This is a genomic window from Alphaproteobacteria bacterium, assembly GCA_035625915.1.
Taxonomy (GTDB): domain Bacteria; phylum Pseudomonadota; class Alphaproteobacteria; order JACZXZ01; family JACZXZ01; genus DATDHA01.
Map to the genome: position 1 here is coordinate 1 of DASPOR010000052.1, position 40,954 is coordinate 40,954.

Sequence of the window (40,954 nt, forward strand, 5' to 3'; positions counted from 1 at the left end):
CAAAGATGAGAACAGTCTTTTCCGCCGTCATTCCCTTTGCGGCGGCACAATTTGTCGCAGTCGCCGTGGCCACGGTTCTCTTCGCTCTCGTAGCATGGACAGCTGGCGCACGCGCCGATGAAGCGAGCGAGCCCCTCGCACGACAAGATTATGCCGCCGCCGCCGAAGCCCTACGATCCCAGGCGGCGAGAGGCGATGCGGCAGCACAGCTCAGTCTCGGCCTTCTCTATCTGAACGGCCAGGGCGTCGCGCAGGATTTTGGCGAAGCAAAAAAGTGGTTCGGGAAGTCGGCCGATCAAGGCAACGATCAGGCTGAGACGAACCTCGCGGCACTTTATGTCCAAGGCCGCGGCGTCAAGCAGGACTATACCGAGGCGCGGAAGTGGCTGAGCAAGGCGGTCGTGAAAGACAATCTGGCCGCCTCGCGCATGTTGGGCCAGCTTGTCATGAAAGGCCTAGGCGGCAAGCAGGATACCGCCGAAGCGATCCGAATTTTCCAATCGGCGGTCGACAAAGGTGATGCCGAGTCGGCGCGCATTCTCGCACTCTTTTACATCGAGGGCGTTAGTGTCGCCAAAGACTACGTCGAAGGTGCAAAATGGCTCGCCAAGGCCGCCTCGATGGGCGATCTCGCAGCCGCGGATCAACTCGGCGCGTTTTTCCACAATGGCATTGGCGTGAACAAAAGCGATCTCGCCGCGATTCGTCTCTGGTCGCAGGCAGCCGATAAAGGCGATGTGTCGGCCCAATACGATCTCGCCGTACTCTTCGACCAAGGTTACGCGGTCCGCGACGATGAACCCGGTGGCGAGGAGATTTTCGCGAAGCTCCGGCAGCAGAAAGACAAAACGCTCGACCCGGACAAGGACGGCAGAGTTCCCCATGCCATCGTCATTCATAATTTGCCCGAATCGCTCAAGCTTTATCAGAAAGCGGCCGACGGAGGATCGAAGCTGGCGCTGCTCAACCTCGCCGAAATGTATCGCGACGGTCGCGGTGCCAAGCAAGATTACCCCCGTGCGATGAGCCTCTTCAATCAGGCGGCAACATCGACGGAAAATCCACGGCCCGGCGACCTTGCGGTCGCGGGCGGGGAATTCGGCGTGGGCAATCTCTTCGAGAATGGCCTTGGTGTTCCAAAGGATCTCGCGGCTGCCACGAGCTGGTACTGCAAGGCGGCGGCTCTCGGGCTGCCCGCCGCGAAGCAGGCTTTGGGCGGAATGTTGGCGAATGGCGCCAACATCTCATGCCAAGTCGCCGCTAAATAGTGCGGCATCGGCCGACCGGAAAGGTACGCGTACAAGGATAGATGTTCGCCATGAATCGAATCGCCATTATCCTTGGTTCGCTCGTCGTCGTCGCCTTCGTTGCGGTCGCCATCGTGTGGGTCTTCCTCCCCGACGATGCCCAGGACGCCGTCAAACGCGGCGACTATGCCGCTGCGGTGCCGCTCCTACTCGAGGACGCGAAGCGCGGCGACACCACGGCGCAATATACGCTGGGGGTCCTCTATCTGAATGGTGAGGGCGTTCGACAAGACTATGCCGAAGCCGCGAGGCTGCTTGGCATGGCAGCGCAGCACGGTGACGTGAAGGCGGCGAGTCTCCTCGGCGCTCTTCGCGCCAGGGGCCTCGGCGTCACGCAAGACTACGCCGAAGCAATCAAGTGGCTGCACGTCGCCGCTGACAGGGGCGAGCCCAATGCGAAACGTAACCTCGCGATCCTCAATGCGGAGGGCTTCGGTGCGGCGCAAGACAAGGCCGATGGCGTCGCCGCCCTACTGAGCTTGGCCGAAGGCGGGGACGTCCAGGCGCAATCCACCGTCGGCCAGTTTTACTTCAAGGGCCTGGGCGTGAGGCAAGACAATAGCGAAGCTTTGAAGTGGTTGGCAAAGGCGGCGGATCATGGCGACGCAGCGGCGCAATACCAACTTGGAACGATTTACCTCAAGGGGGTCGCTGCCGCACAAGATTTCACTTTGGCGACGAGATGGCTTCGCGACGCTGCCGAGCAAGGTGACGACGATGCAGCACTTGAACTCGCTCGGCTGCACGCCAGCGGCAAGGCCTCGCCCAGCGATGATGGCGAAGCAGCGAAATGGCTGCGCAAAGCGGCCGATCGTGGCGACGACATCGCAGAGACGAAGCTCGGCGATTTCTATTATGCAGGCCGCGGCGTACCGAAGAGCGATCAAGACGCCCTCATCTGGTTCAAGATGGCGGCCGAAAAAGGCAATGGGCACGCTCAATATAGCCTCGCCGTCTTAAACGACCAAGGTTACATCGTGCGCGACGATAGGCCGGAAGGTGCTGCTTACTTGCGCCAAGTGCGCGAAGCGAACGTCGTGAACTTGTCCCCCGCCTCGAGAGGCGGTGCCGATGCGCATGCATTCATGGTCACGAATGCGACAGAAGCGCTCAAATGGTACCGCAGGGCTGCCGATCAAGGGGACGCCGCGGCCATGATCGCACTCGGCGACATGTATCGTGACGGGCGGGGCAGCAAACCGGACAATGTGGAGGCGATGCGGCTCTACGAGCTTGCCGTAGCAGAACCGCCTTCCACGAGTGCTTCGAACTCCACCGTAGCGCTCGCTGAATTCAGCATTGGGAGCATGTACCAGAGGGGCTTGGGCGTGCCCAAGGACGAGAGGCAGGCAGGCCTCTGGTACTGCCGATCGGCGAAGAGCACGGCGAAATTCGAAGGGTCCGTCCACAAGCCTAGCGGCGGTGTTGAGAGTGCTGCGCTCGTTAAGCTCGCCGCGACAATCCCCAAGGTCGACGATCCAATCTGTGGCCGCACCCAGAAGTAGCTGTCAAGCGCTGGGCGTTCACATGAAGATCCGTCAGAATACGACGCGATGAGACTGAATCGCGTTGATGCTGTCTCTCCCATCGCCGCGGAGAGCCGGACGGGTGCTATCCGTTTTACGCCTCGGGACGATCGAAGATGGTCTAAACGCTGACCGCTTCGCTCTCGGTGCGGCCCATCACCTCTTTGACCTTGCCTGCAAGCTGCTGCAGGCTGAACGGCTTTGGCAGAAAGTGGATATCCGCACTCGCGTCGAGGTGCTTTCTGAAGCCGTCCTCAGCGTAGCCGCTTATGCAGATAATCTTGATGCTCGGCCGCTCCTTGCGCACGATCTTGATGAGGGACGGCCCATCCATGCGCGGCATGACGATGTCGGTGATAAGGAGATCGATTGGACCGGACGCCTTCTTGAGAACGTCGAGTGCCGATTCGCCCGAGGATGCTTCGAGCACCTTGTAGCCTTTGTTGCGCAGCGCCCTTGCGCTGAAAAGGCGCACGGCGTCCTCATCCTCGACGAGGAGTACCGTGCCGACACCGGTCAGATCACGCGGCTCCCGCGCATCCGCCTTCACACTGATGCCCGCCGTCTCACCCTCACTCATGTGGCGCGGCAGATAGATTTTGAACGCTGCACCCGCACCTGGCTCGCTATCGACGAAAACGAATCCGCCGGTCTGTTTTACGATGCCATAGACGGTTGAAAGGCCGAGTCCCGTACCCTGCCCGACTTCCTTGGTCGAAAAGAACGGCTCGAAGATGCGGCCTATGATCTCCTTGGCGATTCCATGGCCCGTGTCGATCACTTCGACCAGTACGTAATCGCCCGCTGGCATCAGCTCGTGCCCCTCGCGCACGGCATCTTCCCGACTGATGTTCGACGTGCGGATGGTGAGCTGGCCGCCCGTGACCATCGCGTCGCGCGCATTGACCGCGAGATTGATAATCACTTGCTCGAGCTGTCCCTGATCGACTCGCACGAGGCCGAGATCACGGCCATGAACCATCTTGAGCGTGATATTCTCGCCGATGAGCCGTTGAAGGAGATGGCTGAGCTCCGCGAGCACATCCGTGATGTTGATGACCTTGGGCTGAAGCGTCTGCTGGCGCGAGAAGGCCAGAAGCTGTCGGACGAGATTGGCCGCACGGTTGGCATTCTGTTTGATCTGCATGATGTCGGCGAAGGACTGATCGCCAGGCCGGAAGCGTAACAGGAGCAGGTCGCAGAATCCGATCATGGCGGTGAGCAAGTTGTTAAAGTCGTGCGCGATACCGCCTGCAAGCTGGCCGACCGCCTGCATCTTCTGGGATTGCGCGAACTGCACCTCAAGGCGCTTTTGTTCCGTCGTATCGAGGGTGTGGACGATCAGGCCCGCGGGGCGGCCTTGAGCCTGCTCGAAGCGGTTGACGAAAAGCGACGTGACGGCTTCGCGCGTTTTTCCCTCTAGGCGCACCTCGAAGGGCGAGGGAACTGCCTTGCCCGCGAGTGCGGCATCGAGCCGTGTTTTTGCATCGCGGCGACCGACCGCCGTTACAAGATCGAGAAGTGGGGTATTACGCAACTGTTCGAAGCCTGCGCCGACCATCGTGGCGAATGTACGATTGCATTCGACAATGCGGGCGCCATCGTCGAGCAATACGATGCCTACGGGTGCATCCTCGAAGAAACGCTGAAAGCGTTGCTCTGACAGCTTGAGGGCTGCCTGCCATTCGCGCTCCGGGGTGAGGTCGCGCACCACCGTGCGGGTTCGAAGCTCGTTAGCGTCGTCCCCCTCGACGATCGATTGGCTGACGAATGCCTGAAAGACGCGGCCCTGAAGGCCGCGGAATGTGACTTCGCCTCGCTGCTCGCGGCCGCCGCGACCTATAGGATCGTAAGCAGCGGCACCCGACGGCCACTCGCCCGCGACGAAGTCCTTGAGCTGGCGAGCCCCACCCATCAGCTCGTCGACCGTGGTGCCTAGCCATTCCGCCATCGTGTGATTTACGAAGACGAAACGCCCATCGGCGTCGGCGGAGTAGAATCCAACCGGTGCGTTCTCAAGGAAATCGAAGATGCGCTGCTGTTCCTCGCGGATGATCTGCTCCATCTCTCGCCGCGAGGTGATGTCTTCGATCCCGAGGAGGCAGCGCTCGGACGAGCCTTCGACGGGAAGCAACGAGAGGAGAAGGCATTCCCGCCGACCCGCGGCCGTCGGGAAAACGAGTTCCAACTGGCCGGGAATGCCGGTCGCAATCTGGCTTCTAAAATGCGCCAGCTGCTGAGCGCCCTGCTCAACCTCGCCAAGGCGGGCCTCGAGCATGGCGAAAGGACGCTCGCAGCCGTCGCCGAGCAAAGTGCGAAATGCGTTATTCGCGTAAATTGCGCGACCGTCGGCGTCGATCAGGGCATAGGGTTTGCGCAGGGCTTCAATGGCGCCGTGAAAGGTCGCAACCTCGCGGCCGCGCCGATGACTGAGTAAGAGTGCGATAGCCAGGGCAGCCGCGAGTGCGGAAGCCGAAATCGCCATAAGGCCAATCCCGGAGCCCCACCCCATTTGCGGTCCCGACCCGTCCTGGGCTAAAGCCGATCCGGTCAGGATCCCCGCCGCGAGTAGGCCCGCCCCCAGCTGGCACGTCACCCGGCGCAACATCGTCCTCCACAAGTCCATCGACAGTTTAGCCTGGAAGGCGTGCTATTTAATCAAATTTATGGTTAACAAAACCGCGCTCTGCGCACCTTGCCTTAACCCGTACCTTGCTTATAAACCCGTGCGATGCGTCGAGCACCCTCGAGGTTCAGGACCGCGGCACCGGTCGACGAAGCTTCATGACGTACGCGATGACCTGGGCTACCGCCCGATAGTGCTCAGGTGGGATTTCCGCATCGAGCTCGACACCTGAGTAGAGCGCTTGCGCAAGAGGGCGGTTTTCCACGAGCGGCACCTTGTGTTCGTTCGCGACTTCCTTGATCTTGAGGGCCAAGCTGTCGACGCCTTTTGCGACGAGGCGCGGAGCCGACATCTTTGCGCGCTCGTATTTGAGAGCGACGGCATAGTGCGTCGGATTCGTAACCACCACATCCGCCGTCGGTACCGCGGCGATCATGCGCCGGCGCGCACGCTCCATGCGGATTTGTCGTATGCGCGCCCGGATCATCGGGTCGCCTTCGGACTGTTTATGCTCGTCCTTAATTTCCTGCCTTGACATCCGCAGTCGCCTGCGCAGTTCGAAGCGCTGATAGAGTACGTCGAGCCCGGCGACCACCGTCATGACGGCAAGCGTGCCGATGATGACGCGAAGTGCCAACGAGCGCAGGATATCGAGATCGATCCGGACATCGCCTTCGATCAGCAAATCGAGCCGCGCCAATTCGGGCCTGAGCAAAATTGTGAGCACGACGCCGACGATTGCGATCTTAGCGAGGCCTTTGCCGAACTCGCTGATTGCGCGGAGCGAGAAAAGCCGCCTAGCACCCGCGAACGCCGATATGCGCGAAAGATCCGGCACGATCGCGTGGATCGAAAAGACAATACCTGTCTGTACGAGATTCCCGAGGAGTGCCGCACCGACAAGGAGGAGTATCGGCGCGATGAGCGCGCCACCCACGTCGCGCAAGGTTGCCTCAAGAAGTAGATCGAGCCCTACCGGGTCGACCGGCAGGCTCTCGGGCCTTTCGATGAATTTGATGAGCGTGCGACCGATGTCGTTCATCATCGCGGGTGCGAAGGTCAGGATGACCACGGTCATCGCCAGAACGCCGAGCCAGTGATTGAGCTCCCGCGATACCGCCACTTGTCCGCGCTCATGCGCGTCCTGGAGCCTTTTTTGAGTCGGCTCCTCGGTTTTTTGCGATTGCTCGGTATCGTCGGCCATCGTCTAGCTAGCACCCGTGAAATTCGTGAGCACATTGGCGAAGCGGTCGAGAAAGAACGCCAAGCCGGCTCCCACCGTCAGAAGCAGCACGAGTAGGCCCAGCACGATCTGGAGCGGCTGGACCACGAAGAAGATCTGGACTTGCGGCATGAGCCGCGCCAAGAGCCCGACGCCGAGATAGAAGACGAGGCCAAGCACGAGGATGGGTGCAGCGAATTGCACGGCGATCAGAAAACTCTCCGAAACCACCCGGGCGATTGCGTCGGCCATGTCGCCGATCATGGGAAGCTGTCCCGATGGAAAGACCGCGTAGCTATCGACTACGGCGCGCAGTGCTACATGATGAAGGTCGGAGACGAAGACCGCGACAACGCCCATGGTCGTGAGAAAGGCGCCGACGAGGGCACCTTGTTGCGCGGCGGCCGCGTCGAATACAAGCGCGTTGGCCAAGCTTGACTGATACGCGACTATCGATCCCGCGGTGTTCAGCGCCATGAAGGCGATGCTTGCGAGCGAGCCAATGAAGAGGCCGACCACGATCTCCCCACCCAATATGGCGAAGAGCCGAACGACGGTGGAGGGAAGTTCGGGCAGATGCGGCTGAACGACCGGCGTCACGGCGAACGCCAGTGTAAGGGCGAACAAGAGCCGGATGCGCGTCGAGACATAACTTTCACCGAAACCCGGAAGCAGCATGACAGCACTTCCGACGCGCGCGAAGACGAGAAAGAACGCGAAGAGATTCGAGGGCAGAATATCCGCGAGCATTTTGCTCGCCCTTACCCGATCGTGCCGATGCGGCTGACCAGGCGTTCGGTAAAGTTAGTCAACGTCGTCAGCATGAATGGCAAGAAGAGCAAAAGCGAAACGAATATCGTGACGAGCTTCGGCACAAACGCGAGAGTCTGCTCCTGGATTTGAGTGAGCGCCTGGACGAGGGAAATGACGACGCCGACCAAAAGGCCGAGCAGCAAAATGGGCGCGCTGATCTCCAGCACGACAATGATCGTCTCACGTGCGATATCGAGGACCTCGGGCGTATCCATGGAGAGCGTTGCGACTAGATCGACATTTTTAGGATGTCTTGGTAGGCGGAGATCACTTTGTCGCGCACGGCGACCACGGTCTGGAGCGCCATATCGGCGTTCGTCACGGCGGCTACGACTTGATTTAAGTCGGCCTTGCCGGTGACGGCGTCGAGTGAAAGTTTTTCCCCGCTTTGGAGCGCTTCCTTGGTCGAGCCCAGCGCATCGCTGACGAGCTGCGAAAAACCGGCGCCGTTTTGCTCCGTGCGCGGCTCGAGCCCGGGCCCCTTTCCTTGGGCGGCGGCATTTGCGTAGGCCGCGGCGGCACTGGCTATTGAAATCATGTTTCTGCCTCCAGATCGAGGATCACGCAACCACGCTTCAGTTCTTCAGTAGATCGATCGTTCGCTGCAGCATCGAACGCGACGATTGGAGAACATTGAGGTTGGCTTCGTAGCTTCGCTCGGCTTGTTGCATATCGACCATCTCAACAAGCGAGTTCACATTTGGCACCAGTACGTATCCGTTGCTGTCGGCTGCTGGATGATGGGGGTCATAGCGCTTTTCGAATGGAGTAGGGTCGGTACCGATATTGGATACGCGCACGGTCTCGATGCCGAGCGAGCGGTTGAGCTGTTCACCGAAGCTTACGGTTTTGCGCTGGTAAGGTGCCCCACCCGGCACGGTCGAAAGCGAGTCCGCGTTTGCGATGTTCTCGGAAATGATGCGGATGCGGACACCCTGCGCCTGCATGCCGGCAGCCGAGACCTGTAGCGCCTTGGTGAGATCCATGCGCTATCTCCCTCAACTGCCGCCGCGATCGAGGGCCGTTTTCAGCAGGCCGATCTGCTTGTGATAAAGGTTGAGCACGGTCTGGTGGTCGAAGCTCGTTTCCGAAATCTTGAGAAGTTGTTCCTCGAGGTTGACACCGTTGCCATTGACGGTCTCTTCACCATCGGCATTTTTTGTCTCAAGCGGATAGGCGGCGCTGGTGGTCGAGGCCGGTAACATGTGGTGCGGGTCCGTTACCTCCGGTTGAAGTTTCTGGAACGCCGCCTCAGCCAAGCTGCCAAAGCTCTGCGGCTTCAGGTCCTTTGGCTTGAAGCCGGGCGTGTCGACATTCGCCACATTGTCGGAGAGCACGTCCTGCCGTGCTGCGAGAAATCCGAGCCGTTCACCGATCGCTTTGAAGAGTGGAATATTGCTGAAGTCCATCGCCAATCCGCGATTGTCGCATGGCTAGATACCGGCGCTTGCCGTGCACTATGCCCGCCTAGCGTAAAGGAATCGTAAAGGGATGGCAGGCGGGTGCTAGAGGGTGCCACAGCCGTTCCGGGCATGCGCGGATTCGCCCGGCATCGCCCAAATCGGCCATGCGTCATCGAATGATAATGAATAGAATAAGTTAATATATTCAATGCCTTAAATTGGCCTGCTATCATATCCTCGAAAACATGGTTAAGCTCTTGCTAAACCGCCATAAGGGCGAGGCTCCGTCACTCCGGATGGGGGCGGCATCCGGTCGCGGGCACAGGCCAGGTAGGAAGATGCTGTACCTCACGCGCAAAATCGGCGAGTCCATCGTCATAAATGACAATATCGAGCTTACCGTCGTCGAGGTTCGCGGCAAGGCGGTGAAGCTCGGATTCACGTTCCCGCCGACCGTATCGGTTCTAAGGCGCGAAATTCACGATCGAATCCAAGAAGAGAATCGCGCCGCCGCAGGCGCGAGCGCCGAACTCGCCCACGCCCTTGAGGGAAATGGCATGGAGGAGAAGCCGGACTGAGGCGATATCCGCGCGTCGCCGTGCGGATTTCACCGACATTGCCCGATTGCATGCGATTCAGGCGCACACGATCGAATCGTTTTTGCGAAGCGCTGCTGCTTCTTTGACGATTCTCTCTCAAATTCCACCTGTTTCTCAATCGCAAAACAGGTCAGATGGCCGTCCCGAGCAGAAGCACTGCGAGGGCGACTACCAACAGGATGCCCATCAACGGCGCGATGAACCTCACATACTGGCCGAAGCCCACCTTTGCCAAAGCGAGGCCCGCGATCAGAATCGCATTGGTGGGCAGGGTGAGCCTGAACCAGCCAGCGGCTGCGGACCAAGTCGTGATCACCAACGCCCGGTCGACTCCAGCGAAGTCGCCAAGTGGCGTCAAGACCGGCATCGTGAGAGCAGTGCCCGCTGCCCCGCCGCCGACAAGGAATGAAAGGGGCAGGCTACCCAGAAATGTCAGCATGACAAACGCGACGCTCGATGCGCCCGTCATCAGCCCCTCCATCGCATGCAGCACAGTGTCAATCGTCTTGGTATTCGTCATGACCACCGCAACGCTGCGCGCGAGCGCGACAAGAAATGCCGGCCCGGCGAAGTCCATCACACCTTTGATAAAGGCATTGGCGGTCGCCTCCTCGCCCAGACGTCCAACGATCCCCACCACGATTGCCATTCCGAAGAACAGCGCGGATAGCTCTGGGAGCCACCACCCGAGTTCCCACCAGAGCGGAGAGTTGATTGTCTTGTCCGTGTAGGGATCAACCGGCGCATTGCTAAAGATCGCGCCCCAGGGAACAATGGCGAAGGTGAGCAGCCCGAAGGTGAAGAGCACGAGGCCGATGATGATCGCGTGCGTGGCGTTCAGCGGTTCCGGCGCGCACGCGTCGGCTCGAGCAAGCGCTGCTTCTTCCGCGCTGATCCCGCAAAGGGATTTCGTCGGGTCGGCCTTGACCTGTCTCGCGTACCAAAGCGTATAGGCGACCGTCGCGATCATCGTCAGGGTGAACAACAGCAAACGCAGCCCCATGCCGTCGACGATGGTGACGCCGGCCTTTGAGGAGCCGATGCCCACCAGAAATGGATTGATCGTCGATCCGAGCGTGCCGACGAACGGAGCGACTGTGACGACCGCAACCGTGACCATTCGGTCATAACCCAGCACAATCATCGATGGGACCATAATGGCGTAGAGACCAAGGGTCTCTTGGCTCCAACCCTTGATCGAGCCCAGTATTCCGAACAGGACGATCAGAACCGCGATCAGCAACGGCCCGCGCTCCCGAAACCGATAAGACAGATGGTGGATGCCGCGGTCGAGCGCCCCGGTCGCAAACACCACGGTCATGAATCCGCCGATCGCGAGAATGAACAGGAAGACCTCGATGGAGCCAAACATCGTCCCCTCATTGAAGGGACCGACTTGCCCAGTCTCAGGGTTCTTCATTCCGTACATGCCGTTCACAGGTGCCAGGAGCAAATCCGCAAGCCGGCCTTCAAAATTAAGCGGGGGGTCGACATAGTTGAAGGAGCCGGCGATCGGGCTGCCACTGGCGTCGAGCGTGTATTGGCCAGACGGGATGAAGAAAGCCGCAACCCATACGAGGATCAAAATAAAAGTCAGAATGGTGACCGGGGCCGGAAACCCCCGTCTTCGCTTCTCGGCCGGCGCCTGCTTGGGAGCGTCGCCTTGGCTGCCGTCAATTTGATCGGATGCCGGTTGAACTGTTTTGGTCAACGCCAGTTCCCTCCTGCATCGGCGGCGCGAGCTACTCACACGTCTTGCGTCTGAACCGGGGTTTGGCGCGGGCGTAAATTCGACATCAGCGGTCTGGTTCCAATAACCAAGCCGATCGCAGACATCGGGGAACACCGCTCACTTTCGGCCATGACCACAACCTGTTGACAGCTAATACCCGACTGACACAATAGACGCGATTGCATGAAACGAATTGTAAGGCTACGAAACGCCCAATTGGCCGAAATTGGCGCAAGTTCTGGAGTCTTGCAATCGCGTAAAACGCCTTGCGACGTCACGCAACAAAGGCCGCACTTAAACCTTCGTTAAGCATAATGCAGCACGATGCGCCGGTCCGGGCCCGTAGCTCGGCCTTGCGAATGAGCTGCCGTGGCAAAATTCACAGACATTGGCGACAATAAACCCGTCAAAACGCCGCTCGCAGTGGCCGTGCGCCGCGATCCCGATTGCCCCAGTCGCACACGCGTGATCGCGCAGGCGAGTGGTCCCCTCGCGGAGGAGCTGTGTGCCCTCGCCGCACGACATAAGATCGCGCTGCATCAGGATGCGGACCTTGCCGCCCTTCTCACGGCTGTCGAAATCGATCATGACATCCCGGTCGCAGCCTTTGGGGTCGTCGCCGGTATTCTGACCGAGCTTTTCCGCGCCAACCAAGCATTCAGCGTGAAGGTGCCGTGAGTAGGACCGAAGAATTACGACTTCAGTTCGATGGCGTTGCAGCGACGGTCGACACCGCCCGACGCGTGCTGGCCGATGGCCGAGCAGTCGACTTGACGGGCCTCGAAGAGCGTGTTGCAGCCCTTTGCACCGCAATCGGCGCTCAGCCCGAACCGGCCGCAATAGGTTATCGGCCAAGGCTTATTGCACTCCTCGACGACGTGGACCGGCTGCGCAGCGACCTCGAGGCCCAACGTGCGCTCCTCGTGCGCGAACTCGGTACGCTTGCCGCTCGCCGCCAAGCCATCGGCGCCTATGCGAAGAAAAATCTCGGCAAGTGAACGCGCAATGGTCGGCCAAATCTTAATCTGCCCCTTCACAGCTTGAAACGGTTATCGGCTTGGACACATATTTCCGCTTCGTTGCAGCCCTCGTCTTCGTGATCGCGCTGATCGCGCTATTGGGATGGCTTGCGCGTCGTTACGGGATCGCGGCACTTGCGATGCCGAAGGGGGCCAGACGCAAACGGCTCAGCCTGATTGACGTGATGCCGCTCGATAGCAAGCGTCGCCTCGTCCTCGTTGCGCGCGACGGTGTTGAGCATCTCATCCTCCTTGGAAGCCATGGTGACATCGCAATCGAGTCGGGCATCGCAGCGGAACAAGGCAGCTTCGCCGCGACGTTGGACGCCGGCGACGGCAAGCGATCTGGGGACGCGTCGTGAGGCGCTTTGGTACTTTCCTATCTCGAGCGCTTCTGCCAATCGGCCTGATCTTGTTGGTCTGCTCGGGGGCGGCGATCGAGCATGCTCAGGCGCAGTCCCTCAATCTCGATCTAGGCGGGACTGGCGGCACAAACACCGGGCGCATCGTTCAACTCATCGCCCTTCTCACGCTCCTCAGCATCGCACCTTCGATTCTCGTGATGGTAACGTCATTTACGCGAATCGTGGTCGTGCTATCCTTCCTCAGGACGGCGCTCGGCCTTCAGCAAACGCCGCCGAATTCGGTGCTTATCAGCCTCGCGCTTTTCCTCACCGCCTTTGTCATGATGCCGACCGTACAGAAATCGTATGACGACGGCATTCGCCCCCTCGTCGAGCAGAAAATCGACGAGGAAGAGGCTATGAAGCGCGCGACTGCGCCAGTCCATCTCTTTATGATGCAGCACGTTCGTGAGAAGGACTTGTCGCTCTTTCTCGACATATCCAAGAACGGACCCGTGGCAGAGCCCGATCAAACACCGCTCCGGGCACTTCTTCCCGCATTTATGATCAGCGAACTCCGGCGCGCATTCGAGATCGGCTTTCTGCTCTTCGTGCCATTCATCGTGATCGACCTCGTGGTTGCGTCCGTGCTCATGTCGATGGGCATGATGATGTTGCCGCCCGTTTTGATCTCCCTTCCCTTCAAGCTGATCTTTTTCGTTCTGGTCGACGGTTGGTACCTCGTGGCGGGCTCGCTCGTCCAAAGCTTCGGCGGCGGGTGAGCGTTTCTGCAGAAATGCTGTAGCCCTATCAAGATCCACGCAATCAAAACGCGCTGCTTACGCCTTTTGCCGGCGAATGCACCGGGCGACCGAGCGACTTAGGTGCAAAGCCAGACGAACGCGTGCGCATCCGGCAACGGAAGAATTCCGGGCAGGCATCCCACGATTTTAGCTGTTGACGCGATCCCTTGCGGCCGCGGCACGCGGCGACCTCCCCAACTCAACTTGTACTTTGCGCGGGAATCGTGGATTCCAGTTTGGCGCGGGAGAGGAATTCCTTGCGGTAGCCGTCCATGAAAGACTTGAAGAGATCGACTTGTCCGACTGTCGTCGCAAGTTTGCGGAACCCGTCGCCGGATTTTCCGGTATCGCTCGTCACAACGAGAAAGGCATTGCGTGCCGGTCCGTCGGGAAAGGCAGGCTCGAAGCGCGCGCGAAGCACCTCGACTGCATCGCCGTTACCCAGCAGAGTGAGCGCTATTACCCAATGCAGTGCGATATCGCTTTGCTCGACATCGAGCTTCACGTTCTCACGCGGCCATCCTGTGGCTAAGCGCTCATAGACAAGCGTTGCGTCGAGCCATTGTTGGCTCCTCCAGTAAAGCTCGGCGCGAATCCTGTCCGCTCCCACGCTCGCGTCACCCGCGAGCCGCTCGAGGGCGTCCTGGGATTTGCCTTCAGCGATGAGCGCCTCAACCTCGACGCGGCGACGTTCGCCGACAAGTGGCTCGGCGATGTCGTCGACGGAACTCTCCTTGAGAGCCGCGATTGCTTGCGCGGGTTTGGCATCGAGCAGATAAACTTTTGCGAGGCGTGTGCCCGCATCCGCCTTGCGTTGGCCGTCGAGCCGCGTCTTGACTAGGTTCTCAAGCGTTTCCTCGGCATTGATCAGAAGATCGGCTGCGACCAGCCGATCAGCGAGATGAAATGCGACTGTATCGCCATCCGGACCGGTCGGGCTCAATTCCTTGAATTCGTTGTAGACGGCAATCGCCAGGAGTGGTGAAAGTTTCTCTGCCTCTCCCTTCACATAGAGATCCGAGAAAATCTGCGCCATCGATTGGGCGAGCTCCTTGCCGCCAGGCTGATCCGGGAAATAGGTCAGCGAGCGACGGAACGAGATCAGGCTTTCGCGATAGTTGCCGTCCGCGCGATAGAGCTCGGCGAGGTCGTTCAGCAGTTCGAACTCGAAGCTGTCGCCACGCCATTTATAACGTAGCTTGTCGAGCTGATCGATCGCCTCGGCCCGGCTGAGTTTTCCCGTTGACTCAAGCAATTCAACGCGGGCAAGCGTCGCACGTGCGCTGTCGAATGGGGATGCACCTTTCTCCGCCTCCTCAAAATCCGAAACCGCTTCGGCGGTCCGGTGAGCGAGTAAACGCTCTCGGCCGCGTAGATACGCAACTCGGCCGCGCTCTGCGTCCGTTAGATCGGATTTGGCATAGCCATCGAGGAGGGTACTCGCCCGCACATCGTCGCCGCGCGCGATCAGAGTTTCGGCGGCAAGCAATCCAAGATGAACTTGCAACGCATGGGGATAACGCGCGATGAGGGCGCCACCCAGGAAGAATTGTTGCTCCGCCAAGCCGTAGTCGCGCATGGACGCGGCAACGGCGGCGCGCCAGAGGGCCGCCTCCGGTACGGTCGCGAGGCTCGGATCGTCAAGCACGTGCTTGGCACTTTTGAAATCTCGAACGAGCGCAAGAAGAGCGCCTCGCATGACTTTTACGTCAACCGCATCGGCGAGATCCGGTTGCTCCTTAGCGATCCTTTCGACCAAGATCAAGGCTTCCGGGGCCAAACCCTCGGCGAAATAGAATCGCGCCAAATCGAGACGGATCATATTGCGCGCCAACGGCACGGCTTCGGAGAGCTTGGTCTGAAGCTCTTGCTTGCGCCCGATTGGCGACTCGATTCCCACTTCGCACCAGGCGGGGAAGTCGAAGAGGGAGGGCGCGTTTTCACCGTTTCCGAATACGAGGCCCGAGGACGGCAGTTCGGTAATCGCCGACAGGTTCAGCCCCGGCTCGCCGAGGACGTCGACGCCGTCCTTGCGGGCGGTGACGACGATGCCGTCGGCTTTCGGCTCGACCACAATGCCTTGCGCGCTGTCAAGCAGGCGGAAGTCGACGTAGCTGCGGTTCTGGAAAATACCAAGGCCCGGCGCCGAAACCGGGACGACGACCAGTTTGTCGCCTCCCTCAGGGTCAACCACGTCGAGAGGAAAGGCCGCATTGTCCATTGGCATCGTGACACGCGGCCCGATTGGCGATTTGGGCTCGGGCTTGACCGCAATGGGGGTGGCCGGTCGATCAAGTCCTTGCGCAAGCTCTACAGTCCAGGTGGTGTCCTGCTTCGTGAGCGCTGGCGTCACACCGGGCTTCACTTTTATGCGTACGACTGCCCCCCTGAGATGCGGCAACTGCTCTATGGAAGAGAAATTCTTGCCGTCGCCGGTTGCTGGCACTTGCCCGAGATCGAGAACCGCGGGACGATCGAATACAAGCCAAACGTCGTCGGCGCGGCGAAAGGCTGCGAGGGCCGTCCCGTCGTACCACGGGAAGCGAAATGTCGCGCTTGTGTCGCTTGCCGAATACTCGACAGTGATCGCGTCGGCGAGGGCGCCCCCCGTGAGAATGGATGCCGCTTGCCGGTGCTGCTCGGCCTTTTTCAAATTCTGCGCGGCCGTCGGCGATACCATAAGTGGTGGTGGTGAAGTCGCCGCCGAATGTTCGACGGGCGGAATAACCTTTACCATGACCGCATCGAAACTTGCGGCCATTGCGTTTGCTTCGGCAGCGGTCGCAGCGACGTCCTTTGCACCTTTCGCCTGCGCGGCAGTCGCAAGCAAATCGACCACGATTCTGGGCCCGTCGCGTAAGGCGCGCAACCCGCTCTCCGGCGCCAGGGTCAACGTGACCGTGGTACCCGACGGCGATATTTCCGTCGTGACAGTCTTGGCAAATCGTGACGGCTTGCGTCCTAGGTATGCAAGATCGACGCGGGCCGGGGCACTGAAAGCAATAACAACGCGATCGCCCATGCGTGAAATCGCATAGCCCACATTGCGCGGCCAGTCGAAAACGATCCGATCGTAGTCTTTGTGCTCGCCAAGCCGGACATCGACACGTGGACCGTCCACGCCGGTCTGATCGGCAACAGGCTTCGCCACGGCAGCGCTCCGTTCGGCGCCAGATTTCTGGGCTCCCGCCGGTTCGGGCTTCGTCAGCGCTGCAGGAGAGGACTGGGCGGAACCGCCGGAATCCATCAGATCGAGGACCGCGACTTTCGGGCCATCCTTGAAGCTTTTGATCTCAACGGCGTCCTTGAGCTTGAGCCGAATTGTCGATCCGTCATCGTCAAGGCGGGCGGTCGCGACATAGTCGCCGAGGTCGACCGGTATTCTGTCAAATCGACCGCTTAGCGCACGATCGAAGTGCACGACGACTTCGGTTCCGTCTCTTGTCACGTCAAAACTGATTGGTGCTGGCCAACGGAATGCGATGCGGCCATAGCCGGGATGATGGCCCGTCGCAATCACGACTGCGTCCGTTGCCTCGGCATGTCCCGGCATCGTCAAGCCGATGGCCACTGTGACGACGAAGGGTTGTAGCAAAGCGCCAAATCTCATGGTTGGGCCTCCGCCCCATTGGGGCAAATGACGATGTCGACAAAGCGAGCGAAGTCCTGGCGCTCGGGCCCGGCGCGGCTGTCCCCGTAACCGACGCCGGACGTATCGGCTTGGCCGAATGCGGTTATTGCGCGGTCGTAGCCCGCTTTACTTAAGATACCTGCCACCGCCCCCGCCCGCGCGAGTCCAAGTTCCCAATTCGACGTGAAAATCCCATTGCTCATTCGCACTCCGTCGCCGGAGCTCAATATTTCAATCCTGTTGTTGAGCATGCTCAAAATGCTGCTCAAGCGGACGAGCGCATCGCGCGCGGACGATGCGGGTTCCGCACTTCCCCCGTCGAACAGCAATTTGCCAGGTAACGAAATGGTCAAGCCCTTTTCGCTCTGTGCAAGCGTTGCGCTGCGCAGCAGCGGGTCGGCCGCGAATTTGCCCGCAATGATGGCCGCGAGATAGCCAAGGTCAGTTCCACTCGTGAAGTTCGCTCGTGGCACTGGAAACTCTGCCGCGGGTTCCGAGGCCAGATCGTCGACTATCGGATCGCGGTCCGCCGTGTCGGCACTCGCAAGACCTCGCCACTGATCCGTGTCAACGCTCGACATCGAGAACAGCATGATGAAAAAACAAAGTAGGATCGAAACAAGGTCGGTCATCGACACGAGCCATGCCGCACCCCCCTGGACCGACCCCTCTGTTGAAGGGCGCCGGGCAGTCATCGTTCTTCCCAACGGTTCGTCACCGATTGCAAATTCTCAGCCGAGCTGCGGTTAGGTGGCCGGGCTATGTGCCTCACCTGGAACGCAAGCTCGACCACTCCCGCATTACCCGGGCGCAATCCGATCGAGATCCCAACCTCTGGCGCGCCGGCGTCCGCCAGCGCACGGGCTAGGCTTTCGGCCTGCTTGATGGCGGCCGCGTCGTGCGACCCATCCACCTCGAACACGAGTTCAATATCGAAGCGCAGGTCGGCCGGATGGGTGTTGAGCGCCTCCGCCAATCCATTGAGCAAGAGTGCGCGATCAGGTCGCAATGCGGCGCCGCCGTGTGCAAAGAGCTCGTCGGCGTGCAGCCTCACGCGCATGGGTCCACCGGCGGACTCTCCCTCCAGGCGTGCTTCTGGTACCGTACTAAGCAGCGCTTCTCGCAACCGCGACTGAAATTGCTCGAGCGCCGCGCGATTGCCGGCGTCGACATACAGATGGTCCCGCGCAATGGGATGCCAGCCGGAAAACGTGTCGTTGACCGACCCGAGCACCGCAGGGATTTTTTTGGGCTCGAAGCTTGAAAGGCTGTTAAGCAGGATGAAGAACGACAATAAGAGCAGAAAAAGGGCGAGCAATTGGAGAATATTGCGACCTTGCCCTTCCGATGTCGTGAGGGAATCGCCGGCGTCCATTGGTGGTCAGTCGAAGCTTGCGAGCAAGGCGTCGATCTCTGCCTGCGATTTAGTGTCGGCCGAGCGCCGCGGCCCATCCAACACGTCTTCTCCAACTGGCAATTCTGTCGGCTCGCTTTTGAGCGGCTTCGCTTGCTTGTCGTGCAGGATCTCTCCGTCCAGCACCCCGATGAGGGCGGTTACCTTCTCGTCGATATGCTTGAGCGCAGCGACCACCTTCGTGATGCGCTGGCCGGTAATGTCTTGAAAGCTGCAGGCTTCATAGATCCTTGTCACCGCTTCGCTAAGCCTAGCGACGGCACTGCCAGGCACCTCGTCACGAAGTCGTTCGATGTGCTCCGCGGCACTCATGATCGCGTTTGTAGCGCTTTCGGTCGCACCGACTATCGCATCGAGCTCGTTAGTCGCCGTCGGGATGTGAGTCGAGCTGATATCATCCGGGCTTAGTGCAGCGATCTCCGCCTTAGCCGCTTGGATAAAGCGGGCCAACCCCGCGAGTTCACGATAGAGCTTGATTTCGGCGTCGATAAAGTCGCGCTCCGTTGAATCGAGCATGCGCGTCACGACCGACTCGATATCCATCGCGTGGCGCGCATTTGGACGATCGGCTTTGGCGCTCGTACGGTCAGTGCTTGACTTGCGGTTCGATCCACGATCGGCCATTAACTTCTCCTAGAACATGCCGAGTACCGACGAGAGTTTCGTCTTCAGCGTTGCCGCATTAAATGGCTTTACGATGTAGTTGTTCACGCCGGCCTCGCGCGCCATTACGACGTTTTCAGTTTTGCTTTCCGCAGTAACCATGATGAAGGGCACGCCTTTGAGGATTGTGTCCGCGCGGACTTCACGAAGGAGTTGAAGCCCTGTCATAGGCCCCATGTTCCAATCGGAGATGACGAGGCCATATTGCTTGTCGCGCAGTTTGCGCAGCGCCATGCTGCCGTCGGTGGCTTCGTCGACATTGTCGAACCCGATCTGCTTCAACAAATTCCGGATGATTCGAAGCATGGTTTTGTAGTCGTCCACGATCAGGATCGGCATGTTCTTGTCGACGGACATCGATCTTGCTCTCGCTTCGACGGACGCATCTACAGGAGGAAGAACTTTGCCGTTCCAACCTAGTTGGGGGAGGTTAATTTCCAGTAAAACGTCAGGATTCCCGCGCGTCAGCCGTTGGGCGGGATGTCCGAACCGGGCAGCTGCCGGCGGTGTACCAGCTCATCCGTGACGCGCTTGGCCGTGTCGGGATTCATCGCCGCCAGTATCGGAGCCGCTTTCTGCTCACGCATGTGCTCGACGAGCTGGATGAGCACCGACATATCGAGCTCGTCCCAAATCCGCGCTGCGTCTCTAGGCTTCATCGTCTCATATGTCTTGACCAGGCTCTGGAGCTGCGCGTCCGTTTTCGTATCGTACTTCTTGAGAAGGTCATCGAGGCTGGCTTGGAGCTCGCTCAGCTTTGCGATCTTGTCGTCCAGCCGTTTCTCGGCCGCCTTGAGCAGGCCCTCTCGCAGATCCAATGCCTGCTCGCGATCGTGCGCCTGTCGCTCAAGGTCCTCGTGACGTTGCGCGAGGTTTTGCAACAGCCCGAATTCCGAATCGGTCAGATCGATCGGCAACGCGGTCGTAGGCTTGTCCGATCCGGTGGTTTGATCATGGGATGGATCAGGCGATGAGGGTGCGGTGGTGATGGCCTTGGCATCGACCGCAACCGGTGTCAGGGGGGCAGCCGCCGTCGGTTGAGTAGAGGGTACTGAGGATGCGTCTGTCGGCGTCTTGGCGGGCGGTGCATCGTTTGCCGTCTGGGCCGCACTTGCGCCTTGTATGTAAACATCGTGCCACAGGTTTCCGACCCGCACCGTTAGCGTGAGAATCGCGAGAACGATGGCGATCGGAACCGGTCGAAGCCGCGTAAGGAATTGGCGTCGCATTATTGCGGCCCCATCATAAACGGGCCTGTTCAAGAGCTTCACGAAGGACCCGCTCGGTCTCGGAGGCAGCGCCGGCTCTTTCGACTCCAAAGCCAGCGGAATTGCGAATTTTCGTGAACGGTTTCGGGTCTGCCAACCTTTTATCCAATGCGATTGGGACTCCTTCGATTTTGGGTCCCGCTGCAATGTCCCGCGCAAGCCGGACACCGTCCGCCAAACGGTCCGCCAACTCGTTACCGCGCTCGAGCAGAAAGGCGAGATCGTCCCGGATGCCGAAAGCTCGGTCGATACGCTCTCGATCCTGTTTGTCGAGCTGGAGGGCCCCATTGCTCACAGTTTTCAGTTTAGCGATGCTCAAGTCCGCCCTTTGCGCAGCTTCGCCGAAATTTGCGAGCACATTCTCTAGCTCGGGCTTCATTGCCCGAAATGCCGTCAGCCGGCGGCTCAATATCGCCATGTACGCGATCGCCGCGATGAGCAGGGCAGTGATCGTTCCGTCGAAGAAAAGCGCGGGGGTGACGTTCACGGGGCCTCCCATTCTTCGCGCACACTTTTGTCGATTCGCACGGCGATTTGCGAACCCTTGCGACCCATTCGGCCATGATAGAGCTGTACATCGCCGCATCGGAGCAGGATCTGTGCATCGGCCGTAGCATTGAGCATGATGCGGGTTCCGACTTCGAGCTTCATTATGTCATCCAGGCTCATAAACTGTTGGTCCAATACGGCGACGAGGTCTACATGCGTGTGCCAAAGTTCCGTCGCCAAGTGAGTTTCCCAGATCGAGTCGCGGCCGAATTTTTCGCCCATGAACATTTGCAACAAAAGTTCGCGCACCGGCTCGAGAGTGGCGTAGGGAAAGACAATCTCGAATCGCCCGCCACGATCCTCCATGTCGATCCTTAGCCGTGCCACGATGGCCGCATTTCCGGGCCGTGCGATCGTTGCGAATCGGGGATTGGTTTCCAGCCGATCGAATTTGAACGATACGGGTGCAATCGGCTCGAATGCCGTGCATAGATCCGCCAATACCACACGGATCATGCGCTCAACGAGATTGCGTTCGATCGTTGTATAGGGCCGGCCCTCGATGCGCATCGCCGCCGTGCCGCGGCGACCCCCGAGCAGCACATCTACGATCGAATAGATGAGCGCACTATCGACCACCATCATCCCGTAATTGTCCCACTCGTCTACCTTGAAGACGGATAGCATGGCTGGAAGTGGGATCGAGTTCAGATAGTCGCCGAAGCGAACCGAAAACATCTGATCGAGCGAGACTTCGACGTTGTCGGAGGTAAAGTTCCTGAGGCTCGTCGTCATCATGCGCACGAGCCGGTCGAAGACCACCTCAAGCATCGGCAGTCGTTCATAGGCAACAAGTGCGGAGTTGATGATGGCCTTGATGCCATCGGCGCCTTCACCCTCACCCTTGCCAAAACCGAGCAGGCTGTCGATTTCATCTTGGTTGAGGACACGGGTTTGGCCGGGAGCTGCGTCCTCGCCCTCGGCCGCTCCCGACTGTGAAGCCAGTTCTTCTTGGCTCTTTTCGCTCATGATCCTTGCGTGCGAACGCTATTGAACAAGCATTTCTTTGAATAGAACGTCCTTGACGACGACCGGCTGAATAGCCGAATTGACACGAACAAGGAGTTCCTCGCGCAATCGCTGAATCCCGGTCGCGCCCGCGAGGTCTTCGACATGCAGCTCCCGCAGGTAAACTTGGAAGTTGTCGATGATGCGCGGCATGACGGCTTGAAGTTTTTCCTGGTCCGCGGCTTCATTGAGCTCGAATGCGATACTGAGTTTCAAAAAATGAGTCTTCTTGTTGACCGAGTTCAGATTCACGAGGATGTCGGGAATCGAATAGAAAATCGCCTGCTTGGGCTTTTGCGGCTGCACTTCCGCCTCTTTCTTGCCGATGAGACCGAAGGCGCCCGTGAAATAGACTGCGGCGGCGCCACCGCACAGAAGCAGGATCGGGAGCACGATGAAAAGGATGAGTTTTTTGCCGCCGAACCCCTTCTTAGGGACTTTGGCCGGCTCCTCGGCGGCAGTCTCGTCCATCGTCTGGTCTGTCATTCGCGCCCTCGCAAGGGATCCGGCAGTAGAAGCCGACTAATCATTCAGGCATTTCGTGGGCGGAGGGTAGCGCCCGGCTGGTTAACAATGCATTGAAGGAGCGGCAATCTTTGCATCGCTGGCGCCGCTTCGAAACTCGCTCCCACCCCCCGTGCCGGAAAACGGGCAAGAACTGCCCGGCAAAGCCTGCCCGAAATCCGCGGAGCGCGCTCGCCGTATGTCGGCAGATCATTGAAATTGCTGAATAATTGAGTTGGCACGCGGTCTGCACTTGAAGCGGCGCCCGAATGCCGCAATGGGGAGTCCCGCAGGCCGCCATGGATAACACGACCTACATCGCGCTGGCGAATCAGCTCGCATTGACACGTCAAATGGACATCGTCGCGAACAATATCGCGAATGCCAGCACGACGGCATTCAAGGGAGAGCGCGTCCTTTTCACCAACTACCTTGCCGAACTTGGGCCCGGCCAGGACCAGCAGCTAAATTTCCCGCAGGACATCGGCGTTTCACGGAATTTCGAAGAGGGTCCGCTCACGCCAACCGGCAATTCGCTTGACCTCGCAGTAAGCGGCGACGGCTTCTTCGCAGTGAATACGCCAAATGGGACGCGCTACACGCGCGCGGGTGCTTTTGCGCTCAACGCGCAGGGTCAGATCGTCGACCTTGCAGGCGACACGGTCCTCGACGAGCACAGCAATCCGATCGCCGTGGCACCGGGTCAGACCCATGTAACCGTCAGCCAGGACGGGACCATCAGCACCGAGTCCGGCCAGCTTGCGCGTCTTCAACTTGTGCGCTTCGACGATCCGAACGCCCTAAGCCCAGAGGGCGCCAACTTGTTCGACGCCAGCGCCACAACGCCTATTCCCGCAAGCGGGAGCAAGGTAATTCAAGGCTCGATCGAAGGCTCGAACATTCAGCCGGTAACCGAGCTCACCCATCTTCTACAAATCCAACACGGCATCGAGGCTGCACAGCGCGTCATCAGCGCAGAGAACGATCGTCAGACCAAGATGATCGACGCCCTCACGAAGGATGCCTGAGACTCATAGCGAAAGGGACGCCTACCCATGAGATCTTTGAGCATCGCAGCGACGGGAATGCAGGCCCAGCAGATGAACGTCGATGTCATCTCGAACAACATCGCGAATATCAACACGACAGGCTACAAGGCTCGGCGTGCCGAATTCCAGGACCTGCTTTATCAAAACCAGCTCCGCGTCGGCTCGAATTCGTCGGCGGATGGAACCGTGGTCCCGACTGGCGTGCAATTCGGCCTGGGCGTGAAGACCGCCGCCGTATATCGCATCGCCCAGCAAGGCAATCTGCAGCAGACCAGCAACCAGTACGACCTCGCCATACAAGGCAAGGGCTATTTCCAGGTGCGCCTGCCCGATGGGACCAACGCATACACCCGCGCAGGGTCCTTCCAGCTGAGTAGCACGGGACAGCTCGTCACCGCAGACGGATACGTGGTGCAACCGGGCATCACCGTTCCACCAAACGCGATGGACGTTACGATCGACCAGTCGGGCGATGTGCTTGCCACGATTTCGGGCCAAGTTCAGCCGCAAAACGTCGGGCAGCTTCAGCTTGCGACCTTCCAGAATGAAGCGGGTCTTACCGCACTCGGCAACAACCTCTTGCAGGACACCGCGGCCTCTGGCCAAGCGACCCTTGGCGTGCCCGGTTCACCCGGCTTCGGTACGTTGAGTCAAGGTTTTCTCGAAACCTCGAACGTCAATGTCGTGCAGGAGATCAGCAACTTGATCACGGCGCAGAGGGCCTACGAAATGAACTCGAAGGTAATCGAGACCTCGGACCAGATGCTCTCCACCCTCACTCAAATGAGATAGCGCGCGGTCACGGAGGTATTCATGCTCAATGCGGTCGTCCGTTTGGCAATCGGGCTCGCCACACTCGGCGCAGTCACGTTCGGAACTCCCGCGCACGCGGAAAGCGAACCGCTGTTGAACCCTGCCGTCGTTGTCAAGGGCGACATCGTGCGGCTAGGCGATCTTTTCAATAATCTTTCCCCGAGCAAGGCCAACCTGCCGGCAGCCTATTCGCCGCGGCCCGGCGAACGCCTTGTGCTCGATGCCGAGCGGCTTGTCGATATCACGCGGGCGCAAGGCGTTAACTGGGTTCCTCAGAGTCGTTTCGATCGCGCGATCGTCGAGCGCGCAGGGAGACTTATCGACCGCGACCAGATTGCGACACTCGTCGCGGGCGAACTCGAGAAATCGGGTGTTGGCAAAGACGATCAGGTTGCACTCGACAATGATACTCTGCGCTTCTACGTGCCGGCGGAATCCACGTCCCCTCTGCAAATCCGCGATCTCAGGTATGACGCGCAAAATCGCCGTTTTTCGGCCCTGCTTATCACGGATCCGAGCGTTAATGACTCGATGGTGTCGCTTACGGGCCACGTTGTGCACGTGATCGAGGTGCCGGTGCCAACCCGCGCCATCAATCGCGATGAAATCGTTCGTCGGAGCGATCTCAACCTGGTGAAGCTTGCTGCCGATCGCCTCGATGCCAACGTCGTCGCCGACGCCGACCAGCTGGTCGGCCAGACAGCGGCTCACCTGCTTCGTCCGGGCGAGCCCGTTCGCGCGAGCGACGTTCATCCACCAATTCTCGTGACCAAAGGATCGCTCGTTACCATGATCTACCAGACCCCATACATGGTGATTAGCCTTCGCGGAAAAGCCATGCAGGACGGCGCAAAAGGCGAGACTGTTCGAATCATGAATCTCGAAAGCAAGCGCGAACTGGACGGCGTCGTGGCGAGCACGGACACAGTCGTCGTCCAAGCGATTCAGCAAGCTGCAAGCAACTGATATGAAGCATTTGACGGCCCATCAGGAGAGCGTGATGCCCGTTCGCAAGGCCGATCGTCAGAGCCGAGTTAAGCTTCGCTTGACCTTTATCGCCTTGGTTGCGGGAAGTGCGGTTGGCTGCGCGCCGCTCAGCCGCCTTAGCGAGGTCGGCAATACACCCGGCCTGACCCACATCGAAGATCCGACGACTGCACCCGGCTATCGCCCGGTATCCTTGCCACAACCGGCTGTCCAGCAAGTGGATACGGGCGAGAATTCGCTTTGGCGTCCGGGTGCGCGTGCATTCTTCAAAGATCAGCGCGCGAAGCTTGTTGGTGACGTCTTGACTGTGAGTGTTAACATCCAGGACCAGGGGCAAATCAACAACACGACGACGCGCTCGACGAAGGCCAACGAGGATGCGGCGACCCCCAACCTCTATGGGCTGGAAAGCCCCAGCTTTATCGGCAAGATTTTTCCAAAGGCCTACGATCCCAACAATCTCGTACACATGAGCAGCGACGGTTCGAGCCAAGGGACAGGCGCGGTCAGCCGCAACGAAACAATCCAAATCAAGATGGCGGCCGTCGTGACGCAGGTCATGCCGAATGGAAATTTGGTGATTCAGGGTCGCCAGGAGATTCGGGTGAATTTCGAGGTGCGCGAACTCGTCGTCAATGGCGTGATCCGCCCAGAGGATATCGATTCGACGAACTCAATCGATTCCTCCATGATCGCCGAGGCGCGCATTTCCTATGGCGGACGGGGCCAAATCACCGACGTGCAGCAGCCGCGCTATGGGCAGCAGATCTACGACTTCCTCTTCCCATTCTGATTGAGGCTTAGGGGCGCCTCGAAGCGTCGAACGCGCACCCATATCAGTCTCAATAGGCGGCGCTTGCCTCGATCTGCCTTGCCGTGCTGATGCTGCTTCGGCACGTCTTTCGGCGCAAAGCCGTCCGATTATCGTTCCGCTCGCCACCCGTCCGCCTGGAACGCCGATTGAGGCTTTGTCGGGCGCCGCGTCGGGTTTACACTGAGGCCGAATGGGCGGGTCGCTTGGCCGTCCCGGGACTCTCAGCCGAACACAATGTGCGTCATCCCGGCAGCCGGCCCAGCCCGCGCCAGGTTGGGTCTGTGTTTAAAGTGGAGATGGCCATGTACATTCGGTTGCTCGCATTCGCGATTTGCGGTGCGTCGGCATTTTCGTTGTCGAATGCGCTCGCCGCGTCACAATTACTTGGCGTCGTCGCCAGCGCCGAGCCGATCTCGATGACATGTGCCGACGGGGAATGCACGGTCGAGCTTTCCGCATTTTGCCTTGAGCGCGACCGCGCAATGCCGATCGATGGGGCGCCCTATCGGCCGCTTGATCCCGACAAAATCACACTCGTTCTGATTGACAAGAATGGCGTGGAGAGCCGGATTTCGGACGCGCCCAATGTGCAGGTCGCAAGTGAGCGCGACTTTCACGCGGTCAAGGTAAGCGTGCCTCAGTCGATCCTGCAAGAGCACGGTGGTGCTGGCATCGCGGTTGCCGTGTCGCCCGAACTCATGCTTGCACCCCAAGCAGTCGAGAACGATCCTCAGCCTATCACGGACGACGAAATCGTGAGGGCGCGTGAGTCGTGGCATAGCGTTGCATCGACCCTGTTCGATTCGGACTCGCATGAATTGGGTCGGGTGCGAATCTTAAATCGGCTAATCAACGCCCTGCCGTCGCAAATCGGCGTCGACCTTGCCACGAGCGACAAAATCTGGCGACAGGTCGTGAGTGATGAAATTCAGGCCGATCGATCGGACCCAATGATCGTGGAGGTCGCGTCGATTTATTCGAGTTGCCGTCTCGGTGCAACGAGCCCGTGGCCTCCAACGCTCAGGCGTTGCCTCCAAATGAACCACGATGCGATCATCGGTGGCATTAACTCCCAGTATTGGCAAGCGGTCGACACTGGCAGTTGAGCGCTCGGACAGGCCGGACCCCATGCGGTCCCCGACGCCCGCGCCCGTCACTTGGGGGGCGGGATAAGCGACCGGCTGCGGTCTTACCCGCCCTAATCATTTTTAGATGTCCGCCCGTGTCGGCGGTTATTCGTCCCGCTGGGTGCGCTCTAGCCGTTCGTGGCGCTCCTGCGCCTCGATACTAAGCGTTGCGATCGGTCGCGCCTCAAGACGCTTAAGACTGATCGGTTCCGCCGTCTCCTCGCAATACCCGTATGTGCCTTCCTCGATGCGTCGCAACGCATCGTCAATCTTGGCGATCAATTTGCGTTCCCGGTCTCGCGTTCTAAGCTCGAGCGATCGGTCGGTCTCGAGCGACGCACGGTCCGCGATGTCAGGCTCCTGGAGGCTCTCCTCCTGGAGATGGGCCAAGGTTTGCGACGAGTCCCGCAGCAGCTCGTCCCGCCAGCGCAAGAGCTTCTGGCGGAAGTATTCCCGCTGCATTTCATTCATGAAGGGCTCTCGCTCGTGCGGCCGATAATCTGGTGGAAGCGTAGGCCGAATCATTCCGTCACTCCAAACCCCCGAAACTCAAGTCGGCGGCACTATAGGGAGGTGAGCCGAGGGCATCAAGAGAACAAGGAGGCTTGACATTTCAAATCACTGTGGCGAGACGCCTGCATCAAGAAAGTTGACGTAATTTCGCTATCTCCACCTTGGCGCGTAGTTCGATTTCGCCAAGGATCTCCGTCAGCTTTGGGTCCTCGAGGTCCTCCTTCAACTCTTCCGCCAAGCGCCCGAGTCTTTCGAGGTGGCCGCGGGGAATGAAGCCAAGGAGAAGGCCCGTGCGGACTTCCTCGAGCTGATCGAGCACGGCATTCGCGCGTACCTTCGGCGGGTGCTTGCTGAGAACGTCCGCCGTCACTTCCTGAAGTGCAAGAAGGGCTTCGACCGCGGTCATCGGGGCCTTGGCGGTAATTCCAATGGCCTCCGCTTCGTCGGCCCCTTCAAGGACGAAGCCAGCGCCAGTGCTTCCGCGGGTACGCTCACTTCTGCGGACGGTGCCGGCTCTCAGGGAATTGATCGGATCGACTTTCATGAGATCGCGAAGCGCCCCTTGTGGCGGTAGCGCGCCGAGAGTGGGCCGTTATCATTAAAAACGGCTTAATCGGCAACCCTGACCGGCAAGTGTTGCCGCCCACCCGGTATGGCTTGCCCCTCAGCCCACTTAGCGCACCCGTAGCCAAACCGAATTTTCCTTTAAATCAACAGCTTACCTGCGGCACACCGCTGGCACGACTTTCGCTATCCATCTTGCCGGGCCCCATAGCGATTGTGACCGGATCAAATCCGATGGCGTGTTTTCAAATCGACCGTCCCCCCTGCTCTGCCGGCTGCTGGCTGCGCGCGCGGCACACAATACACCTCGTCGCAGCGCTCGCCGTGGCGCTCGTGACAATTTTCGCGAACGCGGACGCCAATGCTGCATCGCGGATCAAGGACATAGCCGAATTTGAGGGTATTCGTGACAACCAACTCATCGGATACGGCCTTGCTGTCGGGCTGAACGGCACCGGCGACACGATCCGCAATTCGCCGTTCACCCTACAAAGCCTGGTTGGCATGCTCGAGCGGTTGGGCGTCAACGTACGCAATATCACCATGGACACCAAAAACGTTGCGGCGGTCATGGTGACGGCGACACTGCCTCCCTTCACGCACCAAGGCGGGCGCATCGACGTGCGGGTCAGCGCCATGGGCGACGCCACGAGTCTGCAGGGGGGCACGTTGCTCGTCACCCCGATGCTTGGCGCCGATGGCGAGGTTTACGGTGTCGCACAAGGCTCGATCGCGATTGCCGGATTTGCAGCGCAAGGACAAGCACAATCGGTTACACGCAACGTGCCAACGTCCGGCACGATTTCCAATGGCGCCATTGTCGAGCGCGAAATCAACTTCCAGCTTGCCAATCTCCACACGATCCGGCTCGCGCTTCGCAATCCGGACCTCACGACCGCGCGCCGGGTAGCCGAAGCGGTCAATGGCTATCTGCATACGGCGACCGCGCGCGTGATCGACGCCACCACGGTAAACGTCCAAACACCGGATAACTTCCAGGGTGAGATTCCAACGCTCCTCGCCGAGATCGAACAACTCAAAGTCGAGCCGGACATGACCGCCCGCGTGATTATCGACGAAACCGCCGGTGTCATCGTCATGGGCGACATGGTGCGCGTCAATCGCGTCGCAATCGCCCAGGGCAACCTGACGATCCGCATCACCGAGACGCCGCAAGTGTCGCAGCCCACGCCCTTTTCGCAGGGCGGGACGACGGTAACAGTGCCGCGAACGAATGTGCAGGTCGACGAGCAGAAGGACCGCAAGCTCGCAGTACTCGACTCGGGCGTGAGCCTCCACGAACTCGTCAACGGCCTGAACGCGCTTGGCGTCGGCCCGCGCGACCTGATCTCAATCCTCCAATCGATCAAAGCCGCCGGGGCGCTCCAGGCGGACATCGAGGTGCGCTGATGTTCAACCCCAATCCCGCGGATGTTGGCGCGATCATCCTCCCGCCCACCCCCGCGCTATCCGCCCTCAAGGCTGCGACTGCACCGGGCACAGGCGCCAACGACGCCGACAAGACGGCCACCGAGTTCGAGGCGATGGCGCTTGGCGAATTCATATCCGCCATGTTCACGACCCCGGAAAAGGGCATGTTTTCCGGCGGAAATGCCGGGCAAATCTACCGCTCGCTCCTCACGCAGGAATACGGCAAGGCCATTGCGAAAGCCGGCGGCCTCGGCATCGCAAAAGAGGTCAAGCGGGAGATCCTCAAGCTTCAGGAGGTACAAAAGCGATGACAGCGAATAATCCGGTGGGCGACCTGATCGCCCTTGCGGAACGGCTCTCGAGCCTCTTGGAGAAAGAGACGACGTTCCTGGCCGGCGCGCGCGTCCGCGAGATCGAAGCCATGCAGATCGACAAGGTTCAGATCGCAAGTGGCTTTGAAGCGCAGGTTGCCCTCCTCAACGGCAACCGCAAGCCCCTTGACGACGCGGAACCGGGGTTAAGGTCAAAACTCATGGGCGTCATGTCGCGCGCGCGCAAAGCCATCGCCGAGAATGCTCGCGTGCTCCGTGCCGCGCGCGATGCCAACCAGAAACTACTCAACGCAATCTATCGCGCCCTTTCCGAGCGAGAACGAAAACTCGGCGTCTACACGGCGACCGGTGGTGTGAGCACGAGCGTTTACACTAGGCATCCCGCCGCCAAGGCGGTCCCGCTCTCGATCGATCAGCGCCTATAGCAACGATCGGCAACTCCCGGCAAGGCGGATCACATGGGTCTTGAGATCGCACTCAGCAACGCACTCTCCGGATTGCAGGCGAATCAGACGGCGCTTCAAATCACGTCGAACAACGTGTCGAACGCGCAGACGCCCGGCTATTCCGCGGAGACGGTCGCATTCAACTCTGTGTCGGTGGATGGAGAGGGTGCGGGCGTCGATATCGGCGCCGTCACGCGTAATGTAAGTCAGCAACTCCTCGCAGCGGTGGTCAACGAGACCTCGGCCCAGAGTTTCGCGCAAACGACGAGCGACCAACTCTCGCAGCTCCAAGACTACATGGGAAATCCTAACAACAGCTCTTCGATCGCAAGTCAACTCTCCGGTCTCGCGACGGCGCTCCAAAGCCTTGCCACCACGCCGTCCGGCTCCAGCGAGCAGATGCAGGTCGTGGCGGCCGCACAACAAACGGCGCAAACCTTCAACACCCTTGCGCAGAATGTCCAAGCGTTGCGGGCAGACACCGACCAATCGATCCAGAACGCGGTCAATGATGCGCAAACTCAGCTTGCGACGATCCAACAGCTCAACACGCAGATCCGGCAGCTCAACGCGCTCGGCCAATCGACCGTCAATCTCCAGGATCAGGAGGATGTCGCCGTAAATGCACTAGCTGGCGATATGAACATCACGACGGTCCAACGATCGGACGGTACCATCGGCGTTTATACCACGACCGGCGTGGCACTTCTCGACGGCACCGGTCCAGCGCCGACCCTCACTCACGCCGCGGTCAGCAGCATGGGTCCGAATGTTACCTATCCCGGCGGCGGCATCAACGGCATCATGCTCAATGGCGTTGATATCACGAGCCAGATCACGGGTGGTTCGATAGGCGCACTCCTGCAGCTTCGCGACACGACGCTGCCTCAAGTCGGCCAGCAGCTCGACGCTCTCGCAAATACGACGATCGGACAGCTCAACGCGATACATAACTCAGGCACATCGGTGCCCGCGGCCAATAGTTTGACGAGTGCGACGACCGGCCTGACGGCGGCGACTGCGTTCACGGGGACCGGAACCGTGCGAATCGCCATTGTCGACCAGAACGGCAATGCGGTGGCAGCACCGCTCGACCTCGATATCTCGACGGTTACCAACGTCGGTCAATTGATAAGTGCCATCAATACGGGGCTCGGCGGTGCCGGAACTGCGGCACTCGTCAATGGTCAGTTGACGATCAGCGCCAACAACGCCGCAAACGGGGTTGCGATCAATCAGGAGGACACCAACGTCAATGCGTCCGGTCAAGGATTTTCAACCTTCCTCGGCATGAACAACTTATTCGTTGCGAACCCTGCGGTGAGTACCGCCCTCACCATGGCGGTTCGCCCAGACATCGCAGCCGATCCGAATATCGTTTCGACGGGCACCCTCGTGACGGGCGCCGTCGCCGTCGGCGCCAACGCCGTGGCGCCGAGCGACAATTCGATCGCACAAAGCATGGCGAACATGTTCAACAATGCAGTGAGCATTCCAGCCGCCGGAGGGCTGGGTGCCGCGAACACCACGGTCGGCGACTACGCGAGCCAGATCATCGGAAATGCCGCCGTGCAGTCCTCGACCGCTCAAAATACAGCAAGCTATCAGTCGTCTCTCCTCCAGAACATCCAGAACAAGGAAAGTTCCTTGAGCGGGGTCAACGTCGACCAGGAGATGTCAAACCTGATCGTCTACCAAAACGCCTATTCCGCCTCGGCGCGCGTAATTTCCGTCATCGACGCGATGTTTCAAACCCTCGAGCAAATCCAGTAACCGGGATTGATCCATGACGACCAGGGTATCTGATTTCGGCCAGAATGCGCTCACGCAATACCAAATGATGCAGTTGGAGACGCAAGTCTCCAATTTGCAAGCTCAAATCGGTAGCGGCCAAACATCGCAAACATTCGACGGCATAGCGCCCAATGCGCAGCGCCTCGTCAATCTGCAGGCGGATAATTCGAATGTCACCCAGTATCTCGCGGACACCAATCTTGCGACCCAACGTCTGACCTCGCAGCAGAACACCGTTACCTCGCTTCTCAGCCTTGCGACCAACGTTCAGACGCTTCTCGTAAACGCGAGCAATTCCAACAATGCATCGAGCGTGGCCTTGAATCAGTCTGCACAGAGCCAGCTTCAGGAAGTGGCAGGACTTCTCAATACGCAGTTCGAGGGACAATACCTCTTTTCAGGCACGGCATCGAACACACCCCCGGTCAATCTTTCCGCACCTGGCTTCAGCCCACCGGGCAACACCTACCCGAGCACGCCCGACACCGCCTATTACCAGGGCAACAACACCAGTCTTTCCGTTCAAGCCGACGACAATTTCAACGTTCAATACGGCGCATCGGCGAACGCACCGGGTTTCGAGGAACTAATTCGAGCGCTCAACTTGGCAGCCACCACCGATACGGTTTCTGGCCAAGTCGATACGCAACGCCTTCAGGAAGCACTCGGCGTGATCAAGCAGTCGATCAGCGATATCACGAACGTTCAGGCCACCTTGGGCGTGCAACAAAGCGTCCTTTCGAACACGCAAACGACACAGAATCAGGTTCAATTGCAGCTTCAGCAGAACGTCGGCGACATCCAGAACGTCGACGTCGCGCAAGTGGCGACCAGCCTCAGCGCTGCGCAAAACAACCTGGAATCGAGCTTTGCGGTAACCGCGCGGTTGAGCCAGCTCAGCCTCATCAATTTTCTGCCGGTTCCGTGAGGGCAAGTCGCTGAAGACAGATAAAGGAACGGAATGATGCCTCTCACCCAAACTATTGCAACCGATTTGCGCAACTCGCCACTTGTCCCGCCGGCGGTCGAGCTCAGCGATGCGGTTGAAATCGACACACGGTTTGGCCGCTTCACCTATTCCCGCGCGAAGATCATAACGATGCGGCAGGGTGTCCTTGGATTTTCGGGCTATCGTGAATTCGTTTTACTCACCCTGCCCGATCCACGCTTCGCACAATTCCGACTGCTTCAGTGCGTGAGTGAACCAGCACTGTCGTTTCTCGTGATTCCAAATCAACCGGCGCACTGCGGTATCGATCCGGCCGACATGTCCGAAGCATTCACAGCTTGCGGCGTAAGCGGGGCGGATGCCGCCTTCCTTTTGATCGTTACGATCCGCAAAAGCGAGGGGAAGGTGGGCATGACCGTGAATATGAGGGCCCCGATTGTGCTCGATCTTCGCCGCAAGGTTGCGCAGCAATACGTTCTGGCAAATAGCCGATATTCGATCCGCCATCACCTTTAGAATTACCGCAAGGCGTCGTTCCCGTTCCAGCCGCGCAATGTCCCCAGCGCATTGGATCCCGTTGCCGAGAGGTAGTGCAGTGTTTTAGCACCGGCCGACCGCATCGCCGTTCGCGCTTTGTTTATCGATCGGCAATTACCCAATCGGACCGGGGCCGCTTGCGCCATCGGCCCCACGTGCTATAACGCAGGCCGATAACGAACGGCGCACGATTGGAAAAAGGTAGATGGTTCCGACGGTGCTGGTCCTGAACGGGCCGAACCTCAACCTCCTCGGTACACGCGAGCCCGAGCATTACGGTCGTCAGACCCTCTCGGACATCGAGGCGACGATGCGCGCACATGCTCGCTCGATCGGTTTCGACATCGATCTCCGTCAATCCAACCACGAAGGCGAATTGGTTGATTGGATTCAGGCGGCGCACGAAAGCTGCGTTGCCATCGTCATCAACGCCGGCGCCTTGAGCCATACCTCGATCGCCATTCTCGACGCACTTCTCGCCTGCCGAATTCCGATCGTCGAGGTGCACTTGTCTAACATCTTCAGGCGCGAATCCTTTCGGCACGTCTCCTACGTTTCCCAAGCGGCGCGCGGGGTCATCTGTGGACTCGGATCGCAAGGCTATATCCTTGCCCTCGACGCAATTGCCAATCTCGTCAATAAGTCGGACGTCCCCTGATGTTAAAGCCAGAGAAGCCAATAGAGGTTCCGAGGAGCGAGATCGATTCGGCACTCGTGCGCCAGCTCGCCCAGCTGCTCGACGAGACGGGCTTGCACGAACTCGAGTATGCAACCGATCACTGGAAAATTCGCGTTGCGCGCCATGCCGGGGTCGCCACTTACATACCGACGAGTGTTCCCGCCACGGCGCCGGGTGCTGTAGCGCCTGCCGCCACGGCGCCGATGGACCCGGCGGCGGACGCGAGTCATCCCGGTGCGGTGCTCTCGCCCATGGTCGGAACGGTCTATCTCGCACCCGAGCCAAGTGCTGCCACATTCGTTCAGGTCGGGGACCAAATCAAGGCCGGCGATACGCTTCTCATTATCGAAGCGATGAAAGTCATGAATCCGGTCGCCGCACCCCGCGCCGGCCGCGTTGCGAAAATCGCCGTCGACAATGGCGCACCGGTCGAATTCGGCGCCGTGTTGATGATTGTCGAATAACGTCCCTCTCAGGCAACGCGCTCGCATGTTCGAAAAGGTGCTCATCGCCAACCGCGGAGAAGTGGCACTGCGCATCCAGCGCGCTTGCAAGGAGATGGGTATTGCGACGGTTGCAATCCATTCGACGGCGGACGTCGACGCGATGCATGTCCGCCTTGCGGATGAGAGCGTTTGCATCGGCCCGCCGCCCGCGCGAGAAAGCTATCTCAATATCCCGGCCATCATCTCGGCCGCGACAATCACGAACGCCGACGCGATCCATCCCGGTTACGGATTCCTGTCCGAAAACGCCAAATTCGCCGAGATTGTCGAGGAGCACGGCTTCACGTTCATTGGCCCATCGCCCGATCACATCCGGCTCATGGGCGACAAAGTCCAAGCTAAATTGGCGGTCAAGGCGGCAGGCCTTCCTGTCGTCGCGGGCTCCGACGGGCCCGTGCTCGACACGGACGAAGCGCTCGAGATTGCGGGGCGGATCGGCTATCCGGTCCTCGTCAAGGCGGCCGGCGGGGGCGGGGGCAAGGGGATGAAGGTCGCAGAATCGCCGAAATCGCTCGGCGAGGCTTTCCGCTTTGCGCGCACCGAAGCCCAGGCTGCCTTCGGCAATGGTTCCCTTTATCTCGAAAAGTATCTGGGCCATCCGCGCCACATCGAGGTGCAGATCGTGGCCGATCATCACGGACACGTTGTCCATCTCGGCGAGCGGGACTGTTCGCTGCAGCGTAACCACCAGAAAATCCTCGAGGAAGCACCGTCGCCAGCGCTGAATGCCGCAGAGAGGAGCGAGATCGGCATGATCGCGTGCGATGCGATTCACAAGATCGGCTATCGCAGTCTCGGTACGATCGAGTTCCTTTTCGAGGACGGGAAGTTCTATTTCATCGAAATGAACACCCGCCTCCAAGTCGAACATCCGGTGACCGAGGCGATTTCGGGGCTCGATCTTGTGCGCGAACAAATTCGCATCGCGACAGGAGCGCCACTGTCCCTCACTCAGGCCGAAGTGCGTCTTGAGGGTCATGCGATCGAATGCCGAATTAATGCCGAGAATCCGGAAACTTTCGCACCCTCGCCTGGAAAGGTGACCGACTACCACGTCCCCGGCGGTTTAGGCGTGCGCGCCGATTCTGCGCTATACACGGGATACAGCGTGCCGCCCTATTACGACAGCCTGGTCGCAAAGCTCATCGTGCACGGCAATAATCGCAACGAATGCCTGCTGCGCATGCGTCGCGCGCTCGACGAATATGTCATTGGCGGCATCGAAACGACGATTCCGCTCCACCGCCGTCTGGTCTCCAACAACGACATCATCAACGGCGATTACGATATACATTGGCTCGAGCGGTTTGTTGGTCTGAACCGCTGAAGGAAAGGCCTCGAGGGCGGCCACCACACTTCTCTGGGACCTGTTTCGCCCTATATCTTTGCCATGACCGAGCTCACGCCAGACCTACTGCTGCGAGCTTATGCTGCCGGCATTTTTCCGATGGCCGATAGTCGAACGAGCGAACGGCTTTATTGGCTCGACCCTGAATGGCGGGGTGTCATCCCGCTCAAGAGCTTCCACGTGCCGCGCCGGCTGCGCAAGACCGTGCGCCGTACGCCCTTCGAGGTGCGCGCGGATACGGCCTTTCGCGCTGTGATCGCGGGTTGCGCCGCGCGCTATGACAGCCGCCAGGATAGCTGGATCAATGACGACATCCGCCGGCTCTATCTCGCGCTCCACGAAATGGGCGTTGCGCACAGCGTCGAATGCTGGCGCGAGGGCGAGATCGTGGGCGGGCTTTATGGCGTGGCGCTCGGCTCGGCTTTTTTCGGGGAAAGCATGTTCAGCCTCGCCCCCGATGCGAGCAAGGTTGCGCTCGTGCACCTCGCAGCCCGGCTTGCCCGCGGCGGCTTCACCCTGCTCGATACGCAATTCATCACCGATCACCTTCGGCAATTCGGCGCTGTGGAAATTCCCCGCGATGAATATCGCCGGCAACTCGCCTCCGCCCTGCAGCGAAGCGCTGCTTTTCAACCTGGATTGCCGGAGGCGGAGCTTTTGGCGTTCATACAGTCTACGACCCAGAGATCGTAAACCGGATGTTCGAGTGCGGAGATCGCCGGGCTTGATGCGAACATCCAGCCACTGAAGAGGAGTTTGGGCTCCTCATCCGCCTTTTTCTCGCGAATTTCGAGAAAGGCCGCTGATTCCGGCTCCTCCTCCGGTGGGCGCTTTCGACATGAACGGACGGTGATCTCGAGGGAGCCGAAATGGACAGTTTGTCCCACACCCGCGTCGAGGGTCGAGACGCGCGCGGTTACCTTGTCGAGGCCCTGAAGTACTGCCGTGCTCATGTCGATATAGGTGTCGGCATACACGGGCCCACCCGCAATTCCAACAACAAGCAAAACGGCAAGACCGGGTCGGCGGAGGAAGGCCGTCACGCGGCGCCTACTTCCGGTAAGGATTTCGGAGCGCCTCGACAAGTTTGCGCATTACGTCGCGCACCTGCGCCTCGTCGCATCCCATAAGCAACGCATCCTCGAGCGCCTCTTGTGCAAGCTCGCTAATTTCTTGGAGGTTTTCGTTCAGCACCTTGATCTTCTCTATGCACGTGACCGGCTCGCCGTTTGGTGCGCGCCAGATGGGAAATGCCAGTTCGGGCGTCTTGGTTTTCACGCGCAAAATCCAATAGCGGTCATTGTTCGGGCGGCGTCGCATCGCCATTCGGCGGTACCTTGGGGCTTTGCCGCTCACTCGAACCTCTTCGCGAATCCTGGTCGGCGTCCTGGTCGGTCGCAAGGAAGATGATCTTCCCAAGGAGTTCCTCGAGTACCACAGCGCCCTCGGTATTCGTGATTTCGCCGCCTGGCGCCAGAAGCGTCTGCGAATGCCCCGGTTCGATCTTGACGTACTTCCCGCCCAGCAAGCCCGCACTTGCGATGACGGCTTTCGTGTCAACGGGCAATTTCACGTCGCGCTCGATGTCCATTGTGACGACGGCGTTGTAGTGTCTTGGGTCGACCGCCTGACGGGTGACGATTCCCACCTTCACGCCGCCAACGCGCACATCGGCGCCCTGGGACAATCCATCGACTGAGCTGAAGACGGCCGTGACCGAATAACCCCCTGGCGGCTGCAGATTGGCGGAAAGGTATGCAAAAACGAGGAAAATCCCGGCGACCAGCAGGACGAACGCCCCCATGATGGTTTCGACCAGATTCCGCCCTATCATCGTTTCATCTCCGGACACCTGCCGCCGCGGGGCTCATGGATCGTCCTCGGGGGGCGGATTGCCTCGCGCACCTTTGCGCTTGGCCTCGGCATCTTGTACCACGCGGAGCAAAAGATGCTCGAGATCGACCGAATCCTGAACGTAGTCGAACGAATCGCCGGGCTTGAGCATTTCCAGATCGCCGCCGGGATCGATTTTGACGAACTTGGCGCCTAGCAACCCATCGGTCGCGACAATGGCCGCACTGTCGCGGGGAATCGCAACGTCGTTGGCGAGCGTCATGGTTACCAGTGCCCGATCGTCGTTCGGTTGGAACGTCTCGGCCGTCACTTCACCTATGCGGATCCCGGCCAGCCTTACATCGGAATGGAGTGCTAAGCCGTCGATATGATAGTAGCTTGCGGTAAGCACATACCCGCTTATCGAATTCTGGTTGACGGAAAACGCGAAAACCACGAAAAGCGCAAAGGCGAGGAGTGCCAAGCCACCGACAAGAATTTCCGTGGTATCCCGGCTGAGCTTCACCGCCAATGCGACCTCCTTCGTCGGCTGCTTCGGCGGTCGGCTACTCGGGCCGCCAGGGCTCGTAGTCGCCGGTGGCGCTAGCGCGCCGCCCACCTCTGAATTCGTGGCCGCGCGGCCGATAGGCGTAAGGCGTCCCGGTCAGGTTTTGAACATGAGGCTTGAGCCAGGCGCGTTTTTGGGTGCTACCTGCAGGAACAGCGTCGCTCGTATGGTGCAGCCACGCATTCCACTCGGCAGGAACCTTTGAGCCCTCGGGTTCGCCGCTATACATGACCCAGCGTCGCTCCCGATCAAGTCCGCCGACGTGCCGGCGCACACCCCCTTTCTCGCGGTAATAGCGATTGCCGAATTCGTCGGCGCCGACGAATTCACCATGCAACAAAGTGAAAAGCCGAGTCCCTATGCTCATAGCGCGCTGAACCCCTACCGCCCACACGGTGTTTTGTGCAGCAGGCCCGATTTGCCGCCCGACGGCGCGGACTATGGCATTTGACCGTGCACACGTCCAGCCCTCCCACCCCTGATTGAGACCCTCGGCTTGTGCGCCAGAACCCGCTGGACAGCATTCCGTCGCAGCGGGTGGACCGCCTTGTGCCGGCATCTGAATCCTGGTGGGCCGCCATGTTGGGATGTCGATTGCCGAAAGCGATCGTATGCACGGCACTCGGGCAACAGAACCACCCTGTTCTCGCACGGGATCGCGCCTGTCATCGAGCGCCAGGGTGCGCGCTTTATCACGTCGGTGCTGCGACGCCGGCCACGATTGAGGCCTTCGGAGGAAGCCGTCCCGGACGAGAAGGATACTGTCGGGTCATCGAGCGAGAGTCTCCGTCCTTCGTCGGCCCGGATAGGAGATGACCGTCGAGCCCCACTCCCCTCCATAATCGCATATGTTGTGGTGCTTTTAACATCATAACCCATATCTTGTTGACGGCCGAATTTCGAGATGCTATTTTGCGCACCCTGATTGGAAGGCGGCCGCAAACGAGTCTAAGCGGCAAGATAGGAAATATTCATTTAGGCACAGAATTCCTTGAGTGGACTTCCGCCCGAGCCTTCAAATTATATGAGGGTGTCGGCGAAAACCTGCATAAGAATACTTTATCGCATTGCTGTGGCTCATCTTAACAAGCCGAAGAAATAAGCTATCCAGCCGCAAAGTTTCTCTTGCCTTTCCTTGGAAACGGCGCAATAGTTTGTGGCCAACTCGCCTCAAAATACAAGATACTGTGGATTCGGCGGCGTGGCGCGAGCGACGATTGTGAGCCGTGCGACAAAGTTCGACTCGGATCGCGATCTGGACGAATCAGGCTGCGGAGTTCCGGGCCAAAGAGAAAACGGGGGGCGAGGTAATGCGAATTCGACGTCTTATGACCGAGGACGGTAAGTCGCCCTACGAGCGAATCGAATTCCGTACGACATCAAGCGAAATTCGCAACCCCGACGGCTCGGTGGTCTTTTGGCTGGAGCGGATCGAGGTCCCGGCGAGCTGGTCGCAAGTGGCGTCGGATGTGCTCGCTCAGAAATACTTCCGCAAGGCCGGCGTGCCCGCGCGCCTCAAGACCGTCGAGGACAAGGAGACGCCGCCGTGGCTCTGGCGCCGGGTCCGCGACGACGCGGCACTCGCTGAGCTTCCGAGGGGCGAGCGCGAGATCGGCGAGACGGACGCGCGACAAGTGTTCGATCGTCTCGCCGGCACGTGGACATACTGGGGCTGGAAGGGCGGCTATTTTGACGCCGAGGTGGACGCGCGCGCCTACTACGACGAGATGCGCTACATGCTCGCGATGCAAATGGGTGCTCCGAATTCGCCCCAATGGTTCAACACGGGGCTTCACTGGGCATACGGCATCGACGGACCGTCTCAAGGACACTTCTACGTCGATTTCCAGACGGGAGAACTTGTTCGGTCGGAGTCGGCCTACGAGCATCCCCAACCCCACGCCTGCTTCATCCAAAGCGTGAACGACGACTTGGTGAACGAAGGCGGCATCATGGACCTCTGGGTTCGCGAGGCGCGCCTGTTCAAATACGGCTCGGGGACAGGCACCAATTTCTCCAGACTCCGCGGCGACGGCGAGAGGCTTTCGGGCGGAGGCAAATCGTCCGGCATAATGAGCTTCCTCAAGATCGGCGACCGTGCGGCGGGCGCCATCAAATCCGGCGGAACGACAAGACGCGCCGCGAAGATGGTAACGGTCGATCTCGACCATCCGGACATCGAAGAATACATCGACTGGAAAGTGATCGAGGAGCAGAAGGTCGCCTCGCTCGT

Annotated in this window: 47 protein-coding genes; 23 read left to right on the forward strand and 24 right to left on the reverse strand. The window is 59.6% G+C overall.

From position 1 onward, the window contains the following. Positions 1 to 1,268: SEL1-like repeat protein (locus tag VEJ16_04915; protein HYB08990.1), on the forward strand; the 1,268-nt coding region annotated here is incomplete at its 5' end. 50 nt (positions 1,269 to 1,318) lie between these two features. After that, entirely contained in the window at positions 1,319 to 2,812 is a 1,494-nt protein-coding gene (locus tag VEJ16_04920) for an SEL1-like repeat protein (GenBank protein HYB08991.1), read from the forward strand. A gap of 142 nt (positions 2,813 to 2,954) precedes the next feature. Here the strand turns inward: VEJ16_04920 and VEJ16_04925 are convergent, their stop codons facing one another. The 7 genes from VEJ16_04925 to VEJ16_04955 form a co-directional block, all read right to left on the reverse strand. Beyond that, complete coding sequence (locus tag VEJ16_04925) at positions 2,955 to 5,318, reverse strand: PAS domain-containing protein (GenBank protein ID HYB08992.1); 2,364 nt, start codon at positions 5,316 to 5,318, stop codon at positions 2,955 to 2,957. A 268-nt stretch (positions 5,319 to 5,586) separates the two neighbouring features. Further along, entirely contained in the window at positions 5,587 to 6,663 is a 1,077-nt protein-coding gene (gene flhB, locus VEJ16_04930; protein HYB08993.1) for a flagellar biosynthesis protein FlhB, read from the reverse strand. Between the two features lie 3 nt (positions 6,664 to 6,666). Beyond that, on the reverse strand, positions 6,667 to 7,431 hold the full coding sequence (gene fliR, locus VEJ16_04935; GenBank protein HYB08994.1) for a flagellar biosynthetic protein FliR: 765 nt from the start codon (positions 7,429 to 7,431) through the stop codon (positions 6,667 to 6,669). A gap of 11 nt (positions 7,432 to 7,442) precedes the next feature. Then, on the reverse strand, positions 7,443 to 7,709 hold the full coding sequence (fliQ, locus tag VEJ16_04940) for a flagellar biosynthesis protein FliQ (protein HYB08995.1): 267 nt from the start codon (positions 7,707 to 7,709) through the stop codon (positions 7,443 to 7,445). Between the two features lie 14 nt (positions 7,710 to 7,723). After that, positions 7,724 to 8,032, reverse strand: coding sequence for a flagellar hook-basal body complex protein FliE (fliE, locus tag VEJ16_04945; protein HYB08996.1), 309 nt, complete (start codon positions 8,030 to 8,032; stop codon positions 7,724 to 7,726). Between the two features lie 37 nt (positions 8,033 to 8,069). After that, on the reverse strand, positions 8,070 to 8,480 hold the full coding sequence (gene flgC, locus VEJ16_04950) for a flagellar basal body rod protein FlgC (GenBank protein HYB08997.1): 411 nt from the start codon (positions 8,478 to 8,480) through the stop codon (positions 8,070 to 8,072). Between the two features lie 12 nt (positions 8,481 to 8,492). Next, a complete protein-coding gene (locus VEJ16_04955; GenBank protein HYB08998.1) occupies positions 8,493 to 8,903 on the reverse strand; it encodes a flagellar basal body protein in 411 nt (136 codons plus the stop codon). Between the two features lie 332 nt (positions 8,904 to 9,235). Between VEJ16_04955 and csrA the strand changes: the two genes are divergently transcribed. Next, positions 9,236 to 9,475 carry a carbon storage regulator CsrA gene (gene csrA, locus VEJ16_04960; GenBank protein HYB08999.1) on the forward strand — a complete coding sequence of 80 codons (240 nt, stop codon included), beginning with the start codon at positions 9,236 to 9,238 and terminating at the stop codon, positions 9,473 to 9,475. Positions 9,476 to 9,626: 151 nt separating this feature from the next. Here the strand turns inward: csrA and VEJ16_04965 are convergent, their stop codons facing one another. Beyond that, positions 9,627 to 11,207: a YfcC family protein gene (locus VEJ16_04965; GenBank protein ID HYB09000.1), complete on the reverse strand. Its 1,581-nt coding sequence runs from the start codon at positions 11,205 to 11,207 to the stop codon at positions 9,627 to 9,629. 390 nt (positions 11,208 to 11,597) lie between these two features. Between VEJ16_04965 and VEJ16_04970 the strand changes: the two genes are divergently transcribed. The 4 genes from VEJ16_04970 to fliP are packed head-to-tail and all read left to right on the forward strand — an operon-like array spanning position 11,598 to position 13,373. Continuing rightward, complete coding sequence (locus VEJ16_04970; protein HYB09001.1) at positions 11,598 to 11,906, forward strand: EscU/YscU/HrcU family type III secretion system export apparatus switch protein; 309 nt, start codon at positions 11,598 to 11,600, stop codon at positions 11,904 to 11,906. Next, positions 11,903 to 12,226, forward strand: coding sequence for a hypothetical protein (locus VEJ16_04975; protein HYB09002.1), 324 nt, complete (start codon positions 11,903 to 11,905; stop codon positions 12,224 to 12,226). Before VEJ16_04970 ends, VEJ16_04975 begins: the two co-directional genes overlap by 4 nt. 59 nt (positions 12,227 to 12,285) lie before the next feature. Then, positions 12,286 to 12,609, forward strand: a complete 324-nt coding sequence (locus tag VEJ16_04980) for a flagellar biosynthetic protein FliO (GenBank protein HYB09003.1) — start codon at positions 12,286 to 12,288, stop codon at positions 12,607 to 12,609. 32 nt (positions 12,610 to 12,641) lie between these two features. Next, positions 12,642 to 13,373 (forward strand): flagellar type III secretion system pore protein FliP, encoded by a 732-nt coding sequence (gene fliP, locus VEJ16_04985; GenBank protein ID HYB09004.1) that lies wholly within the window; start codon positions 12,642 to 12,644, stop codon positions 13,371 to 13,373. Between the two features lie 220 nt (positions 13,374 to 13,593). On the opposite strand, the gene VEJ16_04990 is transcribed toward fliP, so the two are convergent. From VEJ16_04990 to VEJ16_05030, 9 genes are all read right to left on the reverse strand, one after another. Then, the gene (locus VEJ16_04990; GenBank protein HYB09005.1) at positions 13,594 to 17,004 is read right to left on the reverse strand and encodes a tetratricopeptide repeat protein; all 3,411 of its coding nucleotides are present in this window, start codon (positions 17,002 to 17,004) and stop codon (positions 13,594 to 13,596) included. After that, entirely contained in the window at positions 17,001 to 17,720 is a 720-nt protein-coding gene (locus tag VEJ16_04995) for a flagellar motor protein MotB (protein HYB09006.1), read from the reverse strand. Before VEJ16_04995 ends, VEJ16_04990 begins: the two co-directional genes overlap by 4 nt. Further along, on the reverse strand, positions 17,717 to 18,400 hold the full coding sequence (locus VEJ16_05000) for a hypothetical protein (protein ID HYB09007.1): 684 nt from the start codon (positions 18,398 to 18,400) through the stop codon (positions 17,717 to 17,719). Before VEJ16_05000 ends, VEJ16_04995 begins: the two co-directional genes overlap by 4 nt. Before the next feature lie 6 nt (positions 18,401 to 18,406). Continuing rightward, positions 18,407 to 19,063, reverse strand: a complete 657-nt coding sequence (locus VEJ16_05005) for a protein phosphatase CheZ (protein HYB09008.1) — start codon at positions 19,061 to 19,063, stop codon at positions 18,407 to 18,409. Between the two features lie 9 nt (positions 19,064 to 19,072). Beyond that, positions 19,073 to 19,459, reverse strand: coding sequence for a response regulator (locus VEJ16_05010; protein ID HYB09009.1), 387 nt, complete (start codon positions 19,457 to 19,459; stop codon positions 19,073 to 19,075). A gap of 107 nt (positions 19,460 to 19,566) precedes the next feature. Further along, complete coding sequence (locus tag VEJ16_05015; protein HYB09010.1) at positions 19,567 to 20,331, reverse strand: hypothetical protein; 765 nt, start codon at positions 20,329 to 20,331, stop codon at positions 19,567 to 19,569. Positions 20,332 to 20,344: 13 nt separating this feature from the next. Then, positions 20,345 to 20,857 carry a DUF6468 domain-containing protein gene (locus VEJ16_05020; protein ID HYB09011.1) on the reverse strand — a complete coding sequence of 171 codons (513 nt, stop codon included), beginning with the start codon at positions 20,855 to 20,857 and terminating at the stop codon, positions 20,345 to 20,347. Then, positions 20,854 to 21,888: a flagellar motor switch protein FliM gene (fliM, locus tag VEJ16_05025; protein ID HYB09012.1), complete on the reverse strand. Its 1,035-nt coding sequence runs from the start codon at positions 21,886 to 21,888 to the stop codon at positions 20,854 to 20,856. The genes VEJ16_05020 and fliM overlap by 4 nt, the downstream gene beginning before the upstream one ends. Positions 21,889 to 21,906: 18 nt before the next feature. Further along, a complete protein-coding gene (locus VEJ16_05030) occupies positions 21,907 to 22,413 on the reverse strand; it encodes a flagellar basal body-associated FliL family protein (protein ID HYB09013.1) in 507 nt (168 codons plus the stop codon). Between the two features lie 317 nt (positions 22,414 to 22,730). Between VEJ16_05030 and flgF the strand changes: the two genes are divergently transcribed. The 5 genes from flgF (at position 22,731) to VEJ16_05055 (ending at position 27,200) form a co-directional block, all read left to right on the forward strand. After that, positions 22,731 to 23,459: a flagellar basal-body rod protein FlgF gene (gene flgF, locus VEJ16_05035; protein HYB09014.1), complete on the forward strand. Its 729-nt coding sequence runs from the start codon at positions 22,731 to 22,733 to the stop codon at positions 23,457 to 23,459. Between the two features lie 27 nt (positions 23,460 to 23,486). Beyond that, positions 23,487 to 24,272, forward strand: a complete 786-nt coding sequence (gene flgG / locus VEJ16_05040) for a flagellar basal-body rod protein FlgG (protein ID HYB09015.1) — start codon at positions 23,487 to 23,489, stop codon at positions 24,270 to 24,272. A gap of 21 nt (positions 24,273 to 24,293) precedes the next feature. Further along, positions 24,294 to 25,259, forward strand: coding sequence for a flagellar basal body P-ring formation chaperone FlgA (flgA, locus tag VEJ16_05045; GenBank protein HYB09016.1), 966 nt, complete (start codon positions 24,294 to 24,296; stop codon positions 25,257 to 25,259). 34 nt (positions 25,260 to 25,293) lie between these two features. Continuing rightward, positions 25,294 to 26,073 carry a flagellar basal body L-ring protein FlgH gene (flgH, locus tag VEJ16_05050; protein HYB09017.1) on the forward strand — a complete coding sequence of 260 codons (780 nt, stop codon included), beginning with the start codon at positions 25,294 to 25,296 and terminating at the stop codon, positions 26,071 to 26,073. A gap of 323 nt (positions 26,074 to 26,396) precedes the next feature. Beyond that, complete coding sequence (locus tag VEJ16_05055) at positions 26,397 to 27,200, forward strand: hypothetical protein (GenBank protein HYB09018.1); 804 nt, start codon at positions 26,397 to 26,399, stop codon at positions 27,198 to 27,200. 126 nt (positions 27,201 to 27,326) lie between these two features. On the opposite strand, the gene dksA is transcribed toward VEJ16_05055, so the two are convergent. Then, entirely contained in the window at positions 27,327 to 27,743 is a 417-nt protein-coding gene (dksA, locus tag VEJ16_05060) for an RNA polymerase-binding protein DksA (protein ID HYB09019.1), read from the reverse strand. 118 nt (positions 27,744 to 27,861) lie between these two features. Beyond that, the gene (locus tag VEJ16_05065) at positions 27,862 to 28,278 is read right to left on the reverse strand and encodes a flagellar assembly protein FliX (protein ID HYB09020.1); all 417 of its coding nucleotides are present in this window, start codon (positions 28,276 to 28,278) and stop codon (positions 27,862 to 27,864) included. Positions 28,279 to 28,532: 254 nt separating this feature from the next. Between VEJ16_05065 and VEJ16_05070 the strand changes: the two genes are divergently transcribed. From VEJ16_05070 to aat, 10 genes are all read left to right on the forward strand, one after another. Beyond that, the gene (locus tag VEJ16_05070; GenBank protein ID HYB09021.1) at positions 28,533 to 29,708 is read left to right on the forward strand and encodes a flagellar basal body P-ring protein FlgI; all 1,176 of its coding nucleotides are present in this window, start codon (positions 28,533 to 28,535) and stop codon (positions 29,706 to 29,708) included. Then, positions 29,708 to 30,040 carry a rod-binding protein gene (locus tag VEJ16_05075; protein HYB09022.1) on the forward strand — a complete coding sequence of 111 codons (333 nt, stop codon included), beginning with the start codon at positions 29,708 to 29,710 and terminating at the stop codon, positions 30,038 to 30,040. Before VEJ16_05070 ends, VEJ16_05075 begins: the two co-directional genes overlap by 1 nt. Further along, positions 30,037 to 30,486: a hypothetical protein gene (locus VEJ16_05080; GenBank protein ID HYB09023.1), complete on the forward strand. Its 450-nt coding sequence runs from the start codon at positions 30,037 to 30,039 to the stop codon at positions 30,484 to 30,486. Before VEJ16_05075 ends, VEJ16_05080 begins: the two co-directional genes overlap by 4 nt. 33 nt (positions 30,487 to 30,519) lie before the next feature. Then, on the forward strand, positions 30,520 to 32,280 hold the full coding sequence (flgK, locus tag VEJ16_05085) for a flagellar hook-associated protein FlgK (GenBank protein HYB09024.1): 1,761 nt from the start codon (positions 30,520 to 30,522) through the stop codon (positions 32,278 to 32,280). Between the two features lie 13 nt (positions 32,281 to 32,293). Then, complete coding sequence (locus VEJ16_05090) at positions 32,294 to 33,229, forward strand: flagellin (protein ID HYB09025.1); 936 nt, start codon at positions 32,294 to 32,296, stop codon at positions 33,227 to 33,229. Positions 33,230 to 33,265: 36 nt separating this feature from the next. Next, positions 33,266 to 33,766: a flagellar assembly protein FliW gene (gene fliW, locus VEJ16_05095; GenBank protein ID HYB09026.1), complete on the forward strand. Its 501-nt coding sequence runs from the start codon at positions 33,266 to 33,268 to the stop codon at positions 33,764 to 33,766. A 226-nt stretch (positions 33,767 to 33,992) separates the two neighbouring features. Further along, on the forward strand, positions 33,993 to 34,445 hold the full coding sequence (aroQ, locus tag VEJ16_05100) for a type II 3-dehydroquinate dehydratase (protein HYB09027.1): 453 nt from the start codon (positions 33,993 to 33,995) through the stop codon (positions 34,443 to 34,445). Then, positions 34,445 to 34,930 carry an acetyl-CoA carboxylase biotin carboxyl carrier protein gene (gene accB / locus VEJ16_05105; GenBank protein ID HYB09028.1) on the forward strand — a complete coding sequence of 162 codons (486 nt, stop codon included), beginning with the start codon at positions 34,445 to 34,447 and terminating at the stop codon, positions 34,928 to 34,930. Before aroQ ends, accB begins: the two co-directional genes overlap by 1 nt. Before the next feature lie 25 nt (positions 34,931 to 34,955). Beyond that, positions 34,956 to 36,299 carry an acetyl-CoA carboxylase biotin carboxylase subunit gene (gene accC, locus VEJ16_05110; GenBank protein HYB09029.1) on the forward strand — a complete coding sequence of 448 codons (1,344 nt, stop codon included), beginning with the start codon at positions 34,956 to 34,958 and terminating at the stop codon, positions 36,297 to 36,299. Positions 36,300 to 36,362: 63 nt separating this feature from the next. Beyond that, the gene (gene aat, locus VEJ16_05115) at positions 36,363 to 37,013 is read left to right on the forward strand and encodes a leucyl/phenylalanyl-tRNA--protein transferase (protein HYB09030.1); all 651 of its coding nucleotides are present in this window, start codon (positions 36,363 to 36,365) and stop codon (positions 37,011 to 37,013) included. Here aat and VEJ16_05120 read toward each other — a convergent pair. Genes VEJ16_05120 through VEJ16_05140 form a run of 5 tightly spaced genes read right to left on the reverse strand, consistent with a single transcriptional unit; the run spans position 36,950 to position 39,088 of the window. Next, entirely contained in the window at positions 36,950 to 37,363 is a 414-nt protein-coding gene (locus tag VEJ16_05120) for a DUF2155 domain-containing protein (GenBank protein ID HYB09031.1), read from the reverse strand. The two genes, aat and VEJ16_05120, sit on opposite strands and share 64 nt — an antisense overlap. Positions 37,364 to 37,370: 7 nt before the next feature. Further along, positions 37,371 to 37,598: a hypothetical protein gene (locus tag VEJ16_05125; GenBank protein ID HYB09032.1), complete on the reverse strand. Its 228-nt coding sequence runs from the start codon at positions 37,596 to 37,598 to the stop codon at positions 37,371 to 37,373. Between the two features lie 19 nt (positions 37,599 to 37,617). After that, positions 37,618 to 38,154, reverse strand: coding sequence for an outer membrane lipid asymmetry maintenance protein MlaD (gene mlaD / locus VEJ16_05130; GenBank protein HYB09033.1), 537 nt, complete (start codon positions 38,152 to 38,154; stop codon positions 37,618 to 37,620). Between the two features lie 33 nt (positions 38,155 to 38,187). Continuing rightward, positions 38,188 to 38,679, reverse strand: coding sequence for an outer membrane lipid asymmetry maintenance protein MlaD (locus VEJ16_05135; GenBank protein ID HYB09034.1), 492 nt, complete (start codon positions 38,677 to 38,679; stop codon positions 38,188 to 38,190). A gap of 40 nt (positions 38,680 to 38,719) precedes the next feature. Then, entirely contained in the window at positions 38,720 to 39,088 is a 369-nt protein-coding gene (locus VEJ16_05140; protein ID HYB09035.1) for an NADH:ubiquinone oxidoreductase subunit NDUFA12, read from the reverse strand. Positions 39,089 to 40,031: 943 nt separating this feature from the next. Between VEJ16_05140 and VEJ16_05145 the strand changes: the two genes are divergently transcribed. Further along, positions 40,032 to 40,954: vitamin B12-dependent ribonucleotide reductase (locus tag VEJ16_05145; protein HYB09036.1), on the forward strand; the 923-nt coding region annotated here is incomplete at its 3' end.

Excerpts from the sequence above, each read along its gene's own strand:
- fliW (HYB09026.1), top strand. The coding sequence starts at position 33,266 with ATGCCTCTCACCCAAACTATTGCAACCGATTTGCGCAACTCGCCACTT.
- aat (HYB09030.1), top strand. The coding sequence starts at position 36,363 with ATGACCGAGCTCACGCCAGACCTACTGCTGCGAGCTTATGCTGCCGGC.
- VEJ16_05140 (HYB09035.1), bottom strand. The coding sequence starts at position 39,088 with ATGAGCATAGGGACTCGGCTTTTCACTTTGTTGCATGGTGAATTCGTC.
- mlaD (HYB09033.1), bottom strand. The coding sequence starts at position 38,154 with ATGATAGGGCGGAATCTGGTCGAAACCATCATGGGGGCGTTCGTCCTG.
- flgC (HYB08997.1), bottom strand. The coding sequence starts at position 8,480 with ATGGATCTCACCAAGGCGCTACAGGTCTCGGCTGCCGGCATGCAGGCG.
- csrA (HYB08999.1), top strand. The coding sequence starts at position 9,236 with ATGCTGTACCTCACGCGCAAAATCGGCGAGTCCATCGTCATAAATGAC.
- VEJ16_05005 (HYB09008.1), bottom strand. The coding sequence starts at position 19,063 with ATGGCCGATCGTGGATCGAACCGCAAGTCAAGCACTGACCGTACGAGC.
- fliQ (HYB08995.1), bottom strand. The coding sequence starts at position 7,709 with ATGGATACGCCCGAGGTCCTCGATATCGCACGTGAGACGATCATTGTC.
- VEJ16_05065 (HYB09020.1), bottom strand. The coding sequence starts at position 28,278 with ATGAAAGTCGATCCGATCAATTCCCTGAGAGCCGGCACCGTCCGCAGA.
- flgF (HYB09014.1), top strand. The coding sequence starts at position 22,731 with ATGGATAACACGACCTACATCGCGCTGGCGAATCAGCTCGCATTGACA.
- flhB (HYB08993.1), bottom strand. The coding sequence starts at position 6,663 with ATGGCCGACGATACCGAGCAATCGCAAAAAACCGAGGAGCCGACTCAA.
- VEJ16_05000 (HYB09007.1), bottom strand. The coding sequence starts at position 18,400 with ATGGACGCCGGCGATTCCCTCACGACATCGGAAGGGCAAGGTCGCAAT.
- accC (HYB09029.1), top strand. The coding sequence starts at position 34,956 with ATGTTCGAAAAGGTGCTCATCGCCAACCGCGGAGAAGTGGCACTGCGC.
- VEJ16_05030 (HYB09013.1), bottom strand. The coding sequence starts at position 22,413 with ATGACAGACCAGACGATGGACGAGACTGCCGCCGAGGAGCCGGCCAAA.
- VEJ16_05070 (HYB09021.1), top strand. The coding sequence starts at position 28,533 with ATGGCGTGTTTTCAAATCGACCGTCCCCCCTGCTCTGCCGGCTGCTGG.
- VEJ16_05080 (HYB09023.1), top strand. The coding sequence starts at position 30,037 with ATGACAGCGAATAATCCGGTGGGCGACCTGATCGCCCTTGCGGAACGG.
- VEJ16_04990 (HYB09005.1), bottom strand. The coding sequence starts at position 17,004 with ATGAGATTTGGCGCTTTGCTACAACCCTTCGTCGTCACAGTGGCCATC.
- VEJ16_04920 (HYB08991.1), top strand. The coding sequence starts at position 1,319 with ATGAATCGAATCGCCATTATCCTTGGTTCGCTCGTCGTCGTCGCCTTC.
- fliR (HYB08994.1), bottom strand. The coding sequence starts at position 7,431 with ATGCTCGCGGATATTCTGCCCTCGAATCTCTTCGCGTTCTTTCTCGTC.
- flgK (HYB09024.1), top strand. The coding sequence starts at position 30,520 with ATGGGTCTTGAGATCGCACTCAGCAACGCACTCTCCGGATTGCAGGCG.
- VEJ16_04955 (HYB08998.1), bottom strand. The coding sequence starts at position 8,903 with ATGGACTTCAGCAATATTCCACTCTTCAAAGCGATCGGTGAACGGCTC.
- VEJ16_04925 (HYB08992.1), bottom strand. The coding sequence starts at position 5,318 with ATGGCGATTTCGGCTTCCGCACTCGCGGCTGCCCTGGCTATCGCACTC.
- fliM (HYB09012.1), bottom strand. The coding sequence starts at position 21,888 with ATGAGCGAAAAGAGCCAAGAAGAACTGGCTTCACAGTCGGGAGCGGCC.
- accB (HYB09028.1), top strand. The coding sequence starts at position 34,445 with ATGTTAAAGCCAGAGAAGCCAATAGAGGTTCCGAGGAGCGAGATCGAT.
- VEJ16_05055 (HYB09018.1), top strand. The coding sequence starts at position 26,397 with ATGTACATTCGGTTGCTCGCATTCGCGATTTGCGGTGCGTCGGCATTT.
- VEJ16_05075 (HYB09022.1), top strand. The coding sequence starts at position 29,708 with ATGTTCAACCCCAATCCCGCGGATGTTGGCGCGATCATCCTCCCGCCC.
- flgA (HYB09016.1), top strand. The coding sequence starts at position 24,294 with ATGCTCAATGCGGTCGTCCGTTTGGCAATCGGGCTCGCCACACTCGGC.
- aroQ (HYB09027.1), top strand. The coding sequence starts at position 33,993 with ATGGTTCCGACGGTGCTGGTCCTGAACGGGCCGAACCTCAACCTCCTC.
- fliE (HYB08996.1), bottom strand. The coding sequence starts at position 8,032 with ATGATTTCAATAGCCAGTGCCGCCGCGGCCTACGCAAATGCCGCCGCC.
- VEJ16_05010 (HYB09009.1), bottom strand. The coding sequence starts at position 19,459 with ATGTCCGTCGACAAGAACATGCCGATCCTGATCGTGGACGACTACAAA.
- flgH (HYB09017.1), top strand. The coding sequence starts at position 25,294 with ATGCCCGTTCGCAAGGCCGATCGTCAGAGCCGAGTTAAGCTTCGCTTG.
- VEJ16_04995 (HYB09006.1), bottom strand. The coding sequence starts at position 17,720 with ATGACTGCCCGGCGCCCTTCAACAGAGGGGTCGGTCCAGGGGGGTGCG.
- VEJ16_05015 (HYB09010.1), bottom strand. The coding sequence starts at position 20,331 with ATGCGACGCCAATTCCTTACGCGGCTTCGACCGGTTCCGATCGCCATC.
- flgG (HYB09015.1), top strand. The coding sequence starts at position 23,487 with ATGAGATCTTTGAGCATCGCAGCGACGGGAATGCAGGCCCAGCAGATG.
- VEJ16_05090 (HYB09025.1), top strand. The coding sequence starts at position 32,294 with ATGACGACCAGGGTATCTGATTTCGGCCAGAATGCGCTCACGCAATAC.